General features: G+C 64.7%; 52 protein-coding genes and 1 tRNA gene (2 of these 53 cut by a window edge). 22 read left to right on the forward strand and 31 right to left on the reverse strand.

What is annotated here, in order from left to right:
- The 3 genes in view from JQ635_RS24645 to JQ635_RS24655 are tightly spaced (at most 25 nt apart) and all read left to right on the forward strand, a layout consistent with a single transcriptional unit that may run on beyond the window.
- Window positions 1-232, forward strand: the end of a protein-coding gene (locus JQ635_RS24645; RefSeq protein WP_211412370.1) for an amidohydrolase family protein. The gene continues 827 nt to the left of window position 1, outside the view; the window shows 232 of its 1059 coding nt (coding positions 828-1059); its start codon lies off the left edge, out of view; the stop codon is at window positions 230-232.
- Between the two features lie 25 nt (window positions 233-257).
- Entirely contained in the window at window positions 258-1367 is a 1110-nt protein-coding gene (locus JQ635_RS24650; RefSeq protein WP_211412371.1) for an amidohydrolase family protein, read from the forward strand.
- Window positions 1367-1780 carry a Rieske (2Fe-2S) protein gene (locus JQ635_RS24655; protein WP_211412372.1) on the forward strand — a complete coding sequence of 138 codons (414 nt, stop codon included), beginning with the start codon at window positions 1367-1369 and terminating at the stop codon, window positions 1778-1780. Before JQ635_RS24650 ends, JQ635_RS24655 begins: the two co-directional genes overlap by 1 nt.
- A gap of 169 nt (window positions 1781-1949) precedes the next feature.
- Here JQ635_RS24655 and JQ635_RS24660 read toward each other — a convergent pair whose 3' ends face one another.
- Window positions 1950-3281 carry an MFS transporter gene (locus tag JQ635_RS24660; protein ID WP_211412373.1) on the reverse strand — a complete coding sequence of 444 codons (1332 nt, stop codon included), beginning with the start codon at window positions 3279-3281 and terminating at the stop codon, window positions 1950-1952.
- A 145-nt stretch (window positions 3282-3426) separates the two neighbouring features.
- A complete protein-coding gene (locus JQ635_RS24665; RefSeq protein ID WP_211405372.1) occupies window positions 3427-4320 on the reverse strand; it encodes a transcriptional regulator GcvA in 894 nt (297 codons plus the stop codon).
- 110 nt (window positions 4321-4430) lie between these two features.
- Here JQ635_RS24665 and JQ635_RS24670 point away from each other — a divergent pair, with 110 nt between their 5' ends.
- Both JQ635_RS24670 and JQ635_RS24675 read left to right on the forward strand, forming a co-directional pair.
- Window positions 4431-4634, forward strand: coding sequence for a DUF1127 domain-containing protein (locus JQ635_RS24670; protein ID WP_211412374.1), 204 nt, complete (start codon window positions 4431-4433; stop codon window positions 4632-4634).
- Window positions 4635-4703: 69 nt separating this feature from the next.
- Window positions 4704-5327 (forward strand): GNAT family N-acetyltransferase, encoded by a 624-nt coding sequence (locus JQ635_RS24675; protein WP_211412375.1) that lies wholly within the window; start codon window positions 4704-4706, stop codon window positions 5325-5327.
- Between the two features lie 54 nt (window positions 5328-5381).
- Here the strand turns inward: JQ635_RS24675 and JQ635_RS24680 are convergent, their stop codons facing one another.
- The gene (locus JQ635_RS24680) at window positions 5382-6218 is read right to left on the reverse strand and encodes an oxidoreductase (protein ID WP_211412376.1); all 837 of its coding nucleotides are present in this window, start codon (window positions 6216-6218) and stop codon (window positions 5382-5384) included.
- 121 nt (window positions 6219-6339) lie between these two features.
- Between JQ635_RS24680 and JQ635_RS24685 the strand changes: the two genes are divergently transcribed.
- Entirely contained in the window at window positions 6340-7230 is an 891-nt protein-coding gene (locus tag JQ635_RS24685; protein WP_211412377.1) for a LysR family transcriptional regulator, read from the forward strand.
- Window positions 7231-7402: 172 nt separating this feature from the next.
- Here the strand turns inward: JQ635_RS24685 and JQ635_RS24690 are convergent, their stop codons facing one another.
- Both JQ635_RS24690 and JQ635_RS24695 read right to left on the reverse strand, forming a co-directional pair.
- Window positions 7403-8233, reverse strand: a complete 831-nt coding sequence (locus tag JQ635_RS24690) for an enoyl-CoA hydratase (protein ID WP_211412378.1) — start codon at window positions 8231-8233, stop codon at window positions 7403-7405.
- Between the two features lie 127 nt (window positions 8234-8360).
- Window positions 8361-9062, reverse strand: coding sequence for an SDR family NAD(P)-dependent oxidoreductase (locus JQ635_RS24695; protein ID WP_211412379.1), 702 nt, complete (start codon window positions 9060-9062; stop codon window positions 8361-8363).
- Between the two features lie 230 nt (window positions 9063-9292).
- Between JQ635_RS24695 and JQ635_RS24700 the strand changes: the two genes are divergently transcribed.
- Together JQ635_RS24700 and JQ635_RS24705 are read left to right on the forward strand one after the other, a co-directional pair.
- Complete coding sequence (locus JQ635_RS24700; RefSeq protein WP_211412380.1) at window positions 9293-11077, forward strand: acyl-CoA dehydrogenase family protein; 1785 nt, start codon at window positions 9293-9295, stop codon at window positions 11075-11077.
- Window positions 11078-11122: 45 nt separating this feature from the next.
- Window positions 11123-12211, forward strand: a complete 1089-nt coding sequence (locus JQ635_RS24705) for a Zn-dependent alcohol dehydrogenase (protein WP_211412381.1) — start codon at window positions 11123-11125, stop codon at window positions 12209-12211.
- Between the two features lie 249 nt (window positions 12212-12460).
- On the opposite strand, the gene JQ635_RS24710 is transcribed toward JQ635_RS24705, so the two are convergent.
- From JQ635_RS24710 to JQ635_RS24745, 8 genes are all read right to left on the reverse strand, one after another.
- Window positions 12461-12814, reverse strand: coding sequence for a nuclear transport factor 2 family protein (locus tag JQ635_RS24710; RefSeq protein WP_211412382.1), 354 nt, complete (start codon window positions 12812-12814; stop codon window positions 12461-12463).
- Window positions 12815-13015: 201 nt separating this feature from the next.
- Entirely contained in the window at window positions 13016-14488 is a 1473-nt protein-coding gene (locus tag JQ635_RS24715; RefSeq protein WP_211412383.1) for an amidase, read from the reverse strand.
- Between the two features lie 177 nt (window positions 14489-14665).
- Window positions 14666-15637 carry an iron exporter MbfA gene (gene mbfA / locus JQ635_RS24720; RefSeq protein WP_211412384.1) on the reverse strand — a complete coding sequence of 324 codons (972 nt, stop codon included), beginning with the start codon at window positions 15635-15637 and terminating at the stop codon, window positions 14666-14668.
- 56 nt (window positions 15638-15693) lie between these two features.
- Window positions 15694-16842 carry an alpha/beta hydrolase gene (locus JQ635_RS24725; RefSeq protein ID WP_211412385.1) on the reverse strand — a complete coding sequence of 383 codons (1149 nt, stop codon included), beginning with the start codon at window positions 16840-16842 and terminating at the stop codon, window positions 15694-15696.
- A 120-nt stretch (window positions 16843-16962) separates the two neighbouring features.
- Window positions 16963-17832 (reverse strand): MBL fold metallo-hydrolase, encoded by an 870-nt coding sequence (locus tag JQ635_RS24730; protein ID WP_211412386.1) that lies wholly within the window; start codon window positions 17830-17832, stop codon window positions 16963-16965.
- A gap of 15 nt (window positions 17833-17847) precedes the next feature.
- Window positions 17848-18459 carry a glutathione S-transferase family protein gene (locus JQ635_RS24735; protein WP_211412387.1) on the reverse strand — a complete coding sequence of 204 codons (612 nt, stop codon included), beginning with the start codon at window positions 18457-18459 and terminating at the stop codon, window positions 17848-17850.
- A gap of 186 nt (window positions 18460-18645) precedes the next feature.
- Window positions 18646-19488: a fumarylacetoacetate hydrolase family protein gene (locus JQ635_RS24740; RefSeq protein ID WP_211412388.1), complete on the reverse strand. Its 843-nt coding sequence runs from the start codon at window positions 19486-19488 to the stop codon at window positions 18646-18648.
- A 124-nt stretch (window positions 19489-19612) separates the two neighbouring features.
- Window positions 19613-20461 (reverse strand): MBL fold metallo-hydrolase, encoded by an 849-nt coding sequence (locus tag JQ635_RS24745; RefSeq protein ID WP_211412464.1) that lies wholly within the window; start codon window positions 20459-20461, stop codon window positions 19613-19615.
- A 132-nt stretch (window positions 20462-20593) separates the two neighbouring features.
- Here JQ635_RS24745 and JQ635_RS24750 point away from each other — a divergent pair, with 132 nt between their 5' ends.
- A complete protein-coding gene (locus JQ635_RS24750) occupies window positions 20594-21070 on the forward strand; it encodes a DUF3775 domain-containing protein (RefSeq protein ID WP_211412389.1) in 477 nt (158 codons plus the stop codon).
- Between the two features lie 48 nt (window positions 21071-21118).
- Here JQ635_RS24750 and JQ635_RS24755 read toward each other — a convergent pair whose 3' ends face one another.
- Both JQ635_RS24755 and JQ635_RS24760 read right to left on the reverse strand, forming a co-directional pair.
- Window positions 21119-21901 carry an SDR family oxidoreductase gene (locus JQ635_RS24755; protein ID WP_211412390.1) on the reverse strand — a complete coding sequence of 261 codons (783 nt, stop codon included), beginning with the start codon at window positions 21899-21901 and terminating at the stop codon, window positions 21119-21121.
- A gap of 116 nt (window positions 21902-22017) precedes the next feature.
- On the reverse strand, window positions 22018-22530 hold the full coding sequence (locus JQ635_RS24760; protein WP_211412391.1) for a CvpA family protein: 513 nt from the start codon (window positions 22528-22530) through the stop codon (window positions 22018-22020).
- A 121-nt stretch (window positions 22531-22651) separates the two neighbouring features.
- On the opposite strand from JQ635_RS24760, the gene JQ635_RS24765 reads away from it, so the two are divergent.
- Window positions 22652-23413 carry an SDR family oxidoreductase gene (locus JQ635_RS24765; RefSeq protein WP_211412392.1) on the forward strand — a complete coding sequence of 254 codons (762 nt, stop codon included), beginning with the start codon at window positions 22652-22654 and terminating at the stop codon, window positions 23411-23413.
- A gap of 242 nt (window positions 23414-23655) precedes the next feature.
- On the opposite strand, the gene JQ635_RS24770 is transcribed toward JQ635_RS24765, so the two are convergent.
- Window positions 23656-25254, reverse strand: coding sequence for a GMC family oxidoreductase (locus JQ635_RS24770; protein WP_211412393.1), 1599 nt, complete (start codon window positions 25252-25254; stop codon window positions 23656-23658).
- Between the two features lie 163 nt (window positions 25255-25417).
- Window positions 25418-26851 carry a coniferyl aldehyde dehydrogenase gene (locus tag JQ635_RS24775; protein WP_211412394.1) on the reverse strand — a complete coding sequence of 478 codons (1434 nt, stop codon included), beginning with the start codon at window positions 26849-26851 and terminating at the stop codon, window positions 25418-25420.
- A 312-nt stretch (window positions 26852-27163) separates the two neighbouring features.
- On the opposite strand from JQ635_RS24775, the gene JQ635_RS24780 reads away from it, so the two are divergent.
- A tRNA-Met gene (locus tag JQ635_RS24780) sits at window positions 27164-27240 on the forward strand.
- 160 nt (window positions 27241-27400) lie between these two features.
- Here JQ635_RS24780 and JQ635_RS24785 read toward each other — a convergent pair.
- From JQ635_RS24785 to JQ635_RS39245, 3 genes are all read right to left on the reverse strand, one after another.
- A complete protein-coding gene (locus JQ635_RS24785; protein WP_211412395.1) occupies window positions 27401-28390 on the reverse strand; it encodes a helix-turn-helix domain-containing protein in 990 nt (329 codons plus the stop codon).
- Between the two features lie 268 nt (window positions 28391-28658).
- Window positions 28659-29114: a YybH family protein gene (locus JQ635_RS24790; protein WP_211412396.1), complete on the reverse strand. Its 456-nt coding sequence runs from the start codon at window positions 29112-29114 to the stop codon at window positions 28659-28661.
- Between the two features lie 379 nt (window positions 29115-29493).
- Window positions 29494-30732, reverse strand: a complete 1239-nt coding sequence (locus JQ635_RS39245) for a hypothetical protein (protein WP_211412397.1) — start codon at window positions 30730-30732, stop codon at window positions 29494-29496.
- Between the two features lie 12 nt (window positions 30733-30744).
- Here JQ635_RS39245 and JQ635_RS39345 point away from each other — a divergent pair, with 12 nt between their 5' ends.
- Window positions 30745-32556, forward strand: a complete 1812-nt coding sequence (locus JQ635_RS39345; protein ID WP_211412398.1) for an autotransporter domain-containing protein — start codon at window positions 30745-30747, stop codon at window positions 32554-32556.
- A 112-nt stretch (window positions 32557-32668) separates the two neighbouring features.
- On the opposite strand, the gene JQ635_RS24805 is transcribed toward JQ635_RS39345, so the two are convergent.
- Window positions 32669-33706: a thermonuclease family protein gene (locus tag JQ635_RS24805; RefSeq protein ID WP_211412399.1), complete on the reverse strand. Its 1038-nt coding sequence runs from the start codon at window positions 33704-33706 to the stop codon at window positions 32669-32671.
- 209 nt (window positions 33707-33915) lie between these two features.
- On the reverse strand, window positions 33916-34407 hold the full coding sequence (locus JQ635_RS24810; protein ID WP_211412400.1) for a hypothetical protein: 492 nt from the start codon (window positions 34405-34407) through the stop codon (window positions 33916-33918).
- Between the two features lie 288 nt (window positions 34408-34695).
- Between JQ635_RS24810 and JQ635_RS24815 the strand changes: the two genes are divergently transcribed.
- The 3 genes from JQ635_RS24815 (at window position 34696) to JQ635_RS24825 (ending at window position 39844) form a co-directional block, all read left to right on the forward strand.
- Window positions 34696-37749 carry an ATP-binding protein gene (locus JQ635_RS24815; protein ID WP_211412401.1) on the forward strand — a complete coding sequence of 1018 codons (3054 nt, stop codon included), beginning with the start codon at window positions 34696-34698 and terminating at the stop codon, window positions 37747-37749.
- 338 nt (window positions 37750-38087) lie between these two features.
- The gene (locus JQ635_RS24820) at window positions 38088-39308 is read left to right on the forward strand and encodes an OpgC domain-containing protein (protein ID WP_211412402.1); all 1221 of its coding nucleotides are present in this window, start codon (window positions 38088-38090) and stop codon (window positions 39306-39308) included.
- Between the two features lie 47 nt (window positions 39309-39355).
- Complete coding sequence (locus JQ635_RS24825; protein WP_211412403.1) at window positions 39356-39844, forward strand: DUF2059 domain-containing protein; 489 nt, start codon at window positions 39356-39358, stop codon at window positions 39842-39844.
- A 16-nt stretch (window positions 39845-39860) separates the two neighbouring features.
- Here JQ635_RS24825 and JQ635_RS24830 read toward each other — a convergent pair whose 3' ends face one another.
- From JQ635_RS24830 to JQ635_RS24845, 4 genes are all read right to left on the reverse strand, one after another.
- On the reverse strand, window positions 39861-40973 hold the full coding sequence (locus JQ635_RS24830) for an ABC transporter permease (protein WP_211412404.1): 1113 nt from the start codon (window positions 40971-40973) through the stop codon (window positions 39861-39863).
- 2 nt (window positions 40974-40975) lie between these two features.
- Window positions 40976-43750, reverse strand: a complete 2775-nt coding sequence (rbbA, locus tag JQ635_RS24835) for a ribosome-associated ATPase/putative transporter RbbA (RefSeq protein WP_211412405.1) — start codon at window positions 43748-43750, stop codon at window positions 40976-40978.
- The gene (locus tag JQ635_RS24840; protein ID WP_211412406.1) at window positions 43747-44814 is read right to left on the reverse strand and encodes an HlyD family secretion protein; all 1068 of its coding nucleotides are present in this window, start codon (window positions 44812-44814) and stop codon (window positions 43747-43749) included. The genes rbbA and JQ635_RS24840 overlap by 4 nt, the downstream gene beginning before the upstream one ends.
- Window positions 44815-45062: 248 nt before the next feature.
- Window positions 45063-46268: an ABC transporter substrate-binding protein gene (locus JQ635_RS24845; RefSeq protein ID WP_211412407.1), complete on the reverse strand. Its 1206-nt coding sequence runs from the start codon at window positions 46266-46268 to the stop codon at window positions 45063-45065.
- Window positions 46269-46434: 166 nt separating this feature from the next.
- Here JQ635_RS24845 and JQ635_RS24850 point away from each other — a divergent pair, with 166 nt between their 5' ends.
- Window positions 46435-47202 carry a FadR/GntR family transcriptional regulator gene (locus JQ635_RS24850; protein WP_211412408.1) on the forward strand — a complete coding sequence of 256 codons (768 nt, stop codon included), beginning with the start codon at window positions 46435-46437 and terminating at the stop codon, window positions 47200-47202.
- Between the two features lie 69 nt (window positions 47203-47271).
- On the forward strand, window positions 47272-48885 hold the full coding sequence (locus JQ635_RS24855) for an acyl-CoA synthetase (RefSeq protein WP_211412409.1): 1614 nt from the start codon (window positions 47272-47274) through the stop codon (window positions 48883-48885).
- 147 nt (window positions 48886-49032) lie between these two features.
- Here the strand turns inward: JQ635_RS24855 and JQ635_RS24860 are convergent, their stop codons facing one another.
- Window positions 49033-49983 carry an AraC family transcriptional regulator gene (locus JQ635_RS24860; protein ID WP_211412410.1) on the reverse strand — a complete coding sequence of 317 codons (951 nt, stop codon included), beginning with the start codon at window positions 49981-49983 and terminating at the stop codon, window positions 49033-49035.
- Between the two features lie 438 nt (window positions 49984-50421).
- Here JQ635_RS24860 and JQ635_RS24865 point away from each other — a divergent pair, with 438 nt between their 5' ends.
- From JQ635_RS24865 to JQ635_RS24875, 3 genes are all read left to right on the forward strand, one after another.
- Window positions 50422-51225, forward strand: a complete 804-nt coding sequence (locus tag JQ635_RS24865; RefSeq protein WP_211412411.1) for an MBL fold metallo-hydrolase — start codon at window positions 50422-50424, stop codon at window positions 51223-51225.
- A 159-nt stretch (window positions 51226-51384) separates the two neighbouring features.
- A complete protein-coding gene (locus JQ635_RS24870; protein ID WP_211412465.1) occupies window positions 51385-52401 on the forward strand; it encodes an alpha/beta fold hydrolase in 1017 nt (338 codons plus the stop codon).
- Window positions 52402-52416: 15 nt separating this feature from the next.
- On the forward strand, window positions 52417-53364 hold the full coding sequence (locus JQ635_RS24875; protein WP_211412412.1) for a fatty acid desaturase: 948 nt from the start codon (window positions 52417-52419) through the stop codon (window positions 53362-53364).
- Window positions 53365-53420: 56 nt separating this feature from the next.
- On the opposite strand, the gene JQ635_RS24880 is transcribed toward JQ635_RS24875, so the two are convergent.
- The gene (locus JQ635_RS24880) at window positions 53421-53666 is read right to left on the reverse strand and encodes a hypothetical protein (RefSeq protein WP_026312047.1); all 246 of its coding nucleotides are present in this window, start codon (window positions 53664-53666) and stop codon (window positions 53421-53423) included.
- 137 nt (window positions 53667-53803) lie between these two features.
- The gene (locus JQ635_RS24885) at window positions 53804-54784 is read right to left on the reverse strand and encodes a helix-turn-helix transcriptional regulator (RefSeq protein ID WP_211412413.1); all 981 of its coding nucleotides are present in this window, start codon (window positions 54782-54784) and stop codon (window positions 53804-53806) included.
- Window positions 54785-54870: 86 nt separating this feature from the next.
- Between JQ635_RS24885 and JQ635_RS24890 the strand changes: the two genes are divergently transcribed.
- Both JQ635_RS24890 and JQ635_RS24895 read left to right on the forward strand, forming a co-directional pair.
- Entirely contained in the window at window positions 54871-55533 is a 663-nt protein-coding gene (locus tag JQ635_RS24890; RefSeq protein ID WP_211412414.1) for a glutathione S-transferase family protein, read from the forward strand.
- A complete protein-coding gene (locus tag JQ635_RS24895) occupies window positions 55530-55964 on the forward strand; it encodes a DUF6157 family protein (RefSeq protein ID WP_211412415.1) in 435 nt (144 codons plus the stop codon). The genes JQ635_RS24890 and JQ635_RS24895 overlap by 4 nt, the downstream gene beginning before the upstream one ends.
- On the opposite strand, the gene JQ635_RS24900 is transcribed toward JQ635_RS24895, so the two are convergent.
- Together JQ635_RS24900 and JQ635_RS24905 are read right to left on the reverse strand one after the other, a co-directional pair.
- Window positions 55965-56750, reverse strand: coding sequence for an enoyl-CoA hydratase/isomerase family protein (locus tag JQ635_RS24900; protein WP_211412416.1), 786 nt, complete (start codon window positions 56748-56750; stop codon window positions 55965-55967).
- A gap of 12 nt (window positions 56751-56762) precedes the next feature.
- Window positions 56763-56849: the 3' portion of a cyclic nucleotide-gated ion channel gene (locus JQ635_RS24905; protein ID WP_211412417.1), read on the reverse strand. Its footprint extends 1020 nt past the window's final position; the window shows 87 of its 1107 coding nt (coding positions 1021-1107); the start codon falls outside the window, past its right edge; the stop codon is at window positions 56763-56765.

The raw sequence follows: 56849 nt of genomic DNA on the forward strand, positions 1-56849 counted from the left end.
TGTGCGCAGCAACATCCGCTTCTCGTTACAGCCATTTGATGCGCCGCCGGAACCGGAGACATTAATTCGCCTGTTTGAGCATATGCAGTCGGACGAATTGGTCTTATTCTCCACGGACTATCCGCACTGGCAGTTCGACGACCAGGACGCGCTGCCCAAAGGTCTGTCCCCCGATCTCGTGCGCAAGATCATGATCGACAATCCGTATGCGACCTATCCCCGCCTGACGTGAGCCCGCTGCCAAAGGAGGCAAGGCGATGAATATCCAGTTCCGCGAGAGCCAAGAAGCCGCTTCCCCACTGACCGTCAGAACCGCGATCGCCGACTGCGACATCCACCCGGCACGCGCCACCCGCACCGAGCTGTATCCCTACCTCGCCAAGCGCTGGCAGCATCATCTCGAGGTCTACGGCGTTCATGCCTATCAGGGCATGATGGAAGGCCCGCCCTATCCGAAGGCGCAGCCCAATGCCTCGCGCCGCGATGCCTATCCGCCGGAAGGCGGCCCGCAGGGCTCCTCGCTCGCCTTCATGCAGAAGCAATTGCTCGATCCCAACAATGTGCAGCTTGGCGTGCTCAATCCGCTCAACACCGGGCAGGGCATCCGCAATCACGAGCTCTCGGCCGCGCTGTGCTCGGCGATCAACGACTGGCAGATCGACAAATGGACCAGCAAGGACAAGCGGCTGAAGGCGTCGATCGTCGTCGGCAATGAGGACGGGCTGTCGGCCGCCGCCGAGATCCGCGAGCGCGCCGGCGACAAGAATTTCGTGCAGGTGCTGCTGCTCAGCCGCAACGTCGAGCCGCTTGGCCAGCGCCGTTACTGGCCGATCTATCAGGCCGCGGAAGAGGCGGGTCTTCCCGTCGGCGTCCACGCCTTCGGTTTCGGCGGCAACCCGATCACGCCGTCGGGCTGGCCGTCCTATTACATCGAGGAGATGGTCGGGCACTCGCAGTGCCAGCAATCGGCGCTGGCGAGCCTCGTGCTGGAGGGCGTGTTCGAGCGCTTCCCGAAGCTGAAGATGGTGATGATCGAGGCCGGCTTCGGCTGGGCGCCGTCGCTGGCGTGGCGGCTCGACAAGGCCTGGCAGCGGCTGCGCAGCGAGGTGCCGCATGTGAAGCGGCCGCCGTCGGAATATATCCGCGAGCAGGTGTGGTGGACGACGCAGCCGATGGAAGATCCTGAAAGCCGCGAGGATTTGTTCGACGTCATCAAATGGATCGGCTGGGACAGGCTGCTGTTCGCGACCGACTATCCGCATTGGGACTATGATGAGCCCTCGCGCGTGCTGCCGGCGGGCGTCAGCGAAGCCAATCGCGAGGCGTTTTATCTCGGCAACGCGAAGCAGCTGTACGGAATGAATTGATGGCGCGTCACGTCATTGCGCCGGTCGATGAGCTTCCGCCGGGCACGCGAAAATTCCTGGAGATCGACGGCCGGCCGATCGCGGTCTTCAACATCAAGGGCGAATATTTCGGCCTGATGAACCGCTGCCCGCATCAGGGCGCGGCGCTGTGCGAGGGGCCGCTGATCGGCCTCGCCCAGTCGAGCAATCCCGGCGAGATCGAATACACGAAGTTAGGTGAGATCATCCGCTGCCCCTGGCACGGCTGGGAATTCGACATCCGCACCGGACAATCCTACTGCGATCCCCGCCGCTTCCGCGTGAAGGCCTATCCAGCCCATGTCGAGCCGGGCGCAAGCGTGGTGAAGGGGCCGTATGTGGCGGAGACGATTCCCGTGACGGTCGAGAGCGATTACGTGGTGGTGGAGCTGTAAGCGGCTCGGGCAGTGCGCTCCCTCGCCCCGTTCTTACGGGGAGAGGGTTGGGGTGAGGGGCTTCTCTCCGCGAACGAGATGGCCGATGGACCTGTACCCCCTCACCCGAATTCGATCTGCGATCGAATTCGACCTCTCCCCGCAGGCGGGGAGAGGTGAAGACAGACCCTCAATGCCCCGCAACCGGCTCCGCCGCCGTATCATACGTCGGCACCGCATTGCCGCCGCCGCGGTAGACGATCGAGGCCGCGATGATGCCGAGCAGCGCCGCGAACATCAGCCAGGCACCAGGCGCGGCCTTGTTGCCGGTGTAGTCGATCAGCCAGGTCGAGGCGAACGGCGTGAAGGTGCCGAACAGCGCGGCGGCAAGCGCGAAGGCGAGCGAGAAGCAGGTGGTGCGCACATGCGCCGGCACGATCTCGACGAGGGCGCCGAGCATGGTGCCGCTGTACATGCCGAAATAGAACGAGAACATCATCTCCACGGCGAGCAGCTTGCCGAAGGTCGGCGCGGCCACCAGCCAGGACAGCGCCGGATAGGCGGTCACGAGCGCAAGGCCGGCGATCCCGATCAGCACCGGCTTGCGGCCGATGCGGTCGGACAGCGCGCCGCCGACCGGATTCCAGATGAAGTTGGTGACCGCCACCAGCAGCGTCACCAGCAGCGCGTCATGCGTCGATAGCTTCAGCACCGTCTTGCCGAAGGTCGGCGTGTAGACGGTGACGAAGTAGAACGTCGTCGTGGTCAGGATCGCGATCATCATGCCGAGCAGCACGATGCGCCAGTTGGCGAGCGCGGAGGCGAACACCTCGCTGGCCGTCGGGTGCTTCTTCATCGCGAGGAACGCCGGCGTCTCCTCCAGCGTCCGCCGCAGGACAAAGATCAGCGGAATGATCAGGCAGCCGACGAAGAACGGAATGCGCCAGCCCCAGGCGGCCACAGTGTCGGCCGGCATCACCTCGGACAGGAGGTAGCCGAGGATCGACGCCACGAAGATCGCGACCTGCTGGCTCGATGACTGGAACGAGGTGTAGAAGCCGCGGTTGCCGGGCGTTGCGATTTCCGCGAGATACACCGACACGCCGCCGAGTTCGACACCGGCGGAGAAGCCCTGCAGCAGGCGGCCGATCAGCACGATGACCGGCGCCGCGATGCCGATGGTCGCGTAGCTCGGGCAGAACGCGATGACGACGGTGCCGAACGCCATGATGCCGAGCGTGACGATCAGGCCCTGGCGGCGGCCGATGCGGTCGATATAGGCGCCGAGCACGATGGCGCCGACGGGCCGCATCAACGCGCCGAGCCAGAACACGCCAAAGGTGTTGAGCAACGAGGCGGTCTCGTTGGTCGAGGGGAAGAACGCCTTGCCGATCGCGGCGGCGTAGAAGCCGAACAGGAAGAAATCGAACTGCTCGAGGAAATTGCCGCTGGTTGCGCGCAGGATCGCGCCGATGCGCGACTTGATCTCGGGCGGATTGGTTGAGGCGGCTGGTCCAGCCATGACGTTGCTCCCCTTGGAAAGACGTGGCCGGACCGGAACTCATTTCACGGCAAGGCAACAGATTGAAGCTGCGACAATCTGTCATACCCCTTCCCGCGCGAGGGCTGGGGAGTCAACCGGTTTTCCGGAGGAAGCTGATGATTTTTCAGGCTTTATTTTGCGTTGCAGCGAGGATCCATTGGCGGAACGCGGTGAGCTTCGGCGCCTCTCGACGGCCGTCGGGGGAGACCAGATAAAACCCCGCATCCGCCGGCAGCGCGATCTTGAACGGGACCACCAGCCGGCCCTTGGCGATGTCGTCCTGGACGTAGGAGGTCCGTCCCATCGCCACGCCCATGCCGTCGATCGCCGCCTGCACCGTCATCAAGGTCATATCGAAGGTGATGCCGGGCTGCCGGGAGATGCCGGCCGAAAGGCCCGCCGCGGTCAACCAGAGCCGCCAGTCGTCACTAACGTTGGTGTGCAGCAGCACGTGGTCCTTCAAATCCTCCGGACGACGTAGCGGCTTGTCGCCGCGCAGCAGCGAGGGGCTGCACACTGGGAACAACTCGTCCGCCATCAGCCAGTCGGCGCGCAGGCCCGGCCATTGGCCGCGGCCGTAGCGGATCGCGACATCGACATTGTCGCGCTGGAAGTCGACGAGGCTGGTCGAGGTGGTGATGCGGACGTCGATGCCGGGATGGCTCTCCTGGAAATCGGTCAGGCGCGGCAGCAGCCACTTTGCGGCAAGCGAGGCGATTGTCGAGACCGTCAGCACCTTGTCGTCGTCCTTGCGCAGCAGGCGGTCGGTGGCAAGGCGCAGGTCGTTGAAGGCGGCGCGCACGCCCGGGAGATAGTCTCGCGCCTCCGGCGTCAGCGCCAGCGCACGGTTCTGCCGGATGAACAGGCGGATGCCGAGCTCCTCCTCCAGTCTGCGGATCTGATGGCTGATCGCGGTCTGGGTCACGTTCAGCTCGCTGGCCGCCAGCGTGAAGCTGAGATGGCGCGCGGCGGCCTCGAACGCCCGCAATCCGTTCAGGGAGGGCAATCTGGCAGTCATTTGGCAGCAGGATACATGACGCTATTTCATGCGAAAGGGTACAAATTGTCGTTTGTCGCAGCGCGTCAGGAGGCTGATATTAGCGGCCAACTTAGCTCCAGGAGCTGAAAATGTCTACGTTGACCCAGAATTCGATGACAAATCTTCATGCGCCGAGCCTGATCCACCAGATCGGCGAGACCCTCCACGTCTGGCACGAGCGCTATCGCACCCGGCGCGAGCTCGCCAACTGGACGGCCCGCGACCTCCACGACGTCGGCCTGTCTTGGAGCGACATTGCCTTTGAGGCCGACAAACCCTTCTGGCGGGCCTGATTGGCCGCCAGGCCGGCGCCGCCTGATGACAGGGGCGCCGGCGGTCCCTTTTCGTGAAGGGCATGCGTCATGAGCATTCTCCGCCTCGAAGACTTCAAGCAATATTCGGACACGCTGCGCACCCGGCAGGGTGAGCCGCTCAACGTTCGCTTCGTCGAGCCGCGCGACACCGAGGAGCTCCAGCATTATTTCCGCTCGCTCTCGACCCGCTCCCGCTACAACCGTTTCTTCGGCGCGATCAGCGAATTGCCAAGGGGCCTGCTGCACGATTTCCTCGAGGTCGGCGAGCGTGAACGTTTCACTGTCGTCGCGACCATGATGGTCGATGGCTTCGAGACCATCGTCGCCGAGGCGCGCTATGCGTTACATGCCGAGACTTCCACGCTTGAATTCGGCCTGTCGGTTGATGACCGCTGGCACGGCCACGGCATCGCCACTGCGCTGATGAAGAACCTCGAATGCCGCGCGGCCGCGCTGGGCGCTGAGCACATGTTCGGCGACACGCTGCGCTCAAACGAGGCCATGGTGTCGCTGGCGCGCAAATCCGGCTTCGCCTTCGTCAATCATCCTGACGACTTGAAGCTGGTGCGCTTCGACAAGGAGATCAGTGTCGCGCCGAAAGACATTCCCTGTGCGAGCTGGCGCCTCGCCGCCCTTTCCCGTCAGGCCGACAGCCCCTCAGCCTCGGCCTGACACCACTCAGAACCCGGCCTGGCGAAGCCAGAGCCGGGCTTTTTTTGCCTTCACTCAAGCGTCGTCGGTGAAGTCGGTGGAGATTGCGACCGATCGCCACCCCGCGAGCTCGCGCGCGACGAGGATGTTTTTCGCCTCGATCCGCTCCACGGTGTCGCTGCCGAGCGGCAGGCGCAGCGGCGGGTTTTTCGCATCGACCAGCTTCAGGAAGGCCTGCGCCAGCTTGCGCGGATCGCCGCGCTGGCCGCCATTGACGTCGGCCGCATGCGCGCGGGTCTTGCCGACGCTGTCACGGTAGTCCTCGATCTGCACGGCGGTGCGCGACAGTGAGGTCTCGTCGAGGAAGTCAGTGCGGAAGAAGCCCGGCTCGACCACGGTGACCTTGATGCCGAGCGGCGCGACTTCGCCGGCCAGCGCCTCGCTGATTCCCTCGACCGCGAATTTGGTCGCGCCATAGACGCCCCAGCCGGGAAAACCTGCGTAACCGCCGACAGACGAGATGTTGATGACGTGGCCGGAACGCTGGCGCCGCATATGCGGCAGCACCGCGCGGGTGACACTGAGCAGGCCAAACACGTTCGTGCCGAACAGCTTTTGCGTTTCCGCATCGCTGGCTTCCTCGATCGCGCCCAGCAGGCCGTAGCCGGCATTGTTGACGAGGATGTCGATGCGCCCGAACTTTTTCACGGCCGCGCCTGCGGCCTCGTGTGCTTCCGCCTCGCTGGTGACGTCGAGCCGGGTGGCCAGCAGTCGCTCATGCGTGCCGAGCCGCGCGGTGACGGTCGATGGATCGCGGGCGGTCGCGACCACGGCGTCGCCGGCCTTCAAGGCGGCTTCCGCGATCAAAGCACCAAATCCGCGGGACGCTCCCGTGATGAACCAGACACGCATGATGTTGCCCTTTCCATTTGCGCCCCGGCGATGTGCCGAAGCCGATGGGCAAGGTGTAGCTTCTCGCCATAGCTGAGATAATCTGCTATATAGTCTGTAAGCTAGTGAGCATAATTCATCAATGCGGATCGATCCGTCCGACCTTGCGACCTTCCTTGCCATCGCCCGCCACCGCAGTTTTCGCGCGGCGGCGACCGAGCTTGGCGTCACGCCGTCCGCGCTATCGCACGCTTTGCGCAATGTCGAGGAGCGGCTGGGCCTGCGGCTCGTCAACCGCACCACCCGCAGCGTCGCGCTCACGGAAGCGGGCGAGCGACTGTTCGCCCGCATCACGCCGGCCTTTCGCGACATCGACGATGCGCTCGAGGACCTCAACAATTTCCGCGGCAAGCCCGCCGGCACGCTGCGCTTCACCGCCGCGCGCCAGTCCGCCCAACTGGTGCTGTTGCCGATCGTGACGCGCTTCCTGAAGGAGTTCCCCGACGTCAGAGTCGAGATCGTCATCAACGATTCCCTGATCGACATGGTCGCGGCCGGCTTCGATGCCGGCGTCCGCTTTGGTGAAACCATTGCCGCCGACATGATCGCCGTGCCGATCGGCCCGCGGCACCGTTTTGCCGTGATCGGCGCGCCCGCCTTTTTCAAATCCCATAAGGCGCCGAATACACCGCACGACCTGAAGGGCCTGCCCTGCATCCGCTATCGCTTCACGTCAGGCGCGCTCTATCACTGGGAGTTCGAGCGCGGCGGCATCGAGCTCGCCATCGATGTCACGGGGCCGCTGACCATGAACGACCAGGATTTGATGGTCGATGCCGCGCTCGACGGCGTCGGCCTTGCTTACGTCTTCGAGCAGCAGGTCGAGGCGCTGCTCGCCAAACGAAAGCTAGTGCGCGTGCTCACCGACTGGTGCCCGGCCTATCCCGGCTTCTTCCTGTACTACCCAAGCCGGCGGCAGTTGCCGGCGGCGCTGCGCGCGTTCGTGGATTTTGCGCGGGCGCCAGCGAAGTAGCTGCACTCTCTCTCCGAGTCGTCCTGGCGAAAGCCAGGACCCATTACCACAGGGCGTGGTTTGACGAAGACACGGAGTTCGGTACGGCGATCGAGACCCACCGAGAGATCACGCGGTATGGGTCCTGGCTTTCGCCAGGACGACACCGAGTGTGTGGCACCCGCCGGGATGCCTATTTCCCCGTGAACACCGCCTTCCGCTTTTCGATAAACGCCTGCACCGCTTCCTTGTGATCGGCGGTCGTGGTGAGGCGGACCAGTCGCTCGGCTTCGTGATCCCTGGCGGTTTCGAAGTCGAACAGCAGGGCCTCGTCGAGATTGTCCTTCATGTAGCGCAGCGCGAGGCGCGGGCCTTCGGCCAGCGATCTTGCCAGCGCGAACGCCTCAGTCTGCAATTTGTCGTCGGGCACGACGCGGTTGACGAGGCCGATCGCTTCGCAGCGCGCGGCGTCGACGCGATCGCCGGTGAACATCAGTTCGCGCGCCCGCGCGGTGCCAATGATGCGGGTCAGCAGCCAGGCGATGCCGTAGTCGCCGCTGAGCGCGATGCGGGCATAGCCGGTGGCGACGAAGGCCGATTGCGCGGCGATGCGGATGTCGCAGGCCATGGCGATGGCAAGCCCGGCGCCAACCGCGGGGCCGGGGAGTGCGGCGATGGTCGGCTTGCGCACCGATACCAGCGCGCCGGTGAGCAGCCGCTGCCGCTCCTGCAGATCGGCGATGCGATCGTCCAGTGACATCTCCAGCTTTTTGGGATCGCGATGCGCGCCCATGCCCTTGACGTTGCCGCCGGCGCAGAACGCTTCGCCCGCGCCGGTGAGCAGCAGCGCGCCGACGTTCGGATCCTCGGCGCAGGTCCGGATCATGGTGCGCAGCGCCGGCGTCAGCGCATCCGACAGCGAATTGCGCGCCTCCGGCCGGTTCAGCGTGATGACAGCGACGCGGTCGCGGATGGTGCAGAGGAGCTCGCTGGTGCCGGTGTCGATGGTGGTTTCCGTGGTCATGTCGCCTCCCCTTGCTATTACTGTCATTCCGGGATGGTCCGAAGGACCAGACCCGGAATCTCGAGATTCTCAGGTGCGCAATTGCGCACCGTAGTTCGATGCTTCGCATCGCCCCGGAATGACGACTTCAAAACTTCTCCACCCAGGGCCGCAGCTCCAGCTCCCAGCTCCAGGCGCTACGCGGCTGCTGCAACACGTTCCAATAGCTCGCTGCGATGGCGTCGGGGTCGAGCATCGAGTCCGGCTTGTCCGGGGCTTCCGTGCGCGCCGCGCTGCGAATGCCGCCGTCGATGACGAAATGCGCGACATGGATACCTTGCGGCGACAATTCGCGCGCCAGGCTCTGCGCCAGCCCTCGCAGCGCGAACTTGCCCATCGCGAAGGAGGCCGACTGCGCATAGCCCTTGACGCTGGCGGAAGCGCCGGTGAACAGGATCGCGCCGTGCTGGTTCGGCAGCATGCGCTTGGCCGCCTGCTGCGCCACCAGGAAGCCGCCATAGGCGCTGACCGCGATCGCCTGTGCGACGTCGGCCGGGATCAGATCCACGAACGGCCCGCGCGTGCGGCCGCTGGCATTGTAGACCACGAGATCAGGCGTGCCGATCTCGCGCTCGACCAGGCCGAACAGCCGCTCGACTTCGTCAGGCTCGGTGGCGTTGCAGGCATAGGCTTTTGCACCGGTCTCACTGCAGAGTGCGCCTAGCTTTTCGATTTTTCGCGCGGCTAGTGCGACGCGGATGCCTTGCGCGGACAGCCGCCGGGCCAGCGAGGCGCTGAGGCCTTCACCGGCACCAACAATGAGCGCGATCTTGTATTTCGGGTGTTCCATGACGTGATCTCTCAGGACGGGAAGCCGCTGATCTATGCATCCGCCGCGCGGACAACCAGCCGGGTCGATCACAATTCCGCAGAGCGAATTGCTCCTTCACGGCGATCATGCCTCCCTGACAATTTGCGGCTTTATCGCGCTTCCTGGCTGGAGCATGATCGACATCATCCAAAGCGGCAAGCGCCAAAACAGCGCAAAATGTCCGTAAGGCGGAAACGAAGAGGACGATCATGCACAAGCCGGTCACCGCGCAGCCGAAACATGTCGCGGCCGGGCAATCCGGCCTGCTGGCACCCGACACCACGGGCATGAATTTCTATCGCGCCGATCCGGCGCTGACGGACCTGCTCCGCATCCACCTTCCGGACAATCTGTTCCGCCATATCGAGCCGCATCTCGATCGCCTCGGCGAGCTCGCCGGTGGCCGGCTCGACGAGTGCGCACGGCTCGCCGACCGGCACACGCCGGTGCTGCATCAGCGCGACAAGTTCGGCCGCGACGTGCAGTCGATCGAATATCATCCGGCCTATCGCGAGCTGGAGAACGCCGCGTTCGGCCAGTTCGGCATCCACGCGCTCTCGATCCGCAAGGGCATCATGGGCTGGCCGGACAAATACCCTGTTGTCGCCAAGCATGCCTTCACCTTCCTGTTCAACCAGACCGAATTCGGCATGGGCTGCCCGATCAACGTCACCGACGGCTGTGCGAAACTTCTGGCGAATTTCGGCAGCGAAGCGCTGAAGGCGAAATATCTGGACGGACTGACCTCGACCGACATGAGCAAGCTGACGCAAGGCGGCCAGTTCATGACCGAGAAGGAAGGCGGCTCCGATGTCGGCACGCTGACCACGCGCGCGGTGCAGGAGGGCGACCATTGGCGCCTCTACGGCGAAAAATGGTTCTGCTCGAATGCCGATGCCAAGGTGGTGATGCTGCTGGCGCGCCCGGAAGGCGCCGGCCCCGGCACGCGCGGCGTCGGCCTGTTCCTGATGCCGCGCTTCCTCGATGACGGCTCGCAGAACCACTACCGGATCGTGCGCCTCAAGGACAAGCTCGGCACGCGCTCGATGGCCTCAGGCGAGATCAAGCTCGAAGGCGCGATCGCCTACGCCGTCGGCAAGCTCGACCGCGGTTTCGTGCAGATGGCCGAGATGGTGAACTCGTCGCGGCTCTCCAACGGCGTCAAATCCACCGCGCTGATGCGCCGTGCCTATCACGACGCGATGACAGTGGCGAAGAACCGCGTCGTGTTCGGCCAGCGCATCATCGACCTGCCGCTCGGCCGGCGGCAGATGCTGAAGATCATGCTGCCGGTCGAGCAGGCGCTGTCGATGAGCTTTCTCACCGCCGACGCGCTCGACCGCGCCGAAGCCGGCAGCCAGGACGCGGCGGCGCTGCTGCGCATTCTCACCCCGACGCTGAAATTCCGCGCCACGCGCGATGCCCGAAAAGTCTGCGGCGATGCGCTCGAGATGCGCGGCGGCATCGGCTATATCGAGGAATTCGCCACCGCCCGCCTGCTGCGCGATGCGCATCTCGGCTCGGTCTGGGAAGGCACCGGCAACATCGTCGCGATCGACGCGCTCCGGCGTGCGGTCGGTCGCCATGGCGCGGAATCCGCGCTCGCGGCAGATCTGCATGCGCGGCTCGACGACAGCGCCTCCGTGCCGCAGGCTTGGCGCGACAATTTGAGCGGGCTCGTCGATCGTGCGGTCGTCTTCGCGCGCGAGGTCGCGGGCAAGTCCGAGAACGAGGCCGATGCGCGGCGTGCGACGAGCCTGCTCTATCATGTCGCCAGCGCGGTCGCGCTGGCCTGGGAGGCGTACCGCATCCACGACATGCGCGGCGACGCACGCCGGCTGCTGCTGTCGCGCCTCGTCATCGACCATCGCGTGTCGCCAAGCGATCCGTTCCGGCTAACGGAAAATGCCGCGCAGGCGAAGATCGCCGCACTGCTGCTCGGTGATCGCGATGCCGGGATGACTGAGGTTGGCGAACTGGTTCTGGCAGCGTAGGCTGCGCGCCGCGATCAAACAAAAAAACGCGATAGGGAGTGTTCGATGAAGGCCGCCGTCCTCTATGAAGTCAACCAGCCGCTGGTCATCGAGGATGTCAGCCTGCCGAAGCCCGGCCCGCGCGAGGTCCTGATCCGCACCGCGGTTGCCGGCCTCTGCCACTCCGACCTGCACTTCATGGAAGGCCTCTATCCGCATCCGCTGCCGGCGGTGCTCGGGCATGAGTCCGCCGGCGTCGTCGAGCAGGTCGGCTCCGACGTGACTTACGTGAAGCCGGGCGATCACGTCGTCACTTGCCTGTCGGTGTTCTGCGGCACCTGCGACAATTGCACCACCGGCCGCACCGTGCTCTGCACCGATGCGACGGTGAAGATGCTGCCGGGCGTCTCCAACCGCATGCAGTGGTCCAAGCCCGAGAAGCTGCACCAGTTCCTCAATCTCTCCTCCTTTGCCGAGCAGATGCTGGTGCATGAGAACGCCATCGTGAAGATTCGCAAGGACATGCCGCTCGATCTCGCCGCGCTGATCGGCTGCGGCGTCATCACCGGCTATGGCGCGGTGGTGAACACGGCGAAGGTAACGGCCGGCGAGACCGTGGCGGTGATCGGCTGCGGCGGCGTCGGCATGGCCGCAATCAACGGCGCGCAGATCGCGGGCGCCGGCCGCATCATCGCCATCGACACCAACCCGGCAAAGCTCCAGTTCGCGACCAAGCTGGGCGCCACCGACATCGTCAACCCCGCCGATGGCGACGTCGTGAAGCAGGTGCGCGACCTCACCAATGGCGGCGTGCATCATGCCTTCGAGGTGCTCGGCCGCAAGGAGACCGCGGAGCAGGCGTTCGGCATGCTCGCCGCCGGCGGCACCGCCACCATCGTCGGCATGATCCCGTTCGGCCAGAAGATCGAGTTGCACGGTTTTGACTTTTTGCGCGAACGCAGGATCCAGGGCTCCTCGATGGGCTCGAACCATTTCCGCGTCGACATGCCGCGCCTGGTCGACTTCTACCTGCGGGGACGGCTGCACCTGGAGGACTGGATCTCGGCGAAGCTGAAGCTCAGCGAGATCAACGAGGGCTTCGCCAACATGAAAGCCGGCAAGACGCTGCGCAGCGTGATCGTGTTTGATAGTTGAGCGCTTTCACCTCTCCCCGCTCTTTGCGGGGAGAGGTCGGATCGCCCCCGGCGATGCGCAGCATCGTCCGGCGCGATCCGGGTGAGGGGCCGTGCAGGGTAGTGCCACGCAATCGGCCTCTCCGACTCCATGATGGATCAGTCGGCAAAGATCAACGTTGTGGCTGGCAGTGTGCCATGCCCCTCACCCGCCGCCTGCGCTACGCTCCGGCGTCGACCTCTCCCCGCATTGCGGGGACAGATCAAGAGCTCACCGCGACACGTGCGCGGACACCGCCAGCCATGTCCCGTTCTTCTTTGCCCAGCAATCGGTGTACCGCCCCGTCGCCTGCTGGCCGTCCGCCGTGGTGTAGCTGGTCGCCGCGTGGATGATGGCGAAGTCGCCCATGATGCGGATGATGACGTCGTATTCATGCAGATTGCGGATCGCGATCGGCCCTGCGGTCTGCTCCAGGAAGGCGGCGCGATCGACCAGCGTCTTGTCGGGATTGGAGCAGTAGAACTCCGGCGCCAGGATCTCGTCGAAGCGTCTGACGTCGCAGGCCTGCACGGAAGCGACGTAGTCGCGGTTGAGCGCGGTGAGCTGTTCGAGGTCCTGGCTCATGGTGTGTCCTCCCTCCCTGTCATTCCAGGGCGCGCGAAGCGCGAACCCGGAATCTCAAAATTGTTTTGCTCCGTCATTGCGAGGAGCTCTTGCGACGAAGCAATCCAGACTGTCGCCGCGGAAAGATTCTGGATTGCTTCGCGGAGCCTGTCATCGGGCCGCGCTTCGCGCGGACCCGTTGTCTCGCAATGACGATAAAGGCTAATCATCAAATAATGGCGGCAGCACGAACCCGCCAAATTCGTGCTCGATCAACTCGGCAAGCTTCAGCGGTGTGCGATCTTCCAGCCACGGGCCGACGATCTGCATGCCGACCGGCAGGCCGTCTTTCGACAGACCGAGCGGAACGGCCGTCGCAGGCAGGCCCGGAAGCGTCGCGATGCCCGGCCAGGCGAGCTGGTCGGAATAGGGGTAATCCGTGCCGTCGATGCTGATGCGTCGCAGGCTCTGTTCCGGCGAATGATCATGCGGAAAGGCCGGCGTCGGCATGATCGGGCAGATCACCGCGTCGAAGCTCTTGAACAGCGCGCGCCATCGTGCACGCAGGCCGGCGCGGCTGCCTGCGTCGAGCACCCAGGCGCGATGGCTTGCTATCGTGCCGCGCAGCCGCTCGGCGCCGAGGCTCCGGTCCTCTGGCGCCAACTGGCTCGCCCGTGCCCGCGAATCCGCGAGCTCGTCGGGCAGGAAGAACGCGCCGAGGAAACCCAGCAGCATGCGCATGTAAAGCCGCGACGTCTCCGCGAAATCCGGCAGCAGCGCACTCTCGCGCGCGACCGTCACGCCGGCCTTCGCGAGATCGGTTGCGAGCTTGTCGATCGCGCCGCTAACACCCCGGTCGGTCGGCAGCAGCGGATGGCTGTCGATCACCAGGACACGAAAATCCCGCAGCGACTGATGTCGCGCAGCAGGCAGGTCGAGCTTGTAGGCGACACCGGCTTCCAGCGGATCCGGTCCGGCCATGACGTCGAGCAGCAAGGAGAGATCCGCAGCGGTGCGTGCCATCGGGCCGATGACGGCGAGATCGCCCTCGCGCGGAAGGGCCGGAAATGGCGGCGGGGTCTCGCCGCGCGCCGGGCAGAGATTGATAGTCGGCTTGTGCGCGAAGATGCCGCAATGAAATGCCGGCACACGCAGGGAGCCGCCGATGTCGGAGCCGGTGGCGAGCGCGCAATAACCTGCGGCAAGGGCTGCCGACGATCCTCCGGACGATCCACCCGGGGTGCGGCCGAGATCATAGGGGTTGTTCGTGGTGCCGTAGATGTCGTTGTAGCTCTGCCAGTCGGCGAGGCCGACCGGCACATTGGTCTTGCCGAGGATCACGCCGCCGGCCTGCTTGATGCGGGCGACCGGCAGTGCGTCTTCCACGGGCTTGAAATCCTTTTGCGGCACGAAGCCCCAGGTTGTCGGCAGGCCGGCGATGTTGAAGGATTCCTTGATCGTCAAGGGCAGGCCGAGCAGCGGCCTGCGCTCGCCACGCGCCAATGCGGCGTCCGCCTCGCGCGCGGCGCCGAGCGCGCGATCGAAATCCCTGACGCAGATCGCGTTGATCTTGCCGTCGTGACGCTCGATACGGGCAATCGCGTCCTGCGCGAGTTCGACCGCCGAGACCTTCTTCGCGCTCAATGCAGCTGACAGCTCGACCGCGCTCTTGAAACTCCATTCCGATCTGGCCACGGCGCTTCTCCCGCTCTGGCTGTTGGAGGATGATGCGCAGTTTGGCCGAGCGCTGCAACCGCTGTTTGATGGCGATTGATGTGTGGCAAATTGGAACGAGAAGGCGCCACAGATTCCGTTGTCGTCCCGGCTTTCGCCGGGACGACAGCGGAGATTGGGCGACGATGGAGAACCCTACTACGCCGCCCCGATCAAAACCCCCACCGCCAGCACGATGGCGCCGCCGAGCACGATCTGGAACACGGCCTGCAGGAACGGCGTGTCCATGTAGCGCGAGCGGATGAAGGCGATCGCCCACAATTCGAAGAACACGACGACGCAGGCGATTCCCGTCGCGATCCAGAACGCGTTGGCCCATGTGTCGGGCACCAGATACGGCGCGGTGTGGCCGAGCCCGCCGAGCGTCGTCATCGCGCCGCAGGTGACGCCGCGCAGCCAGGGCGAGCCGCGTCCCGTGAGCGAGCCGTCGTCTGACAAGGCTTCCGCAAATCCCATGCTGATGCCGGCACCGATCGAGGCGGCGAGGCCGACGAGGAACGTCTGCCAGTTCTGATGCGTGGCGAAGGCGGCCGCGAACAGCGGCGCTAGCGTCGAGACTGAGCCGTCCATCAGGCCAGCGAGGCCCGGCTGCACATATTGCAGCACGAACATGCGCCGGCGCGTGCGGTCTTCCTCGGCGCGGACATCGGGTTTGAGGATCTCGTCGGTCAGCCGGGCTGCGGTGTGCTCATGGTTCTTCTCGGCCTCGGCGAGGTCACCGAGCAGCCGGCGCACATTGACGTCCTCGGCCTGCTCGGCGGCCTTCGCATAGAAGCGCTCGGCCTCGAGCTCCATGGTCTCGACTTCCCTTCGGATGGTGTCGAGCGGCAGGTTCTTGGTCAGCCAGATCGGCCGGCGGCGCAGGAAGCCCTTGACGTCCTCGCGGCGGATCGGCGGCAGATGCTGGCCGAAGCGCTGCTCGTACATCTCCAGCAGCATGTGGCGATGGCCGCGCTCCTCCTCGGCCATCTGCTCGAACAGCTTGGCCGAGTCCGGATAACGTTCCTTCAGATCCTCGGCGAAGGTCATGTAGATGCGGCTGTCCTCCTCCTCGGAGGAGATCGCGACCGCCAGCACCTCGCGCTCGGTCAGATCGGCAAAATTCTTCACGGTAGCCCTTTAGAATGGTTCTAAACTATATAGGGCGCCGCAGTTTCCGGGTCAAATCAGGCCGTGCCGGCCTTGGCCAGGAAGTCGAGCAGCAACCGGCTCACCTCGGCCGGCTGCTCCTGCTGCACCCAATGGCCGGCGCCGTCGACGAGATGGCAGCCGAGCATCTTCGTGCAGCCGTGCCCCTGCATCGCCTCGAATACACCGGGGCGCTGATAGGTGCCCCAGTCCTGCTTGCCGGAGATGAAGCAGGAGGGCACGTCGATGCTGCGGCCGGCAAACAGCTGCATCTCGCTGTTGAGCATGCCCGACGTGCCGTAGCGATACCATTGCAGCCCGCCTTGAAACCCGGTGCGGCCATATTCGGCGCTGTAATAGGCGAGGTCGCTGTCCGGCAGCCATTGGTTCGCGGCGATCGCAGCCGGCGAGGGCATCTCTTTGGCGACGGTCTCCGCCATGGTCTCGCCGGCGTCCATCACATAATAGGTCGGAAGTTTTGCAAGCTCGCCTGCGGACCAGGACTTGAGCGGATACGGCTTGTTGTCGATCCAGTCCGCACTCTTGTGATGATAATAGGCGCGCAGGAAATCATGCACACCCTGCGGCGCGTGCTGCATGTCCGCGTTGGCCGGACGAGTCGCGTAGTACCATTGATAATGCTTGCGCGGACGCGGCAGCGCGGCGAGCTCGCGATGAACGGGGTCTTCGATTGGCGGCCTTGCCGGCGCATCGACGGTGTTGAAAGGCAGCGTCGGCGCTCCGCCGAAAGGCGCGCTCATCAGTGTCACCGAGCGAAACACGTCGGGCCGGATCAGCGCGCACCACGCCGCGACCGGACTGCCGAAATCGTGCCCGGCGAGATCGACCTGCTTGTAGCCGAACGCCGACACCAAAGCGAGCGCATCGCGCACCAGGTTGAGGAGAGAGAACGGCGCGAGGTCGCCGTCATAATCCGCGGTCCATCCCGTGGTGCGGCCATAGCCGCGCTGGTCCGGCGCGATCACGTGATAGCCGGCCTGTGCGAGTGTCGGCATCACCTTGCGCCAGGAGAAGGCCAGCTCGGGAAAGCCGTGCAGTAGCAGGATGCAGGGGCGGCCCTTGGTCTCGAAGCCGGCCTCGAGCACATGCATGCGCAAGCCGTTGATGCCGTCGATGGTGCGCGAGCGGATTCCGGCAGGCAAGGGGATGTCGGGGAGTGATGTCATGGTGTTCTCCACACGGGTGGAATCGTAGGGTGGGCAGAGCGAAGCGTGCCCACCATAAGGAGTGGTGGGCACGGCGCGCGAAGCGCGCGCCTTTGCCCACCCTACGGCATCTCGGCTAAATCACACCGCGATACATTCGAACGCATTGCCCTTGCGCCTGATCTTCCCCACCGACGGCGAAGGAAAATGCGCCGTGCAGCACAGCGTGTCGGTGTCGCAATAACGCTCCAGGAAGCTGCGGCGCGTCGTTGCTGCCTTGGCCGGATCGACGTCGAACTTGATCGACAGCTCGGGATAGAGCGTCTGCAACGGCGAATGCATGAGGTCGCCGGAGAACACGGCGTCGTCCTTGCCGCGGCCCATCGTGATGGCGATATGGCCCGGCGTGTGACCGGGCGTCGGCAGGATGCGGACGTGATCGCCGATCTCATGATCGTTACCGACGAGCTCGTGCCTGTTGGCCTCGACCACCGGCAGCACGCTGTCGGCGAAGGGCGGCACTTCCGCCTTCGCATTCTGCTCGGACCAGTGATCGAATTCCTGCCTGGCGAAGACATAGCGCGCGTTGGGGAAGGTCGGCACCCAGCGGCCGTTCTGAAGCCGCGTGTTCCAGCCGACGTGATCGACATGCAGATGCGTGCACATCACGAAGTCGATGTCATCGACCGCGAATCCTGCGGCGTTCAGCGCACGCAGATAGGTGTCGTCGGTCTTCATGTTCCATTTCGGCCGATTGGGGCGCGGCTTGTCGTTGCCGATGCAGCTGTCGACGAGGATGGTGTGGTGCGGCGTCTTCACCACATAGGACTGGAAGCAGAGCAGCAATACGTCCTGGTCATCCAGCGCCTTCGCTTCGCGCATCCAGGCCCGGTTCTCGGCGAGCAGCTCGGGCGTGAGTCCGGGCAGCATCTCCAGCGCCGGGACGAACGAGGTTTCCTGCTCGATGATGCGATGGATGGTGAGATCGCCGACCGAGTATTTGAGGCTCATGAGAACTCCCGGGAGTTACGCCGCCGGCGGCACCGAGATCTTCACGGAGGGCCGCTCCAGCATTTTTTGATGGAAGGCGTCGAGCTTCGGATAGGCCTTGCGCCAGCCGCAATCGGCGAAGCGGAAGTCGGCATAGCCGAGCACGCAAACGAGGCCGATCTGCGAGATGTCGAACGGACCGTTCAGCACGTCGGGCATGTTCTCGAAGCGCGCCATGCCGGTCCAGGCCCGATTCCAGTGGTCGTCCGACCACGCCTGCCATTGCAGGCCCTGCGGCCGCACCATCTTCTCGTAGCGGCACAGCAGCATGGAATCGAGCATGCCGTTGATCAGCGAGTGATTGGTCTTGGCCTTCCAGCGCCGCGGGCCGTAATCCGGGATCAGGCTGCCGCCGGCCATCTCGTTGAGATATTCGACGATGACGTAGGAGTCCAAAATGACGTCGCCGTCATTGGTGATCAGCACCGGCAGCTTCTTCAGCGGCGTGATCTTCGAATAGTCCTCGTTGGCCTGCCCCGGCGCGACGGTTGCCGGCGTGAATTCGATCTTGTCGATCAGCCCAAGCTCGATCGCGGCGATGCGCACCTTGCGGGCAAAGGGCGAGGCGGCGGAGAAGGAGAGTTTCATGGGAAATAACCTCTATCCTGACACACAGTCCTCATCCTGAGGAGCGCGCCCCCTTGGCGCGCGTCTCGAAAGATGGACAACGAGGGAGGGTCTCTCGTCACCCGGCGCGAACGCCGGGCAACCGTGTTTGTGGCGCATCCTTCGAGACGCGCGCGTTGCGCGCTCCTCAGGATGAGGCCAGAGGCCTTACGCCGCGATGATCTCCTGGCGCTGCTCGCCGAGGCCCTCGATGCCGAGCGTCACGACGTCGCCGACATTGAGGAAGGTCGGCGGCTTCATGCCGAGGCCGACACCGGGCGGGGTGCCCGTGGTGATGATGTCGCCCGGCAGCAGCGTCATGAACTGCGAGACATAGGAGATGCACTTGGCCATCGAGAAGATCATGGTCTTGGTCGAACCGGTCTGGCGGCGCTGGCCGTTGACGTCGAGCCACATCGACAGGTTCTGCACGTCCTTGATCTCGTCCTTGGTCGCGAGCCAGGGGCCGACCGGGCCGAAGGTGTCGTGCGACTTGCCCTTGGTCCACTGGCCCAGGCGCTCGATCTGGAAGGCGCGCTCGGAGACGTCGTTGCAGACGCAATAGCCGGCGACGTAGTTCAGCGCGTCGGCTTCCGAGACATACTTGGCGCGGGTGCCGATGATGGCGGCGATCTCGACCTCCCAGTCGAGCTTGGTCGAGCCGCGCGGTTTCTCGACCGCATCGTTCGGGCCGGAGAGCGAGGTGTTGGCCTTCATGAAGATGATCGGCTCGGTCGGGATCGCAGCGCCGGTTTCCTTGGCGTGGTCGCTGTAATTGAGACCGATGGCGATGAATTTCGAGATGCCGGTGACCGGCGCGCCGAACCGCGGCTTGCCGGAGACGGCGGGCAGCGAGGCGGGGTCGAGGGCCGCCAGCTTCTTCAGGGACTCCGGCGAATAGGCCTCGCCCGTGAAGTCCTTCACATGCGCCGACAGGTCGCGCAACTGGCCGGATTTGTCGATCAGGCCGGGCTTTTCCGCACCCTTTTCGCCATAACGAACAAGCTTCATTCTCGTTTCTCCCTGGAGATGGACCGATCGGTTAAATAGCTTCATGGAACAGGGCGGCGGGAAATTCAACCGCCGAAAACGGGGCGCATTGCAGCCTTCGAAATTCGGTGGGCGGGCACGAGACCTACGCCAGCGCCACAAACCTGAACGCGTCCCCGTCGCGCCTGATGTGCCCGGCCGAAAAATGCCCGCCGATCACCAGCGTCTCCGTGTCGGCAAAACGGCCGAACAGCGCTGCCCGCGTCGCCGCCGATTGCGCCTGGTCGGAATCGGCGGTCGAGGACCAGTCGAGATGCGCCATCTGGCAGGGATGATGGGCGACGTCGCCGGTGAGCAGGCCCTGCTCGCCGTCGGATTTGATCAGGATGCTCATGTGGCCGGGGCTGTGGCCCGGGGTCGGGATCATGCTGATCTCGTCAGACAATCGGTGATCGCTCGGGATCAGATCGGCCCGGTCCGCATCGACGATCGGCTGCACGGAATCGCCAAACACGGCGGCCTTGTCCGGCTCGATGGAATGGTCGCGCCAGTGCTCGTATTCGGTGCGGCCGAAGAGGTAACGCGCCTTCGGAAAGGTCGGCACCCATTTGCCGTCAACCAGCTTCGTGTTCCAGCCGACATGGTCGACGTGGAGATGCGTGCACAGCACCGTGTCGATGCTGTCAGGCGGAAAGCCCGCCGCCGTCATCGTCTCGAGGAACGGCGTGGTGCGGTTATTCCATATCGGGACGCCACGGCCCTGCTTGTCGTTGCCAAGCCCGGTGTCGACCACGATGCGGCGCGTCGGTGTCTCCACCACCAGCGAATGGATCGACATCTTCAGTCGGCCCTCTTCGGTGGCGAAATGCGGGATCAGCCAGGGCAGCTTGCGGATTTCCTCGTTGCTCGCCAGCGGCAGGATGAAACGGGTCGAGCCGATCGTCTCCAATTCCACGACCTTGGTGATCCTGATCCTGCCGACCTTCCATTGCATGCGGCGTGCCCCCATGTTCTTGCTTTGGCGCGGAACCATGCGCACTTTCCGCCGTCAAGCGCAATGGATCATCTGGTGCGATGCGGCGTTATCGCGGGAACCCTGGAGAACGCGACGCCAAGAGAGGCTGCCATGCCGGAGCTTGCCATTTCCGCCGAGAAAGTCGCCTTCATCATCGAGAAGGCGCGCGAATTCGACGTCAAGGAAGGGGATGTCGATCCCGATTCGGGCTCGAATCCGAGCGACGACGATGCGGTCGATGTGCTCGAGGATGACGGCTCCGATCCCGTCGCCAGCGAGCTCGGCGGCTTCATCGTTGCCCTGAACGAGGACGAGCAGGTCGATCTCGTTGCGCTGACCTGGCTCGGTCGTGGCGACGGCACGATCGATGATTGGGATGACTTACGTGCCCGCGCCGTGGAGGCTCGGTTCGAATATCGCAAGCCCCGGCATGAGACGGTGCAGTACCTGCTCGGCGAGCCGATGCTGGGCGATCTGCTTGCCGATGGTCTCGATGCCTTCGGCATCGACTGGACCGACGAGCGCATCACCGCCGATTCCTCCGATCCCAGCGAGCGGGATGAGGACGAGCCGACGAAGCAGCGGTGATCTTTGAAATCTCTCTCCCCGCAGGAGCGGGGAGAGAGCAAAGCGACGTTACAGCGTGCCCGGGAAGGCGCCGCCATCGAGCAAAATGTTCTGCCCGGTGATGAAGCCCGCCTTGGCGCCGCAGAGGAACGCGCAGGCATAGCCGAACTCGTCGGGCTGGCCGAAGCGCCCCGCGGGATTGAGCTTGGCGCGCTCGGCCAGGATCTGCTCCGGCGTCGTGCCGCGCTTGTCGGCCTCGGCCTTCGCGGTGCCCGTCAGGCGGTCGGTCTCGAACGGGCCGGGCAACAGGCCATTGATGGTGACGTTGTTGATCACCGTCTTGCGCGACAGGCCGGCGATGAAGCCGGTGAGGCCGGCGCGCGCGCCGTTGGACAGGCCGAGGATGTCGATCGGCGCCTTCACCGCGGCCGAGGTGATGTTGACGATGCGGCCGAACTTGCGCGCCATCATGCCGTCCACGGTCGCCTTGATCAGCTCGATCGGGGTCAGCATGTTGGCGTCGATCGCCTTGATCCAGTCGTCGCGGGTCCAGTTGCGGAAATCGCCGGGCGGCGGGCCGCCGGCATTGTTGATCAGGATATCGGGATCCGGGCAGGCCTTCAGCACCGCCTCGCGCCCGGCCGGCGTCGTGATGTCGCCGACGATCTCCGTGACCTTCACATCAGGATAGGCTTTCCGGATCTCGTCCGCCGTCTTCTTCAAGGCTTCGGCGCCGCGCGCGGTCAGCGTGACGTCAACGCCGGCTTCCGCCAGCGAGACGGCGCAGGCGCGCCCCAGGCCCTTGCTGGATGCGCAGACGATGGCGCGGCGACCTTTGATCCCAAGATCCACTGTATCACTCCGTAATGTCAGGCAGGTTTTGGATGGACAGCACTCTAGCCAACTGTGACGCGGCTGATAAGGGAGGGAGCCGCGTCAAAATGCATGGCGTGGCCTGCGGCGATGCACTAGATGCGACGCTCCTGCTTGAGGCGGTCGATCACGGACGCTGCCTCCGGCGGCAGTGACTTGAAGCCCATCTGGCCGACCGTGGAGAACAACGGCCGCAGATGCGAGCTGGCGAGGAACGGCGGCTGGTGGTTCGCCGGCACGATCTGGTCGAACACCAGCACCAGGGTGGTGGCGACGAGGCCGACCCTGACGGCGCCGAGCGCGGCGCCGCCGAGCCGGTCGCCGATCCCGGCCTCGCCGATGGTGTCGTTCAGCGCGACGCGGCCGATATGGCCGAACAGCATGCCGACGACGACGAAGATGCCGAAGAACCAGATCCAGTTCTGCAGCAGCGGCGCGTTCGGATTGCCTGCAATCTGCGGCGCGATCAGCGGCATCAGCGCGACCGCGATCGGCGCGGCGAGCAGATAGGCGAGGATGGTCATGGCGCTGCGGAGCAGGCCGGTCCTGAAACCCAGGCCCACCGCGACGGCGAGCGCGGCATAAACGGCGAGATCGAAACTGTTCATGAGCACAACCCTGCCTTGATCGAACGAATGAACGCCGGGCCGGTCATTCCGGTTTCAGATCGCTAAAATCGTCTGTATTGATGGTTCCAAAGGATCAGGGAGCACGCGCAAGGACATCGTCATGTCAGGCCTATTCGACGTCAGTAAAGAAACCATCCTCGTCACGGGCGCGAGCCAGGGGCTGGGGCGGCAGTTTGCCCGGGTGCTGGCGGCGCATGGCGCGGCCGTTGTGCTCGCCGCGCGGCAGACGGACAAATTGAAGAATCTGGAACAGGAAATCCGCGGCAAAGGCGGCCGCGCCGCCGCCGTCGCGCTCGACGTCACCGACACCGCCTCGATCGCGAAAGCCGTCGATGCCGCGGAATCAGCGCTCGGCCCGATCACGGTGCTGATCAACAATGCCGGCATCGCCATCGAGAAGCTCGCGACCGAGCAGACCGAGGCGGATTGGGATGCCGTGATCGGCGCAAATCTGAAGGGCGCCTATTTCCTCGCGACTGAAATCGCCCGCCGTATGATCGCGCGCAAGCAGGACGGCAACATCGTCAACATCGCCTCCGTGCTCGGCACCGGCGTGCTCAAGGCGGTGTCGCCTTATGCGATCTCCAAGGCCGGCATCATCCAGGCAACGAAAGCGATGGCGCTGGAGCTCGCCGGGCAGAACATCCGCATCAACGCACTCGCGCCCGGCTATATAGACACCGAGATGAACCACGCCTTCTGGTCGACGCCCGCAGGCGAGCGCCTCGCCAAACGCATCCCCCAGCGCCGCGTCGGCGCCGAGTCCGATCTCGACGGCGCGATTTTGCTGCTGGCGTCGAAGGCGTCGCGGTACATGACGGGGAGTGTGATTACTGTCGACGGTGGCTTCTTGCTGAATTAACCGCCGCTGTCGTCGCCGACAGGCGCGTTTCGCTCAGGTGTCGTCCCGGACAAGCGCGCCCAAAGCGCGCGCCGATCCGGGACCCATAACCACAGGACGTGGTGTGGTGCGAGATCGGTAACTCCGAGTCTTCGCCAAGTTACTCCCTGTGGTTATGGGTCCCGGCCTTCGCCGGGACGACAGCGGAGAATGACGCGGCTTTGTCGCAATTCACCGGGACAACGATGCGGAAACGCCGTCGCCTAACTCGCCAGCACCTCCGCACCTATCATATCCGCCGCCTTCTCCCCGATCATGATCGTCGGCGCATTGGTGTTACCGCCGATCAGCGTCGGCATGATCGAGGCGTCGACGACGCGCAATCCCTCGACCCCATGCACCTTCAACGTCGGATCGACCACAGCCATCGCATCCGTGCCCATCTTGCAGGTGCCGACCGGGTGATAGACGGTGTCGACGCGCTCGCGCAGAACGCTGCGGATGTCGTCGTCGGTTCGCACATCGGATGTGAACATGTCCTTCTTCTGCAGCGCGCGCAGTGCCGGCGTCTCCATCAGGCGCCGCGTGGTCTTGAAGCCGGCGACCATCGTCTCGAGATCCTCCGCCTCACCCAAAAAGTTCGGATCGATCATGGGGGCTGCGAGCGGATCGGCGCTTTTCAGCCAGACGCTGCCGCGGCTCTTCGGTCTGAGCAGACAGAAATGGCATGAGAAGCCCGCCTCCTTGTGACGCTTGCGGCCGTGGTCGTCGAGCATCGCGATGACGAAGTGCAGTTGAATGTCTGACACGTCGAGGTCGGGCGTGGTCTTCAGGAAGCCGCCGCACTCGGCGAAATTGGTGGTCATCAGGCCGCGTCGCTCCCGGCGGTATCGCTGGATCGCGCGCAGCAGGGATGGCAGCCGTCCCAGTGACGAGTGAACGAAGTGCGGATAGTCGGAGGCGTAGACGAACACGAAATCCGGATGGTCCTGCAGATTGCGCCCGACGCCCGGCAAATGATGCACGACGCCGATGCCGTGCTCACGAAGTGCATTGCCGTCGCCGACGCCCGACAGCATCAATAGCTGCGGTGACTGGAAGGCGCCGGAGGCGAGGATCACCTCGCGGCGGGCGCGCAGCTGCTTCTGCTGCCTGCCCTGCACATATTCGATGCCGACTGCGCGCCCTCCTTCGAACAGGATTTTCGTTGCCTGGGCCCCCGTCTCGACGCGCAGATTGGCGCGCTTGTCCATGTGGGGTTGCAGATAGGCGCGCGCCGCGCTCCAGCGTTCGCCATTGCGCTGCGTCACCTGGTAGCTGCCGAGCCCTTCATGGTCCTCTTCATTGAAGTCCTCGCGGATGCGGAACTGCGCCTCACGCGCAGCCTGATGGAAGACGTCGTGGATCGGATTGTCCGAGCGCAGTCTGTTGACATGCAGCGGGCCGCCCTTGCCATGATATTCGCCGTCGAAATCGCTGTTGTTCTCCGAGCGCTTGAAGTAGGGAAGCACGTCCGCATACGACCAGCCGGAATTGCCGAGCGCGGCCCAGTGGTCGTAGTCCCATTTGTGGCCGCGGATGTAGACCATCGCGTTGATCGCCGAGGAGCCGCCAAGGCCCTTGCCGCGCGGTTGATAGCCGATACGGCCGTTCAATCCCTTCTGCGGCACGGTATCGAAGGCCCAGTTGGCCGCGCTGTATGGCAAGGCGAGCCCGAATGGCGTGGTGATCCGCCAAGTGTCGTTCCGCCCGCCCGCATCGAGCAGCGCCACCGATGTCGCCGCATCCTCCGACAGCCGGCCTGCGACGGTGCAGCCGCCCGAGCCCGCGCCCACGACGATGAAGTCGAATGTGTCAGTCAATGTTGTTTCCCCCTCAGAGTCTTTTTGTTGGTCGTCATTCCGGGGCGCGACGAAGTCGCGAGCCCGGAATCCATCCCACCACCATTGATGCGGACAGATGGATTCTCAGGTGCGCAATTGCGCACCATAGCTCGCGCTACGCGCGCCCCGGAATGACGGATAGCTACGACATCAACCGCATCAGCTTCTCCAGCCGCGCGATCTTGCCGCCATAGGGCGGATAGAGATCAGCGAGGCGGTTGAACTTGGAGCGATAAAACACCGGCTTCAGCTTGCTGAACGTGCGAAAGCCCCATTCGCCGTGATAGGCGCCGCTGCCGGAGGCGCCGACGCCGCCCATCGGCTGGTTGATTTGCGCAAAATGAAACAGGCAGTCGTTGACGGTGACGCCGCCGGAGATCGTGCGCGCCAGCACCTCGTCGCGCGCGGCGCGGTCCTTGCCGAACCAGTACAGCGCCAGCGGCCGCTCGCGCGCGTTGACGAAGGCGATCGCCTCGTTCGCGTCGCGCGTGCCCAGCACCGGTAGCACGGGGCCAAAAATCTCCTCCTGCATCACCGCCATCGCTTCCGTCGCGCCGATGATGAGCGTCGGCGGAAACTTGCGGTGGGCCTTCCAGTTGGGATCGTCGGCCTTCGCCGGCTGCAGGATTTTTGCACCACGCTGCGCGGCATCCGCGACCAGGCCTTCCAGCCGGGCATAATGCCGGTCGGAGATGATGGAGGTGTAGTCCTTGCTGGCGGGATCGGCGCCGAACATGCGCCGCATCTGCGCGCGCACCTTCTCGGCAAAGGATTGCACCGAATTTTCCGGCACCAGCACATAATCCGGCGCGATGCAGGTCTGGCCGGCATTGAGCAGTTTTCCGTAGGCGATGCGTTCGGCCACCTCTTCGAGATCGGCGGATGCGTCGATGATCGCGGGCGACTTGCCGCCGAGCTCGAGCGTGACGGGCGTGAGATTGCGTCCCGCGGCTTCCGCGACCAGCCGCCCGACCCGGGTCGAGCCGGTGAACACGAGATGATCGAAGGGGAGGCTCGCAAACGCCTTTGCAACCTCGTCCTCAATGCCAGTGATCAGCACTTCGGTCGCATCGAACCTTGCCGCGACTGTCTCCTTCAGCAACGCCGAAAAGTGCGGCGCGAGCTCGCTCGGCTTGATGATGACGCGGTTGCCGGCCGCGATCGCGCCGATCGCGGGCGCGAGCGTCAGCTGGAGCGGATAATTCCAGGGCGCGATGATGCCGACGACGCCGAGCGGCTGCGGCATCAGCCGGTTGCGTGCGGGCAGGAATTGCAGGGCGGTGGCGATTCGCTGCGGCGCCATCCAGCCCTTCAGGTGCTTTGTCGCATGCCGGATCTCGCTGTAGACCATCATCGCCTCGGCGATCGTGGTCTCGACCGAAGAGCGGTGGCCGAAATCGGCCGAGATCGCCTGCCGGAAACGCTCCTCGTTGTCGGCGACGACGCTGCGCAGCCGCGCCAGCCGGTCGAGCCGCTCGGCCAGATCAGGCGCCGGCCCCGTCCGCGACCGCGCGACCATGGCATGGAAGCCATCCTCCAGCGCTCCGACCGGGGCGCTCGTCAGGGCATGGTCCATGGCGTTCTCCCCTCAAGGGGCATTTGCCCCGATTTTTGTTGCCGCAAGCTGACCCTTTGCGGAACTTCTGGCAAGTGCGTGTCGAAGGGGCCGGAATCCGGCCCATCAGCCTGTCATAAAGTCGAAAAAAACGTCCCCACAGCCCTTTCCAAAGGCAGTCCGGGTTGGTACATACCCCCCGCACCCGACGGGCTTTGCCCCGGGGTTGTCTTCCAAGGAAGTCTTTGGGACGGAAGAGAAAAGCCACGCGAACAGCGCCGGCCCTCATCCAGCGTCCCCGGCATTTTCGACGAAGGCTAAGCAACGGTTTAACGCGGGGTGGAGCAGCCCGGTAGCTCGTCAGGCTCATAACCTGAAGGTCATAGGTTCAAATCCTATCCCCGCAACCAAATTCGGATTGACCGGATCCGATACGAAAACGGCCCGCTTGATGCGGGCCGTTTTTGTTTTGGGCCTTTGCGGCGGCCTGACTGTCCGTGCCGGTTCAGGTGAAGCCGCCGGTGACGGGACAACTCCCGCCCAGGTGAGGGTAAGCGGCCGAGTCGCAAGCTACCCGCGATCCGGCCACTCATGGCGAAGAGCGCCAGCGGCATTTCGGACATCGCTCGGCGTGCAACCAAATCTCCGGCGGAACAGTCTGTTGAAATGCGACACGTTGGCAAAGCCGCAATCAAACGCGATGGTGCTGACCGGCACATCCACCGGAGCGCGGCGGCGAAGCGCTTTATACGCGGCGGTAAGCCGCTGCTCGGTGAGATAGGCTGTGAAGGTCAAGCCGCTTTCCTCGAATATCTGCTGCACGTAGCGGACGCTCACGCCGTGCCGCGCGGCGATGGTGTGCACCGACAGCTCCAGCCCGCGCAGATTGGCCGCAATGTCGTCCTTGATGGCTTGCAGCCGAGCCGCCGGAAGGCCGCGCGTCCGGGCCTGCTCGGCCGCATCGCGCGTCGGCCCCAGTGCAAACGCCAGAAGATCGCAGACATGGTCCGTAAAGGCGGCTGCGAGCTCGGGCGTGGTCACGACGTTGTCGCGGCGGGCGAGATCGAGATAACGCACCAGCATCTGCAACGCCGGGCTTGAGGCCGGTATACGACGCGCAAACGTTGCGCCGATGTCGGGGACTAGAGATTTTATCGCGGTACGCGGAACTGAGAACGCCAGATAGCGACACTGTTCAGGAATGGTGATCACACTGTCGTCGCCATTGCTCAACAGCGACCAGTCTCCCGGATGCAGATCGACGCTGCGGCCGAGCTGCGAGGTGTCCCATCGGGAGGTCGTCACGCTGACGAAGGTGACATCGTCATTGACCATCAAGCTGCGGGAATTCTCCTGGCGAGCCGGAGATGTCGAGCCCTCCATCAGTCCGAAAGTCGAACAGCGCGCAATTTTTGCGGTTGAGCGGAAGTCCCTGGCGGACCCGGGACTGACATCGATGCGCACGCCACAATGGCGTCCGAGGGCTTCACTCCAGGCAGCGAGGCGCTCGTGGGCCGGATAGGAGTCGGTGGAAAACCCGGCGACTTGCAAACCGCTCATGGAACCCCCGTTCGAACGACATTGCCCTTTCGAGGAGCAATCGATCATGAAGATTGACCCAACGTTATACGGCGTGCCGGAAGTTCACAATCACCCATGAAGTCATCTGATGGGTGCCGTGATTGCTGCTTCGGCAAGTGGCCGCCAGTCGTGATGGACCATTGCGCACTCATCGCGTCACTCAGGCAGCGCGTATGGCTTGAATGGCGGCTGTGTCGTCGGGCTCAACGAGGTCCGACCAACAGCGCTCCCAGCGTGTGTTCAGCGCTCAAGGCATACGGCTGGCGTGATGATGCACCAGCAGCCACTTGCCACTGCGCTTTTCGAAGATGTTGGTCGCAAGCGCCGAGATGTCCAGCACGTCGCCGTTCGCTCGATGCGCGTACACCTTTTCAACACCTACGACCCGCGCGACGTTGCCGTTGATTGTGATCTGCGGATTGTCCATCACCACGGAGAAGTCTTTGTACCTCACCGGATGGTCCGCATAACTTTTTTGCACGGCCTCCCAGCCCAGCAGCGGTGCTTTACTTGAGGGGTGTATGACGGAGACGGACCCGTCCTGGGCCCAAGTTGCTTCGATAGCCTTGACGTCCAGCTTGGAGAACGCCTCTTCGACCTCTGTGTTCGCTGCAAGCACATCGGCCTTATCATCTGCGCGTGCCGGGACCGCTCCAAATGCCAGCAAGAGCATGAGTATGAGCGAGCGACTGAAAAGGTTCATATGTTGTGGCTCCATTGCGAGCGGCAATCTCCGTAGATTGATCCAGCAGAGCGCCGCGAGCAAGCGGCCGATTTTATGAGTACGCGGGCGACATCGCCTTTGTTTGTCGCGACGCTCCTCATACGGCCGAGTCCTCCCACCGACTCGTAATTTGCAAAGCCGATCGCGCCTTAGATCAAGCCCGCGGAAAGCGCTGTTGCGCCTCAACGACAGCACACCCGCGCCAACCGTGCGAGATTGCCTCGATCGGCCGATTCAACCGCTCAAGCGAGCGGCTGATTGCTGCTCATCGACTTTCGCGCGCATGCGCACGCAGGAAATGGGATTTGGAGGGGGCATGAATTTCAGCACCTTGTTCGATCGCAGGCGAAACGCACTGCTAGCCGGCGCGACTCTTGGCTTGATGCTGGCAAGTGGCCTCACGACGGCGGCAAACGCCGACGGTGGATCCGGCGGTGCGTCCGGGCCGGTTGCAGGCGGCGCGGGGGGTATCGGTGATTCTGGTGCTGCGGGAGGTGACGGGACGATCAATCTTGAATCCACCGTCGCCCATTATGGCAGTGGAGGAGGTGGTGGCGCGGGTGGAAGCGGAAACGGAGGCACGGGCGGCGGTTTGGGGGCGGGTGCAGGGGGCACGGGTGGAGCGGTCGGCTCTGCAAACGGGGGAACTGGCAGCAACGGCATCGGAGGCGGCGGTGGAGGTGGCGGTGGGTTTAGTGGCGGCGTCGTCGGCGGCAACGGCGGAAACGGAGGCATTGCGATAGGCGCTTTTTTTGGCGGCGGCGCCGTCCCTGGAGGGATCACCTATCGCGGGGCGGGAGGTGGCGGTGGTGGTGGTGGCGGCTCTGGCCTGGGCACCGGCGGAACCGGCGGAGCGGGTGGCGATGGCGCCACAGCGATTGTGCAGGCCTCGTCGAGTGGCGCGGGGGACATTGACATTGCGCGCGCCGGTGGTGGCAGCGGTGGTGATGGCGGCGATGGCGGCATCGGAAATCTGCAAGCCGGGTCGTTTACCCTGAACGTCAACAGCATCGGCGGTGCGGGAGGCGCCGGCGGGGCCGGCGGCGACGGAAGCGCTGATGCGGTGGCCACCGGTGCCGGAGGACAGACGACTGCGATCGCAGTTGGCGGCAATGGTGGTAACGGCGGCAGTGGTCGTGCCGCCTTCGAGGTGACGGGGTCCAATATCACCGTGGCCAATACGGCCACCGCTACAGGCGGCATCGGTGGCGCCGGCGGAAACGGCGGAGATGGGTCGGCAACCGCAACGACCGCTGGGGTCACCGGCACATACCTGAAAATTGCAACTGCTGGTTACGGTGGGAAAGGAGGGGCTGGGGGAGGCGGCGCTGTCTTTACCGGCTCCGCTGTCACGTTCATCAATTTGGGCTCGGTGATTGCCGGAGGCGGTGGTGTTGGAGGCCGCACGGGCGCTGCAAATATTGGGATCACCGCTGGCACAGGGACCGATGAGGCCAATGTAGGGTTCTCGGGCGCAGGTGGCGCAGGCGGAACGGGCGTCCTGTTTGCCGGATCGAATGGATTCTTCAACAACGCCGGGTCTGTCGCCGGCGGCGCGGGAGGCGCAGGCGGTGTGTGGGATGGTGTCGGGGGGCAAGGCGGCGCCGGCGTGCAATTTGCGGGGACCGGAGCGACGCTGGTCAATTCCGGTCAGATTTCCGGCGGCAATGGTGGCGCCTCAGCGTCGGCGGCAGGTAGCGGCGGCGCCGGTGTCATCGGCGCCGGCCTCACGATCACCAACAACGGCACGATCAGCGGCGGCCTCGACGGCGGCGGAACGGTCAGGCAATTCGCCATCGAACTGACCGGCGGCGCCAACGCCATCAGCCCGGGCGGCACCATCAACGGCGGAATCCAGTTGCAGGCAGGTTCGCTGATGCCGGCATTGGCCGGCTCGACGGTCGGCGCGACGCTGAACGTCAACGGTCCGGTGTTCCTCGCGCCAGCCTCCACCTACAGCATCCGCGTCGGCGGCGCGGCCAACGATTCCATCACCGCCACCGGCGTCGTGACGGTGTCCGGCGCGAGCGTGTCGGCGACGGTCTCCGGCGGCTCGGGCAGTCCGCTCGGCCAGCACACCATCATCACGGCGAGCGCGATCAGCGGCACGTTCGCCTCGCTCTCGGCAGCGACGACCTCGGCCTTCCTGCGGGAAACGCTGTCGTACGATCCGACGCACGTCTACCTGAACATCACGGGCAATGGCGCCGGCGGCAATGTGGACTTCACGACCGTGACGCAGACGGTCAACCAGTTCAACGTTGCGTCCGCGCTCAACGCGGCCGGCAACGCCAATGGCTTCAGCGGGCCGCTGTTCAACGCCCTTGTCGGCCTTTCCGCCTCGCAGGCGCGCGCCGCGTTCACGGCCCTCGATGGCGAAGCGGCGACAGGGGCGCAGCGCGCCTCCTTCCGCTTCACGGACCAATTCCTCAATTTGATGCTCAACCCCTTCGTCGATGGCCATTTCGGTGCCGCCGCGGGCGGTGGAGTCACCGGCTTTGCGCCGGAGGAGCAGGCCAACCTGCCGCCCGAGATGGCGCAGGCCTACGCATCGGTGTTCAAGGCGCCGCCACCTGCCAATTTCGAGCAGCGCTGGAGCCTGTGGAATGCGGCGTTCGGCGGCAGCGGCAAGACCAGCGGCGATCCCGTGATCGGCTCGACCGACACAAGGCTCAGCACCTATGGCTTCGCCGGCGGCCTCGATTATCGGCTCTCGCCTCATACCGTGGTCGGCCTTGCCGCGGCCGGCGGCGGCACCAATTGGGGATTGTCCAATAGCCTCGGCAACGGCCGCAGCGAGTCCGCGCAAATCGGCGCCTATGCGAGGACGGTGATCGGCCCGGTCTACATCGCCGAGTCGATCGCCTTCGCCAACCACTGGTTCACGACCGACCGAGCGGCACTCGGCAGCAATCTGCGTGCTACCTTCACAGGCCAGAGCATCGGCGCGCGCATCGAAGGAGGTTATCGCATTGCCGTGACGCCTAACTTCGGGATCACGCCTTATGCTGCGGCACAGGCGCAGGCATTCCACTCCGGCGCCTACAGCGAGACCGACGTGAACAATCTCGGCTTCGGCCTGACCTATGCAGCGAAGCAAGCGACCGATGTCCGCACCGAGCTCGGTGCGCGCTTTGACCATCCGACGCTGCTCGGCGGCACGCCGCTGATCGTGCGCGCGCGATTGGCATGGGCGCACGATTTCGTCGATACACCTTCGCTAAGTGCGGCGTTTCAGGCGCTGCCGCTCTCGAACTTCACCGTGTTCGGTGCGCCGATCCCGCACGATTCCGGCCTCGCCTCGATCGGCGCGGATTGGTATCTGAACCAGAACTGGAAGCTGCTCGCCAAGTTCGATGGTGAATTTGCCAAGCGCTCGGATCTCTATGCCGGCACAGTGGCGCTGCGGTATTCCTGGTGACGGGGCCTGCTCGGAGGTTCGGTGGCGCTCGCAGAATCGCGCGTCTTGCAGCTCTGAGCAAACGAGAACCGCGGGCGCTTCATGACGTCGCCTGCCGCGGTCGCTGCTCCCCTCAAAACTCCTTAATCACCTTCCCGTCCGCTCCCACCAGCGTCGACGGTGCCTCGCCGAACACCAGCCCCTCCGGCTGAAACTTGATCGTCTTGCCGCCCTCGACGAACTCCGCAAAATTCCGCGGCGTGGCAGAGTGCACGCCGTTTTGCAGGAAGTCGCCGGTCTCGTAGCAGGTGTCGGGCTTGCCGCCAGAGCCTTCGCCCAAAAACTTCTGGAAGGTCTGGCTCGTCACCTTGGCCTTCTTGCGCGCGGACCAGTTGGTGTAGCGGCGGTAGAGCTTTGGCAGGATCACGGGGCCCTTGTCGGTCGCGAGCACGGCGGTTTCGCCCACCTTGGGCTCGCGCAGGTCGAAGTCGAAGGCGCCAATGGTCTTCGCAAGATGCTTCCAGACCAAAAGCTTCTTTGCGCGTGCGGTCTTGGCGAGCGCAAGGAAAGCCGTGATCTCGTCCTCGTTCATCGAGGAGTAGAACGTCGGATAGGCAAAGCCCTGCGCGACCAGCCAGTGGTTGATGTCGACCTTTTGCCCCGCGACCGTCACCTCGATGTCGCTGACCAGCCGGCCATAGGTGTCGAACACCTCGTTCGGCGTATCGACATGGGTGAACACCCGGCAGGCCAGCGTCGGCCCGCCGGCTTGGCTGAGAAAATCATGCAGCGCCTTGCTCGCGGTCGCGCCGAGGAATTGCCGGTAGGAATGCGTGACCTCGTGATAGGCCTGCTTCCTGGCATCCGGCAGCCCCTTCTTCTCGGCGGCCGAGAGCGGCGACGGCTGATAGTGCAGCTCCGGCGCGTCGATGCCCTGGAGGCGAATGGTGAGCTTGCCGTTCCTGATCGGCGCGATCGACGTGCGGCCCTTGACCTTGGCGCCCTCGAAGACGTGGGTCGGCTGGAACGGCGCCGTGTCGTTCTTGCGGAAGCGGATCGCGTCGGGCGCGATCGTCACCACCACCTTGGTCGTGTCCGCGTCCGACCGCCCTGCCGGCCAGAACTGGCCGACATCGATGGTGCCTTCGACCTCCAGCAGTCCCACGGGCATCGGCCGCTCCCTGTCGAACGCGCGCGACGGTCGCCGTCCAATGAGGCGACTCGCGCACACACTGAAGAGAAGCGAATCATCTTCGTGCGACAGGGCCGTGACGGGAAGTGGGACGGAGGCGACACGCCACGGCCCCGGCAGACAAAACGCCCGCGCGCCTGTCGCGCACGGGCGTCGATGGTTCTTTTAACCATGCAGAAGGTTTCTAATCAGTCCCTGTGCGGGCAGACCATCGTCAGATTGAGCAGCGTCGGCTTGTCCGAGCCCTTCTTGTACTCCCACTCGAGCCGGATCTCGTGCCGGTGGGCATAGGCATCGCTCGGCGCGTGGACGATGATGTTGGTCTTCATCGGGATCGGCGGCTCTGAATTGAAGCATTTGCGGACGCAGGCATCGAGCAGGTCGCATCGCGTCAGCGGGATCACGCCCGGCTCGTCCTTGGAGAGGGGGACCGTGTTGGGCTGGGTGCTGAGGTCGAGACGAGCCCGGCCCTTCTCCTTGTGCCAGTACTTGGCGCTTCCTTGCGGCCAGTTCGAAGCCGGCGTCAGAATCAGATGGTACTGGCCGTATTCCAGGGTCGGCAGATCGATATCGTCCGATGCCTTGAGCTTGGCCACGCTCTTCTTCATGTTCGCCAGCGGGTAGTAATTGCTGTTCATCAAGTCCCTGAAGGCCTTGCCGCTATATGTCCTGCCGCCCATCGCCTTAATCCTTCGATACAATCAAATCAGTCAGGGCGACGTGCAGCCCGGCAAGGCTCGTTGGCCAGAACGAAAGCCTCGGTGCCCCCTGGAATGCGCGGCCCCATTTCGCGCGGCGAGGACGCTACCACCCGAAAATGTATTTCGTCCAGAGAGCCACCTTTGCCGACACAGGTATGTTTCGCGGCAAGTTGATTGCCATGCATGTCGCGATTGGTATTCTTGCGCCAAGCTCCCCGTGAGCATCGGTCGGCAGAGAACGCCGTCGTGGGTTTTGAAGGCACAGGAATGCATTGTGTCGCGTGTCAGTCGACGATCGACCCAAGCGCTAGCTGGTGCCCGAAATGTGGGCTGGCCGTGCGACGCTCCGATCCCGACAGCGAACGCCGGTTCGTCACCATTCTCCGCGCCGATGTCGTCGATTCCACCGGTCTCGTCGCCGAGCTGGAGCCGGAGGCGGCGGTCTCGCGGCTGGAGCCGGCCTTGGCCGCGATGCGAGGCGCGGTGCGCCAATTCGGGGGCATCGTCAGCAAAGAGCTGGGCGACGGGATCGCGGCGGTGTTCGGCGCGCCGATCGCGGACGACAACCACGCGCCGCTGGCCTGTCATGCGGCACTCGAACTCGTCCGGCGCGTCGCGAGCCTCGGCGATGCCGGGCTTCAGGTTCGCGTCGGGCTTCACTCCGGACATGTCGTCGCCTACATGGTCGCCAGCGAGTTTTCCAAGGTCTACGAGATCGGCGGTGCCGCCCAGCATCTGGCGGCCCGGCTGGAGTCGGCGGCCGAGGCGAATCAGATCTACGTGTCGGAGGCCTGCCAGCAGCTTGCCGAAGGGCACGTGCGTTTCGAGTTTCTCGGCGGCAAGCCCCTGCGGGGCTTCAATCAGCCCGTGCCGGTCTACCGGATCGTGGGCGCGAGCGACCTGTCGAGCTGGCGGGTGCGACGGGCGCGCAGCATCTCCCGGTTTGTCGACCGTACCACCGAGCGGGGGCTGTTAGGTCGCGCCGCGCAGGCGGTCGGTGCTGGCCGGCAGACCGTGCTGCTGCTGGGCGACGCCGGCATCGGAAAGTCGCGCCTCGCGCACGAATTTGCCCAGGAGCTCAAGGCGGGTGGCTGGCGTCTGATCGACGCCGAGTGCAGTCCGAATCTCCAGGGGGCGCCGTTCAGTACGCTCAAGCGCCTGTTGCTCTCGCTGCTGGAGACCGCCGCCAGGGATCCCGAGGGCCTCGGAGACCCGCGAAAGGATTTCCCGCTGATCCAGCAATGCGCGCTCGATGCCGTGCTGGATCTGCCGATATCGGAGCCGCAGTGGACCGAGTTGGAGCCTCACGCGCGAGGCCGGGCCATTTCCGACGCGAGCTGCGCGATCATCGAGAGCGTAGCGCGGCGCCACCGCACGATACTGCTGCTCGAGGACCTGCACTGGATCGATCGGGCCAGCGATGCCGTCATGTCTGCAATTGCTTCGCTTCAGACACCGGATCTTCTCGTGCTGCTGACGTCGAGGCCGAACGGCATGCCGGTCTGGATCGCGCGCTGCCGCGCCGAGGTCGTTGCGATGCGGCCCCTCGACGACGATTCGGGGCTGGCCATGCTGGCCGACATGCTTGGCCCCTCCGCGGCGAACAACGATCTGAAGACCAGGATTATTTCGCATACCGCGAATGTGCCCTTGTTCATCGAGGAGGTTTGCCGCGGCCTGAGGGATAGCGGAACGCTACGAGGCCAGTGGGGTGATCTTGCGCTCATGCGCCCCATCGACGAGCTTGGCATTCCCACGAGCATCCAGGGTGTGATCGCCGCGCGCCTCGATCGCGTGTCGCGGCAGGAGCGTTCCGTCTTGCAGATCGCCGCAGCGCTTGGGCCGAGATCGAGCGTTGTCATGCTGCGCAAGCTCGTCGAGCTGCCCGAGGAGGCCCTCCAGGATTGCCTTGCGACGCTCGATCGTGCCGAGTTGCTCGCGCGGATCGACAGCGAGCTGGACGACGCACTCGAGTTTCGGCACGAGATGGTCCGCCAGGTGACGTACGACTCGATGGTCGAAAAGGTGCGCGAAGACATTCATGCGCGCATTCTTGCGATATTCGAGAGTGACGGAACGGCCGCGGATGAGCCCGATACGCTGTGCTATCACGCGCTGCGTGCCAAGGATTGGCGCAAGGCGTTCGCCCATGGCAGGAGCGCGGGACGGAAATGCCTCAGCCGCTCGGCCTTTGCGGACGCGGCCAACTATTTCGAAATCGCGATGGGCTCGCTCGACAAGGCGTCGATGACGCCATTGCGCGAGGCGGATGCCATCGATCTTCGGATGGAAGCGCGCGGGGCGTTCATCGCCTCCGGCCAGATTTCGGAGTGGCTGGATCTGGGAAAGGAAGCCGAACGGCGCGCTGACGCGATCGACGACATCGGACGCAAGGTCGCCGCGATGACCGTCAGGTCGGGCGCACAGAATTTTTACGGGGCGCCGGTCGAGGCGGTCGCGATCGGTGAGGAAGTCGTCCGCCTTGCGGTGGAGTGGGGCAACAAGGGTTGGCTCAATCTTGCGCGATATGGACTGGGGCAGGCCTATTTCCTGGCCGGGCGCTACCGCGAAGCCGGGCAGACATTGGCACTGGCTCACGCCCAATTGGCGAGCCCGGACGCCAGCGCCCCGATTGGAACGACTCCAAAATATCTGCTCCTCCTCTGCTGCATGATGAAGAGCTTCACCCACACCGTCATGGGCGAGCTCGAGGCTGCCGAGCAGCTTCAGCGACAGGCCGCTGCGATCGCGGAGGAGACCGGCCGCCCCTACGACCGTGTCGCCGTCGCCTATAGCGGCGGCTGGCTGAAGCTCGGGCGGAACGATCCGGCGGCGGCCGCTGCCATCCTCGAAGACGGCTTTGTGCTGGCGCAGAAGCACGGCATCCGGCTGTTCGTGCCGGTGCTCGCCTGCCACCTCGGCATCGCCTATCTTGAGCAGGGGCTGTTCGACCGGGCGCGCGGCATGCTGACCGAGGCGCGCGAGGAGGCGAAGGCGGTCGGCTATACCTCGGCGGTGCTGCGCAGCTCGATCTATCTTGCGCTCGCCACCCACCGCCTCGGCGATATCAAGGCCGCGCAGAACATGCTGCGCGAGGCCCGCAACACCGCGCGCCAGCAGGGGTTTTCAGGCCTCGAGGCCGAGGCGCTGTTCGGCGAGGCCGTGGTGACGCCGGCCTCGGACGAGGCGAGCAAGGCGGCGGTCCTGGCCGCACTTCGTGCCGCGATCGCGATCGCCTCCGACAGCGGCGCGCTGCCGCTACAGCAGAAGGCCGAGGCGATGCTGAACGAAATGCTCGCCCGCGGCGACGAGCTGACCTGACCTTTGGCGTTCAACGGTCTGGCGTGCGATCGTACCGCCACGCCGTTTTCTTGCCCGAATGGACGCTTTTATTTGATAATGATATCAACGGCTTAGTGTGGCGGTTCTACTGTGCATGGGGTTGTTTTCGATGTTTTTTTGAAGCGGCCGCCACTCTGGAGCGGCCCGATGGTGGTCGGTGCCTTCGCGACGACAAAGTCCCTTGCGCAGACGCAGAGGTCGGCTACCGTTGGCGGGCAGCTGGCCATTGGGTCAGGTGACCTTTTGATTCGCATTTTTTAGCATTCCATTTTGCCGGCGCCGCCATGGCGCGACGCCCACCCGAAGAGGCGGGGGCCATGATCACAAAGGACCAGTCAGCACTCCTTGCGCCGATCGAGCGCGATCTGCGGCTCGATCTCTTCCGCGGCATTGGGCTCTGGATGATCTTCCTCGATCACATCCCGCACGACGTCGTGGCCTGGCTGACGCTGCGCAATTACGGCTTCAGCGACGCCGCCGAGTTCTTCGTCTTCATCTCCGGCTACCTGGTCGGCTGGATCTACGGGCCGATCGTCGCGGGGGGGTGGTTTCTCGCCGCGCTCAAGCGGCTGTGGCGGCGGGCGGCCGAGATGTATGTCGCCCACATCATGCTGTTCCTGCTGTTCACGGCGCAGATCGCCCGCACCGCGCGCCGCTTCGACAATCCGATGTACGAGCACGAGTTCAACGTGTTCAACTTCCTGTCGCATCCGGACGAGTTGATCGGGCAGGCGATCGTCCTGAAGTACAAGCCGGTCAATCTCGACGTGCTGCCGCTCTACATCGCGCTGGTGTTCGCCTCGCCCTTCATCGTGTGGTGTCTGGTGCGTCGGCCGAACCTGACGCTCGCCGGCTCCGTCGTGCTCTACGTGCTCTCGCGCTGGTTCGACTGGAACGTCGCCTCCTATCCGCCCGGCACGAAATGGTACTTCAACCCGTTCTGCTGGCAGCTGATGTTCGTGTTTGCGGCCTGGTGCGGCATCGGCCGGGTCGAGACGATCGCGAAATGGGTCTGGTCCAGGACGACGATGGCGCTCGCCGCAGCGTGGCTGGTATTCGCGCTGCTGATCGTGATGACCTGGCACGTCCATGCGCTCGAGGCCCTGATCCCGAAATGGATGATCAAGCTGATCTACCCGATCGACAAGACCGACCTCGACATGCTGCGCTTCACGCACTTCCTGGCGCTGGCGATCTGGGTCACCTATTTCATCTCGCGCAAATGGCGGATGCTGCACTCATCCTGGCTGCGGCCGGTCATCCTCTGCGGCCAGCATTCGCTGCCGATCTTCTGCCTCGGCGTCTTCCTGTCGTTCTCGGCGCACTGGATCCTGACGCAGTACAGCAAGGGAATCTGGGAGCAGCTTGCCGTCTCCATCATCGGCATCGTCATCATGGTCGGCGCCGCCTGGCTGCTCGGCCGGGCCGAGCGCGTGCCGAACCTGTTCGTGAAGGTGACGGAGGTCGAGGAGCCGGAGATGGCGGCCGAGAGCAGCGCATCGGCTGCAACCGCCACCGCGGCCCCCGCGAGCCGCTGAAGCATCGCGACGCCTGCCTTTCATGGAGAGGTCCAACGGAGAGCTCAATGTCCAGACGTTTGTTGACGATCGCCGGCACTCTCCTGTTTCTCGTCTGCGGCGCAGCGGCACAGGCGCCGTCGCCGGAGGCGATGAGCGCGGCGCGCAAGCTCGTCGTCACCTTGAAGATCCCCGACCAGTACCGCGCCTTGCTGCCGCAGCTCCTGCTCAAGCTGCGGCCGGTGGTCTCGCAGGACAGGCCGGAGATCGAGCGCGACTACGATGCGGTGACGGCACCCGGCTCCGAGATCTATGCGCCGTTCGTTGCGTCCATGACCGACCAGATCGCGGCGCTCTATGCCCAGAGTTTCACGGTGGACGAGCTGCGCCAGATCGACACCTTCTACGCCGGGCCCGCGGGCCGAAAGCTCCTGGAGAAGTCGGATGCGCTGGCCCAGGCGAGTACGCAGATCAGCCAGGACGTTAGCCAGAAGGCCGCCGACGAATTGAAGCAGCGCCTGATCGAGGCGCTGCGCCAGAAGGGGCACAAGCTCTGAGGCGCTTGGCCCAAGCCTAGGCGAGAAAGGCGCGAAACCGGCGCAACGCGATCAGGAAGAAGACGACGCCGATCAGCGTGAGCGCGACGAGCTGCGGCCAGACCGCCTCGAGGCCCGCGCCGCGGAACAGGATGGCCTGCGCCAGCATCACGAAATGCGTATTGGGCGCTGCCAGCATGATGTCCTGGACGAATTGCGGCATGCTCTCGCGCGGCGTCATGCTGCCCGACAGGGTTTGCAGCGGCAGCAGGATCATGATCAGCAGCAGCCCGAACTGCGGCATTGAGCCGGCGACGGTGGCGAGGAAGATGCCCATGCTGGTGGTGGCGAACAGTTGCAGCGCCGCGCCGACGAGGAACAGCGCCACCGATCCGTCGATCGTTACCGCCAGCCATCCCTTGACCACGAACAGGATCGACAAGGCGGAGGCGATCAGCACCACCGCTCCCATCGACCAGACCTTGCTCACCATGATCTCCAGCGGCGTGACCGGCATCACCAGCAGGTGCTCGATCGTGCCGTGCTCGCGCTCGCGGATCAGGGCGGCGCCGGTCAGGATGATCGAGAGCATGGTGATCGAGGTGATGATGTGGTCGATGGCGCCGAACCAGGATTTCTTCAGTTCCGGGTTGAACCGCGCCCGCAGCGCCAGCTCGATCGGCGCGGCCTGCGCATCGCGCGTATGCGCCAGGAATTCGGCGATCTCCGCGCTGACGATCTGCTCGACATAGCCGCCGCCGTTGAAGGCCTGCGAGATCCGCGTCGCGTCGACGTTGAGCTGGATCGTCGGCGACTTCCGCGCCAGCAGGTCGCGCTGGAACTCCGGCGGGATGTCGAGCGCGAAAGTGTCGAGGCCGGCGTCCATCCTCCGGTCCATCTCGTATTGCGAGATCAGGCGCGGCTCGGAGAAATAGGGCGCCGTAAACGCCATCCCGATGCGGGTCGAGACCGGCGAATGATCCTCGTCGACGATGGCGATCGCGGCGCGGTTCAGCGTCTCTGGAAGGGCCTTTGCCCCGGCATAGACCGCCAGCGTGAAGGAATAGACGATGAGCACGAGCAGCATCGGGTCGCGTACCAGACCACGCAATTCCTTGATGCCGAGCTGCAGCACGTTGTCGAGGCGCATGGTCAGCGAGCCTGTTTCTTCAGCAGCATGGCGCCGGCCGTCACTAGCACCGGGACCATGATGGCGAGTGCCAGCAGATCATTGTGCAGGGTGTCGAACGCCAAGCCCTTGGAGAAGGTGCCGCGCGAAATCGTGACGAAATAGGTGGTGGGATAGAGCCGCCCGATCACGGCGCCCAGCCCCTGGAGCGACGACACCGGGTCGATCAGCCCTGAATACTGGATGGCCGGGATCAGCGTGATCAGCACCGTGCCGAACAACGCAGCGATCTGGCTGTTCATGAAGGCCGAGATCACCAGTCCCATGCCGGTCGTGGCGGTGACGTAGAGCAGGGCGGCGAGCGCATAGGCCGCAAAGCTGCCGGTGAAGGGCACGCCGAACACGACAAGCGCGAAGCCGACGAGGAGGAGAAAGTTTCCGAATGCGAGCACGATGTAAGGCAGTTGCGTGCCGAGCAGGAATTCCAGCCGCGTCACCGGTGTCACGTAGAAATTGACGATCGAGCCGAGCTCCTTCTCGCGCACCACCGCGAGTGCGGCGAGCACCGCCGGGATCATGATCAGCAGCAGCGGGATGATGCCCGGCGCCATGGCGACGACGCTCCTGACGTCGGGATTGTAGCGGTAGCGCAGCTGAAGCTGGTAGGAGCCGGCGATCGCCGCCTCGCCATAGAGCTCACGGCCCTTCTGCGCCAGCCAGGTCGCATGGATGGCCTGGGCATAGGAGCGCAGCGTCTCGGCGCGGGTCGGGTTGGCGCCGTCGACCCAGGCGCCGATCTCGACATGGCGGCCGCGGCTGACGTCGCGGCCGAAGCCGGGTGGCAATTCGATGGCAAGGCCGATCTCGCCGGCGCGCATGCGGCGGTCGAGGTCGGCGTAGTCGGTGATCGGGGATTTTTCGGTGAAGTAGCGCGACCCCGCGATCTGAAGGCTGTAGTCGCGGCTGATGGCGGTGTCGTCGCGATCGAGCACGGCGAAGGTCAGGTTCTCGACGTCCATGCTGATGCCGTAGCCAAGTACGAACAGCAATAGCACGCTGCCGAGGATTGCCAGCGTGGCGCGGATCGGATCGCGCTGCAGTTCGAGCGCCTCGCGCCGGGAGTAGGCGAGCATACGGGTCAGATTGAACGTCGCACTGCGCTTGCGCGGAAGCACGGCAGCCGCCGTCGTTGGGCTGGGCGATGCAGCCGCCGGCGGCCCGACCGGATCCGTGGTGTCGGCGATCGCCTCTTCGAGGCAGGCGATGAAGGCCTGCTCCAGCGTGGCGGTGCCGCGTGCGGCCACGATCGCGGCGGGCGTGTCCGACGTCAGCACCTTGCCCGCATGCATCAGCGAGACCCGGTCGCAGCGCTCGGCCTCGTTCATGAAATGGGTCGAGACGAAAATGGTGACGTTGTCCTTGCGCGAGAGCTCGGCGAGAATCTGCCAGAAGCGGTCGCGTGCCACGGGGTCGACGCCGGAGGTCGGCTCGTCGAGGATGAGGATGTCTGGCGCGTGGATCATCGCGACCGCCAGCGACAGCCGCTGCCTGAGGCCGAGCGGCAGCGCATCGGGCAGGGCGTCGGTCACGTCCGAAAGATCGAACCGGGTCATCATCTCGTCGATGCGTGCGGCGACGGTCTCCGCCGGCAGCTCGAACAGCCGCGCATGCAAATCCAGATTTTGTGCGACCGTCAGCTCCGAATAGAGCGAGAAGCCCTGTGACATGTAGCCGATGCGGCGGCGCACGGACATGTCGCCGGCATCGATCGCCTTGCCGAAGAGCCGCGCGTTGCCTCCGCTCACGGGCAGTAGACCAGTCAGCATCTTCATGGTCGTGGTCTTGCCGCATCCGTTCGAGCCGAGGAAGCCGAAGATCTCGCCCTTCCTGATGCGGAAGCTCACGTCGTCGACGGCGACGAAGTCGTTGAACCGCCGGGTCAGATGCTCGGCCTCGATTGCGATCTCGTCATGGTCCTCGCTGCGCGGGGGAATGACGACGCTGGTGTGGTTGCCGCGATCCTCCTCCGGCAAGAGATGGATGAAGGCATCGTCAAGTGTCTCGGTACCGGTCTGCCGCAGCAGCGCGGCGGGCGTTCCCGTCGCCAGCACCCGACCGGCGTTCATCGCGACGAGAAAGTCGAACTGCGCGGCCTCTTCCATATAGGCGGTCGAGACGATCACGCTCATGCCGGGCCGGCTGCTCCGGATCGAGGCGATCAGCTCCCAGAACTGGCGCCGCGACAACGGATCGACGCCGGTGGTCGGCTCGTCGAGGATCAGGAGCTCGGGATCGTGGATCAGGGCGCAGCACAGGCCCACCTTCTGCTTCATCCCGCCGGAGAGCTTTGCCGCCGGCCGGTCGGCGAACGGAGCAAGCCCGGTGTCGCGCATGAGGCTGGCGATCCGCCGGCCTCGTTCCGCCTTGTCGTGTCCGAACAGGCGGCCGAAGAAGTCGATGTTCTCGAACACCGACAGCGTCGGATACAGGTTCTTGCCGAGGCCCTGCGGCATATAGGCGATGTCGGGGCACACGTTGCGGCGATGGCCGGAGCTTGCCATGTCGCCGCCGAGCACGTGGATGCGTCCGTCCTGGATCGCGCGCGCGCCGGCGATCAGCGCGAGCAGGCTGGATTTGCCGACCCCGTCGGGACCGATCAATCCGATCATGCCGCCGGATGGGAGGTCGAGGGTGATGCCGTCCAGCGCGCGGGTCTTGCCGTAGCTCAGGCCCACGTTTTCGAGATGCACCACGCCGCCGGCGGCAGCCGGTGCGTCGGCTATGGCGGTCGCGCTCATCGGGTCAGCTTGATCTTGAGATTGTCGGGCCATTGCGCGGCCGGATCGAGCTGCACATAGGCCATGCCGGGCAGGCCGGTCTTCACCTGTTCGATGTGCTGGCGCAGGAGGTCCGGCGCGATATGCGCCTTGATCCGGAACATCAGCTTCTGACGTTCCTCCTCGGTCTCGACGGTCTTGGGCGTGAATTGCGCGACGTCGGCGACGAAGGTGGCTTTGGCCGGGATCACATATTGCGGGATGGCGTCGAGCACGAGCCGGACCTCGGTGCCAATCGCGACACGGCCGGCATCCGCCGTCGGCAGGAAGAACGTCATGTAGACGTCGCCGAGATCGACCATGTTGAGGACGCGGCCGCCGGCTGCGAGCACTTCGCCCGGCTGCGACACGCGATACTGCACGCGGCCATCGCGCGGCGCCTTCAGCACGCTGTCATTGAGGTCGGCGTTGATGCTTTCGATCGCGGCCTTGGCGGCGTCGACCGAGGCGCCGGCATCGATCACCATGGCGCGTGAGGAGCTGATCGCGGCTTCCGAGGCCGCAACCTGGGCCTGGGCCGCAGCAAGCGCCGCCTTCGCAGTGGCATTGGTCGAGCGGTCGTCGTCCAGCACCTGCTGCGACACCGCATTCGTCCTGATCAATTGCTCGGAACGATCGAGCTTGCGGCTCGTCGTATCGAGTTGCGCGATGCGCTGGTCGACCACGGCCTCCGCAGCCCTGCGCTCGGCCTCGCGCTGGTTCACCAGGCTCTTCGCGGTCTCGACATTGATCGAGGCGCGCTGCAGCTGCGCTTCGGCCTGGCGGCGCTGTGCCTGCAATTGCTCGGTGTCCATGCGCGCCAGAACCTGGCCGGCGCGCACGAAATCACCTTCGTTGACCAGAATCTCGCGAATCCGGCCCGGCGTCTTGGTGGCGATGTCGATCTCGACCGCCTCGATGCGACCGTTGCCGCGGGAAAAGCCTGCAGGCAGCGTGTTGGAATCGCGGTGCTGCCAGTAGTAGTAGCCGCCGCCCGCAACGAGGATGGCGATCGCGGCGACGATGCGCCCCGGTGTGAAGTTCATCTGTTCATTACGCCGTGTGGCGGCGCCCACATGTTGAGACACGAACGCCCGACCGCTGTTTGCACGGTCGGGCGGTCTCACCATTGCAGCGATTTTTGCATCGCAACTTGATGCAGATCAGACGGCGGCGCGAGGTGTGCCTGTCTCTATTTTAGGCAGCTCGTCGCGATGGCCCGTCCGCCTTGGTCGATCAGGCGGACGGCAAGCCTTGTTGAGCGGGTCGTCGTCGATTCCCAGATTATCCGTGCTCACTTCAGCAGCGGGCAGCCGCCATCCTTCAGCGGCCGGAACGCCTGGTCGGCAGGGACTTCGGCGAGCAATTTGTAGTAATCCCACGGGCCCTTCGATTCCTCGGGCTTCTTGACCTGGAACAGATACATGCTGTGCACCATGCGGCCGTCTTCGCGGAGCGTGCCGTTGTCGGTGAAGGCATCCTTCACCGGCAGCTCGCGCATCTTGGCCATCACCGTCTTGGTGTCCTTGGTGCCGGCGGCCTGCACGGCCTTGAGGTAGTGCAGCGTCGCGCTGTAGGTCGCGGCCTGGTTCATGGTCGGCATGCGCTTGACGCGCTCGAGGAAGCGTTTGCCGAAGGCGCGGGTCTTGTCGTTGAGGTCCCAATAATAGGCCTCGGTGACGATCAGCCCCTGTGCGAGCTTCAGCCCCAGGCTGTGCACGTCGGAGATGAACATCACGATCGCAGCAAGGTTCTGGCCGCCGGCGACGATGCCGAACTCGCCGGCCTGCTTGATCGCGTTGATGGTGTCGCCGCCGCCATTAGCGAGCCCGATGATCTTGGCCTTGGAGGCCTGCGCCTGCAGCAGGAAGGACGAGAAGTCCGCCGTGTTGAGCGGGTGCTTGACGCTGCCGACCACCTTGCCGCCGGCGGCCTTCACGACGTCGCCGGTGTCGCGCTCGACCGAATGGCCGAACAGGTAATCGGCGGTGAGGAAGAACCAGGTGTCGCCGCCGTTCTTGACGATGGCGCTGCCGACGGTATGGGCGTTGGCATAGGTGTCGTAGGTCCAGTGCGCCGTATAGGGTGAGCAGGATTTGCCGGTGATGTCGGAGCTCGCCGCGTCCGTCACGATCATGATCTTCTCGTACTGCTTCGACAACTCCATCACCGCGAGCGCGGTGGCGGAGGTCGGCAGGTCGATGATCATGTCGACGCCTTCGGTCTCCCACCATTTGCGGGCGATGGTGGAGGCGACGTCAGGCTTGTTGAGCACGTCGGCCGAGACCATGTCGATCGGCTTGCCGAACATCTGCCCGCCGAAATCTTCGATGGCCATCTTGGTGGCCTCGACATTCCCCATGCCGCCGATGTCGGAATAGACCGAGGAGAAGTCGGAGAGCACGCCGATCTTGAGCGGGGTCTGCTGGGCCGAGGCTGGGATGATCAGGGCAGCCGACAGCAGGCCGGCCGCAGACACGAGGGCTGCGATAGGTCTCATGGATACGTTTCCTCTTATGCGGGACTATTCTGCCCCTTTTGTCCGACAAAGTTAGAGTGAGGTTCCGCAGGAGTCAATTTGCTGCATCCGCGGCATAAATGATGATGTTTGACGTGCTTTCGGACCCATCCTATAGTTTGTCCGACAAACGCCATTAGGAGCTATCGTGCCCGTCGCGCCGCTGTTCCGCCCGATCGATGTCGCGCCGGCCTATCAGAAGGTCGCCGACGCCATCGAGCGCGAGATCGTCAATGGTCGCATCAAGCCGGGCGATCCCATCGGCACCGAGCACGACCTGGTCCGCCAGTTCGGCGTCAACCGTTCGACCATTCGCGAGGGCATCCGCGTGCTGGAGGAGGGCGGGCTGATCCGCCGCGATTCATCGCGCCGCCTGCACGCCTGCCTGCCGCGCTATAGCAAGCTCGCGAGCCGCCTCAGCCGCGCGCTGGTGTTGCACGAAGTGACCTTCCGCGAGCTCTACGAGGCTTCGATGACGCTGGAGGTCGCCAGCATCGAGGGTGCGGTGGAGCGGGCGAGCGAGGAGAATGTCGCCGAGCTTGCCGACAATCTCGCGCGCAGCGAGGCAGTCGTTGGTAATCCCGCGATGCTTGCCGAATGCGACGCCGAATTCCATGTGCTGGTCGCAAAAGCCTCGCAGAACCGCGTGCTCCAGCTTGCGCGCGAGCCTGCGGCGCAACTGTTCTACCCGACCACCGAGATGATCGTGACGGGCGTCGCCGAAGGCGGCCCGCGCCTCGTCGCCGCGCACCGCCATCTCATCGATGCGATCCGCCGGCGCGACCGCGAAGCCGGCGTGCTGTGGACCCGCCGGCATCTGCAGGACTGGCGGCGAGGTTTCGAGAAGATCGCCTCGCTCGATCGGTCCGTCGAGCACATGTACATGGAGCACGCGCAGGCGGCCCGGCGCAGATAGCGTCGCACGACAAGACGCAAGATTTCAGAAAAGAAATCCTACCAACAAAGACATCATACGGAGGAACACATGACCGGCGACACCGCAGCCACCATCTCGAAAGCGCGCGAGCATTCGATCGGCGATCTCCTGCGCCGCTCCGCAGGCCGCGAGCCGAACAAGCTCGCGGTGAGCTGCGGCAATGTCAGCTGGACCTTTGCCGAGATGGACGCGATCTGCAACCGGCTCGGGCGCGGCCTGCTGGGACTCGGCGTCAGGAAGGGCGACCGCCTCGCGGTGCTCTCGCGCAACTCGCACGCCTTCGCGGCGCTGCGCTTCGCGGTGGCGCGGATCGGCGCGGTGCTGGTGCCGATCAACTTCATGCTCAATCCGGATGAGATCAATTTCATCTTGAAGAGTTCTGGCGCAAAGCTGCTCGCGACCGGGCCTGACTTCGTCGAGCCCGCGAAGGCGGCAAGCGCGAAGGATTGCGCGGTCGAGAAGATGATCTGGCTGCCGGGCGAAGATCCCGCCACGGCTCCGGCCGGCCTCACCACCTTCGACGATCTGCTTGATCCCGACGGCTCGTTCCTGGAAGCATCGGTGGACAGCCGCGATCTCGCGCAGATCGTCTACACCAGCGGCACGGAGTCCCTGCCCAAGGGCGCGATGCTGACCCATGAAGCCGTGATGTGGCAGTATGTCAGCTGCGTCATCGACGGTGGCATGAGCGCGGAGGACAAGTTCCTGCATGCGCTGCCGCTCTATCACTGTGCGCAGCTCGACGTCTTCCTCGGGCCGCAAATCTATCTCGGCGCCTCCGGCGTCATCACGGGCAAGCCGACCGCCGACAACATCCTGGCGCTGATCCAGGCGCACAGGATCACGTCCTTCTTCGCGCCGCCGACGATCTGGATCGCGATGCTGCGCTCGCCGAACTTCGACAAGACCGACCTGTCGACGCTGCAGAAGGGCTATTACGGCGCCTCGATCATGCCGGTGGAGGTCCTGCTCGAACTTCAGCGCCGCCTGCCCGCCGTAAAATTCTGGAATTTCTACGGCCAGACCGAGATCGCGCCGCTGGCGACCGTGCTGCGTCCCGAGGATCAGCTGCGCAAGGCGGGCTCGGCCGGCAAGCCGGTGCTCAATGTCGAGACGCGCGTCGTCAACACGGCGATGGAGGACGTCAAGGTCGGTGAAGTCGGCGAGATCGTGCATCGCTCGCCGCATCTCTTGTCCGGCTATTACAACGATCCCGTGAAGACTGCGGCGGCGTTCAGCGGCGGCTGGTTTCACTCCGGCGATCTCGCCACCGTCGATGACGAGGGCCACATCACCGTGGTCGATCGCGTCAAGGACATGATCAAGACCGGCGGCGAGAATGTCGCGAGCCGCGAGGTCGAGGAGATGGTCTATCGCATTCCAGGGGTTTCCGAGGTCGCCGTGGTCGGCCTGCCCGACCCGCGCTGGATCGAGGCGGTCACCGCCATCGTCGTGGTCAAGACCGGCGAGAAGCTCGACGAGGAAACCGTCATCAGGCATTGCGCCGGCCACATGGCGCATTTCAAGGTGCCCAAGCGCGTGATCTTCGTGGATGCCCTGCCGAAGAATCCGAGCGGCAAGCTGCTCAAGCGCGAGCTGCGCCAGCGCTTCGTCGGCGGTGAGACGCTCGACAAGGCGGTCCAGAAGAGCTTTGGGACATAGCAGGGGCCGCCCCGGCGGAGCCCGCTTAAAGCGCGATGAGATTTGGATGAATCGTCATCGCGCTTCAGGTTGTTGTTTACGCATGATCTTTCCGGAAAACCGCTTCGCACTTTGCGCTAGCGCGGCCCTTCGGGTCCGGATCATGCTTTAATCGGCCTCGCCGGCCAGCTTCCTGACATCGTCGGGCGTCGCTCCGAAGCGACGGCGAAACGCGCGATGGAAGTAGGAGACGTCGTGAAATCCCGCGAGATGCGCGATCTCGATGATCTTGCGCGAGCGCAGGCCCGGATTCCGAAGCAGCCGCTCGGCGCGCAGCAGACGTTGCTCGAGCACGAAGCCGCTATAGGTGATGCCGGCCTTCTCGAACAGCAACTGGATCGTGCGCGGGCTGATGCGGTGCGTAGCCGCAAGGTCGGACAGCGACATTGCGGCGCGGTCCAACTGCGCCAGAATGTCGGCCTTGATGGCTTCGAAACGCGCTGCCGCAAGGCCGCGCAGTCGCGCCTCCTCGGCGACATCGCCGCGCGCCCCGATCATCAGCACGGAGAGGTCGAACAGGTGCTGCGAGACCGCATCGAGCTCCGCGGGAGCGAGCTTGTCGGCATGCGCATGCGCGAGGTCGTAATATCGCAGGAACATCGATGCGATGGGGCTGGCGCCGGCGATCGGCCGCGCGATCAGATCCTCGGCGTTCGGACACGCGCGCAGCAGCGTCTTTCGCGGCAGCAGCGCGGTCTTGAAATTGCCGTGGGCCGTCTGGGTGATGCGGGCGCCCTTGATCGAGGGATCGCCGATGGTGATGTCGCCTGCGGCGATCTCCAGCGTCCTGTTTCCCATGGCCCCGCTCAACGCCGAATTGGGCGACAGCGAGATCACCAGTTCGTCGTTGGTCCCCAACGACACGAACGACACCGGTGTGCCGAACGAGGCTGAGAGTCTGAGGCGGGGAAGGATGGCCGGCGCAATGGTCCGGTGGACGCGCCCTTCGCCGACCGGCACGAAATCGACGTTCGCCACCTGACGGCAAAACTGCTCGCGCCACATTTCGTAGGCTGGACCGTTGGGGTCGCCATCGAATGAGAGTTGCGGCTGGGTCATCGGTCGAGTGGAAGTCGTTCGCTGGGCGATTTGCTGCAGCCAGTATCCTCGCCGCCGGGCCAGGGCGTCGCAACGAGAAAAGCGCCGGATTGCGTGATAAGCCACTCGCAATGGCGCGTTGAGGCCGTGACCAGGTGCCGCAGTCAGCTATTTGCTCGGATTGCACGAGCAAATTGTGCCAAGATTTCCCGCGGCGATTGGTCTCAATGCTTCTTCACGGCCGCTCCGAACGCCAGCCACAGTGCCGATGACGCAAGACCAAAGCTGCCGAGCAGCAGGAAGGTCGGGCCGTGGTCTCGTGCAAAGCTGATCGTGATGGCCGGCCGATTGCGCCGGCATGGACCAGAACGTAACCTGCTGACAGCGTTGGTTCCTCGTTTCTCACGTCGGCGGGACGATGTTGCATCACGTCGTTCCGTCCTTTTTCGGATCCTGACCATGTCCCTCTGGACCTGCGAAACCTGCGGCGCGCAATTTTCGGAGAGCGGACGTCCGCCTGCGTCCTGCCCGATCTGTGAGGACGAACGGCAATTCGTGAACTGGAAGGGACAGACCTTCCTGACGCGCGAGGCGCTGGCGGAACGTCACCGCGTGGTCTGGCGCGACGATCTGGGCCTCACCGGTCTCGGGCTCGAGCCGAGTTTTGCCATCGGCCAGCGTGCGCTGCTGGTGCCGCTGGCGGAGGGATGCATGATGTGGGACTGCGTGCCGCTGGCGACGCCGGAGGCGATCGCGCATGTCCGCTCGCTCGGAGGGTTGAAGGCGATCGCGATCTCGCACCCGCATTATTATGGCGCGCTCGCCGACTGGAGCGAGGCCTTCGGAGGTGTGCCGGTCTACCTGCATGCCGATGATCGCCAATGGGTGACGCGTCCGCATCCATCGATCGTGCACTGGACCGGCGATCAGCACCGCATCTCCGACGATTTGCTGCTGCTGCGCACCGGCGGCCATTTCGCCGGCGCCACCATGCTGCACTGGGCACGCGGCGCGGACGGCGGGGGCGCGCTGCTCACCGGCGATATCGCGCAGGTGACCATGGACCGCCGCTTCGTCAGCTTCATGTACTCCTATCCGAACTACATGCCGCTCAACGCAGCCGCCGTGAGGCGGATCGCTGGCGCCGTCGAGCCGCTCGCCTTCGATCGCATCTATGGCGCCTGGTGGGGACGCAACATCGCCAGCGGTGCCAAGGCCGCCTTCGCGGCATCGGTGGCGCGATATATCGTGGCCATCGCCTGAGACCCGGCGCCGCGATCGGATTTATCTTGCCGGTCGGCAATAAATGTACTAAACGTACAGTTATTGAGTGTGGCGCAACGGCGCGCTGCAGCCCGGCATGATCGATGCATCGCCATTGCCGCGGCGCGTTGTGAGGCCGCGCGAGCGAGGGGTGGACGCATCATGGCTGAGCGCGACTACGAGATCTTCGAGGCCGGCGACGTCGCGCTCCAGTCCGGCGCCGTCTTTCCGAAGACGCAGCTCGCCTACAAGACCTACGGCACGCTGAGTCCGGCCAGGGACAACGTCATCCTCTATCCGACCTCGTTCAGCGCGCAGCATGTCGACACCGAGTGGCTGATCGGGCCCAACGGCGTGCTCGACTCCACGCGTTATTTCATCGTCATCCCCAACCTGTTCGGCAACGGCCTGTCGTCCTCGCCGTCGAACTCCGCCGCGTCGTTCCCGATGGTCACCTATCACGATGCGATCGCCGTCCAGCATCGCCTTCTCACCGAGCGCTTCGGCATTACAAGACTTGCGCTGGTCTATGGCTGGTCGATGGGCGGCATGCAGGCCTATCACTGGGCGGCGCTGCATCCTGATATGGTCGAGCGCGCCGCGGTCGTCTGCGGCAGCGCGCGCTGTTCGCCCTATAACCACGTCTTCCTCGAAAGCGTGAAGGCGGCGCTGACAGGCGATCCCGCTTTTCGGGACGGCCGCTTCGTCGAAAGGCCCGTCGCCGGCTATCGCGCTATGGGGCGCGTCTATGCCGGATGGGCGATGTCGCACGGCTTCTATCGCGACGAGCTCTGGCGCGAGGCCGGATTCACCTCGCTGGAGGATTATCTCGTCCGCGCATGGGACGCGACCTTCGCGCGGCGCGATGCCAACGATCTCCTGGCTCAGGTCGGCATCTGGCAGTGCGGCGATATCAGCCAGTGCACGGCCTTCGGCGGCGATCTCGATCGCGCGCTCGCTGCGATACGTGCGCATATGCTGCTGTTGCCGGGCGCGACCGATCGCTATTTCGACGTCCGCGACAACGAGGACGAGCTCGGAAAGCTGGTCAATGCAAAGTCAGCCGTGCTGCATCCGATCCCTTCGCTGCACGGCCATCGTGCCGGTAATCCCGTCAACAACCCGCGCGACCAGGCCTTCATCAAGGCCGAGATCGCAGCGCTCCTCGCCAAGTAAGACAGGCATCCGCTCATGACCGACGCGACCGTTTCCGAGCCCGGCCATCGCCTGAAGCCGCTGAGCCCGGCCATGCTGCGCGAATTGTCAGCGCGCTCGAACCTCAGGGGCGCGGCACAGAGCCTCGGTCATTACGGCGTGATCGCGCTGGTCGGCACTCTGATCTGGATGGTGACCTCGCGCTACGGCGTGCTCTGGGCGCTGCCGCTGATAGCAGTGCAGGGCTATGTCGTCGCCTTCCTGTTCATGGCGGTGCACGAGACCGCGCACAAGACCGCGTTCAGGAGCCGCGGCCTCAATCTCGTGGTCGGCTATCTCTCGGCCTTCATCATCGGATTGCCCTACGAATATTACTGTCTGTTCCACTGGGACCATCACCGCTACACCCAGGATCCGGAGAAGGACCCCGAGCTGATCGTCGGCGTGAAGCCGGCCTCGGACACCCAACTCGCGATCGCCTATAGTGGCCTGCTCCAGGTCGCCGGCCGCCTGCGGCTGATGCTCGGCCACGCCGTCACCGGCAAGGTCGTCGTGCCCTGGATTCCCGGGAACAAGCGCGGCACCATCGTGCGCGAGGCGCGCGCCTATGTCGCACTCTATGCATTGCTGCTTGCGCTGTCGCTGTGGTTCGCCTCAGCGCTGCTGCTCTGGGTCTGGATCGTGCCGCTTGTGATCGGGCAGTTCTTCCTGCGGCCCTATCTCTATGCCGAGCACACCGGCTGCGACCGCACCCGCAGCGCCTTTCAGAACACCCGCACCACCTCTACCGGTGCCATCGTCAAATGGTTCGCGTGGAACATGCCCTACCATGTCGAGCATCACGCCTATCCCTCGATTCCCTTTCACGCCCTGCCGAAGCTGAACGAGATCGTCGACGGTGAGATCGTTTATCGCGGGCGCGGCTACATCAGGACGACGCGCGAGACCTGGGCCTGGTTTCGCCGGCAGCGGCAGGGTAGCTAGCCAAACGCAAAACTCCGGCCGCGATGCGACCGGAGCTTTGTCGTGAAGGCGAGATATCAGTAGATCCCGTAGGCGCAGACATTCACGACGCGGACGCGCAGGCCGTGACGGGTCTGGACGACGCGCTCCTGGTAGCAGTTGCTGACGCCGGTGTTGACGTAGATGCCGCCGAAGCCATAGCCCGGGCCCCAGCCGTGACCCCAGTGATGATGGAAGCCGTGAGCCGAAGCGGCGGTGGGCGCGAGAGCAGCGGCGCCGAGCGAGCCGGCGGCGATCAGACCAAGAGCAAGCTTACGAAACATCTTCATTCTCCAGTTTGGCGCGAGGCCGTTGTTGTGTCCCTGCATCTCGGTCGGCCTGAGCCGCGAATGCGTTCACGGCGTGGTCTGAGAATCGTGTTTCAGGATTGTTTCGTCGGCCGCGGGAAAGTGCGCCGCGGTCAGGCTTTCCGCGCCGCGCCATAGCGCGCGGCCATGGCACGGGTCATCTCGGCCATCTTCTCGCGGAGATCGGCCGGCTCCAGCACTTCGGCCTCGGGGCCGAGCCGCAGCAATTCGGCTGCGGCATGCCAGGACGTCTTGCCGGTCGGCACCCGCGCGATGCGCCAGCCGTCGGCGTCAGTGGTCTCTTCGATCTCCGTGCGCGCCTTGACGTAAGGCTGGCTCAACGCGTCCAGCAGCTTGACGCCGAACGGCGACAGCCGGACGACCGCGACATTGGGATGCATCTCCGCTTCGAGGCGAAGTGTCGCAGCCTGCCAGTAGGCGGCGAGATCGAAATCGGCGGGACGAGCGAAGCGGTCGTCGAGCGCGGAACAGTCGAGCACGCGCGCGACGCGATAGGTCCGCACGCTGCCGTCGACTTGGCCGGCGAGATACCAGCTGCCGCCCTTCAGCACGAGACCGAGCGGAGCGACACGGCGCTGCTTCTCCGCGCGCCAGCTCCGGTAGCGGATTTTTATCAATGCCCCGCGCAGAGTGGCGCCAGCGATGGTGCGCAGATGTTTTGGTTCTTCCGTCTCGCCGAACCAGCCCGGTGCGTCCAGGTGAAAACGCTCCTGCATGCGCCCGGCGTCTTCGCGCAGATTGGCGGGCAGCGCCGCCATCAGCTTGTTCTGCGCGGCGATCATTGCCGCGTCCAGCCCCAGCGCCGCCGCTGGGCCGGGAAGCCCCGCAAGGAACAGCGCTTCCGCCTCGTTCTGCGACAGGCCGTTCAGCCGGACGCGATAGCCGTCAAGCAGGCGATAGCCGCCCTCCGGGCCGCGGTCGGCATAGACAGGAACGCCGGAGGCCGCGAGCGCGTCGATGTCGCGATAGATCGTGCGCACCGACACTTCGCAGGTTTCCGCGAGCTCGGGCGCGGTGACCTGCCCCCTGGCCTGAAGGGTGGTGAGGATCGACAGCATCCGGCTCGCGCGCATGATCCCTTAAACCATACCTGACACAGGATGTCAGGTATGGGCCGCTACAAGATGCGCCTCGCCGACTGGCCAGATGGAGATTTGCCATGACCGATCCGAACCGCATCACCCTGTATTATTCGCCGCAAAGCCGGGCCACCGGCACGCGGGTGCTGCTGGAAGAACTGGGGGCGCCTTACGATCTCCATGTTCTCAACATGAAGGCCGGCGAGCAGCGCCAGGCCGCCTATCTCGCCGTCAATCCGCTCGGCAAGGTGCCGGCGGTCCGCCACGGCGAAGCGCTGGTGACCGAGCAGGTCGCGATCACCATCTTTCTCGCCGATCTGTTTCCGCAGGCCGGGTTGACGCCGGCGTTGAACGATCCGCTGCGCGGTCCTTATCTGCGCTGGATCGCCTATTACGGCTCTTCCTTCGAGCCGGCCTTGATCGACAAGTTCATGCAGCGCGAGCCGGCCCCGATCACGCAATCGCCCTATGCCGATTACGACACCATGCTGGGTGCGCTGGAGGCACAGCTGTCGAAGGGCCCGTACCTGCTCGGCGAGCGCATGACCGCCGCGGACGTGCTGTGGGGCGTCGCCTTCAGCTGGACCATCATGTTCGGCATCGTGCCGAAAAAAGATGTATTCGTTAGCTATGCCGAGCGCATGACTTCGCGTCCCGCGTTCCAGCGCATCAATGCGGCGGATGCCGAGATGGCGGCGCAGCATGCTGCGGCTGTCGGGGGAATGAACCAGGGTTGTAGATGACGAAGACGGCGCATACGACGAACTGCTTCAACACCTTTATTCGGGTTGCTGAAGACTGTCCCGCGTGCACTGGCGAGGAGCCGCCGCTGCGCGCGGGAAAGCCGACGGTGGCATGCCTGCAATATGGGATGATCGCCAAGGCACCCTACAAATACACGTCCGACGACGTGATCTTCGCGACGTCTGCGCCGGGACGCGAGCTCGATGCGAGGGCGACGACAGCGGAGAAGCGTGCGGCCCGGGAAGCGTTCTTCTCCCGGGGGCAGGCGTGCATGAGGGCGTCGAGCCTGGGTAAGCGCTTCGGCTGGGGCGTTCATGCCGATAGTGAGGGCCGGATCGCGATCTATGCCATCGACAGCAAACGCTACCAGGCGCTCGTCCGCGATCCCAAGCTCACGCAGGTGCGCGCCATGCGGTCGAAGCGGGCGTGATCAGAATTTTGGTGCCCGCTTCTCCGCGAACGCCTTGATGCCTTCCTTGATCTCGTCGCCGCGCATGCTGTCGCGGTGGCGCTGGTCGGCGGCTTGTTCGTCGAGCTCGCCGCGGGCGAATTCGTTGATCGCGCGCTTCATGCCGGCCATCGCCTGCGGCGCGTTGCCGGCGAGGATTGCGGCGAGCCTGTCGACTTCCTCGTCGAGCGTCTCTTCCGGCACCATGGCGGTGAGATAGCCGATGCGCAGCATCTCCGGCGCGGTGATCTTCTGCGCTGTCAGGAACAGCTTCTTCGCATTGTCGACGCCGAGCCGCGTCACGTAGCGTTTGATGCCGCTCCGGTAATAATGCAGCCCGAGCCGTGCCGCCGGCATGAACATCTCGGCGGTGTCGACGCCGATGCGGAAATCGCAGGCCAGCGCGAGGTCGGTCGAGCCGCCATAGACGCCGCCGTTGAGCCGGCAGATCGTCGGGACACCCAGATCCTCCAGCCGGTTGACGACCACCTCGAAGGCGGAGCCTGCGCTCTGCTGCTCGTTCGCGCTCACCGCGCGCTCGGCGACCGAATTGAGGTCGTAGCCGGCGGAGAAGGCACGGCCCGTTCCGGTCAGCACCAGCACGCGGATGGCGGGATCGGCCTCGACGGCGTCGAACAGTTTGACGAGCTCGCCGAGGTCCTCGGCCTGGAGCCGGTTGAGATGTTTGGGCCGGTTGAGGCGGATGGTGGCGCGTGCGCCCATGATTTCGAGCACAGGGCTTGATGCCGCGTCGGTGGAATCCGACATTCTTGTCTCCCTTTATTTGTTTTCGAGCGCGCGGCGTTTTGCTTCCGCATCGATGGTCTCGGCGAGATCGGGATGCCGCGCCATCAGCACGCGGAAGTC

It is taken from the genome of Bradyrhizobium iriomotense, from assembly GCF_018130765.1.
Classification (GTDB): domain Bacteria; phylum Pseudomonadota; class Alphaproteobacteria; order Rhizobiales; family Xanthobacteraceae; genus Bradyrhizobium; species Bradyrhizobium iriomotense_A.

Bases quoted from the DNA above. Each gene is read 5' to 3' on its own strand.
- JQ635_RS24650 (WP_211412371.1), top strand. From the start codon at position 258: ATGAATATCCAGTTCCGCGAGAGCCAAGAAGCCGCTTCCCCACTGACC.
- JQ635_RS24655 (WP_211412372.1), top strand. From the start codon at position 1,367: ATGGCGCGTCACGTCATTGCGCCGGTCGATGAGCTTCCGCCGGGCACG.
- JQ635_RS24660 (WP_211412373.1), bottom strand. From the start codon at position 3,281: ATGGCTGGACCAGCCGCCTCAACCAATCCGCCCGAGATCAAGTCGCGC.
- JQ635_RS24665 (WP_211405372.1), bottom strand. From the start codon at position 4,320: ATGACTGCCAGATTGCCCTCCCTGAACGGATTGCGGGCGTTCGAGGCC.
- JQ635_RS24670 (WP_211412374.1), top strand. From the start codon at position 4,431: ATGTCTACGTTGACCCAGAATTCGATGACAAATCTTCATGCGCCGAGC.
- JQ635_RS24675 (WP_211412375.1), top strand. From the start codon at position 4,704: ATGAGCATTCTCCGCCTCGAAGACTTCAAGCAATATTCGGACACGCTG.
- JQ635_RS24680 (WP_211412376.1), bottom strand. From the start codon at position 6,218: ATGCGTGTCTGGTTCATCACGGGAGCGTCCCGCGGATTTGGTGCTTTG.
- JQ635_RS24685 (WP_211412377.1), top strand. From the start codon at position 6,340: ATGCGGATCGATCCGTCCGACCTTGCGACCTTCCTTGCCATCGCCCGC.
- JQ635_RS24690 (WP_211412378.1), bottom strand. From the start codon at position 8,233: ATGACCACGGAAACCACCATCGACACCGGCACCAGCGAGCTCCTCTGC.
- JQ635_RS24695 (WP_211412379.1), bottom strand. From the start codon at position 9,062: ATGGAACACCCGAAATACAAGATCGCGCTCATTGTTGGTGCCGGTGAA.
- JQ635_RS24700 (WP_211412380.1), top strand. From the start codon at position 9,293: ATGCACAAGCCGGTCACCGCGCAGCCGAAACATGTCGCGGCCGGGCAA.
- JQ635_RS24705 (WP_211412381.1), top strand. From the start codon at position 11,123: ATGAAGGCCGCCGTCCTCTATGAAGTCAACCAGCCGCTGGTCATCGAG.
- JQ635_RS24710 (WP_211412382.1), bottom strand. From the start codon at position 12,814: ATGAGCCAGGACCTCGAACAGCTCACCGCGCTCAACCGCGACTACGTC.
- JQ635_RS24725 (WP_211412385.1), bottom strand. From the start codon at position 16,842: ATGACATCACTCCCCGACATCCCCTTGCCTGCCGGAATCCGCTCGCGC.
- JQ635_RS24730 (WP_211412386.1), bottom strand. From the start codon at position 17,832: ATGAGCCTCAAATACTCGGTCGGCGATCTCACCATCCATCGCATCATC.
- JQ635_RS24735 (WP_211412387.1), bottom strand. From the start codon at position 18,459: ATGAAACTCTCCTTCTCCGCCGCCTCGCCCTTTGCCCGCAAGGTGCGC.
- JQ635_RS24740 (WP_211412388.1), bottom strand. From the start codon at position 19,488: ATGAAGCTTGTTCGTTATGGCGAAAAGGGTGCGGAAAAGCCCGGCCTG.
- JQ635_RS24745 (WP_211412464.1), bottom strand. From the start codon at position 20,461: ATGCAATGGAAGGTCGGCAGGATCAGGATCACCAAGGTCGTGGAATTG.
- JQ635_RS24750 (WP_211412389.1), top strand. From the start codon at position 20,594: ATGCCGGAGCTTGCCATTTCCGCCGAGAAAGTCGCCTTCATCATCGAG.
- JQ635_RS24760 (WP_211412391.1), bottom strand. From the start codon at position 22,530: ATGAACAGTTTCGATCTCGCCGTTTATGCCGCGCTCGCCGTCGCGGTG.
- JQ635_RS24765 (WP_211412392.1), top strand. From the start codon at position 22,652: ATGTCAGGCCTATTCGACGTCAGTAAAGAAACCATCCTCGTCACGGGC.
- JQ635_RS24775 (WP_211412394.1), bottom strand. From the start codon at position 26,851: ATGGACCATGCCCTGACGAGCGCCCCGGTCGGAGCGCTGGAGGATGGC.
- JQ635_RS24785 (WP_211412395.1), bottom strand. From the start codon at position 28,390: ATGAGCGGTTTGCAAGTCGCCGGGTTTTCCACCGACTCCTATCCGGCC.
- JQ635_RS24790 (WP_211412396.1), bottom strand. From the start codon at position 29,114: ATGAACCTTTTCAGTCGCTCGCTCATACTCATGCTCTTGCTGGCATTT.
- JQ635_RS24805 (WP_211412399.1), bottom strand. From the start codon at position 33,706: ATGCCCGTGGGACTGCTGGAGGTCGAAGGCACCATCGATGTCGGCCAG.
- JQ635_RS24810 (WP_211412400.1), bottom strand. From the start codon at position 34,407: ATGGGCGGCAGGACATATAGCGGCAAGGCCTTCAGGGACTTGATGAAC.
- JQ635_RS24815 (WP_211412401.1), top strand. From the start codon at position 34,696: ATGCATTGTGTCGCGTGTCAGTCGACGATCGACCCAAGCGCTAGCTGG.
- JQ635_RS24820 (WP_211412402.1), top strand. From the start codon at position 38,088: ATGATCACAAAGGACCAGTCAGCACTCCTTGCGCCGATCGAGCGCGAT.
- JQ635_RS24825 (WP_211412403.1), top strand. From the start codon at position 39,356: ATGTCCAGACGTTTGTTGACGATCGCCGGCACTCTCCTGTTTCTCGTC.
- JQ635_RS24830 (WP_211412404.1), bottom strand. From the start codon at position 40,973: ATGCGCCTCGACAACGTGCTGCAGCTCGGCATCAAGGAATTGCGTGGT.
- rbbA (WP_211412405.1), bottom strand. From the start codon at position 43,750: ATGAGCGCGACCGCCATAGCCGACGCACCGGCTGCCGCCGGCGGCGTG.
- JQ635_RS24840 (WP_211412406.1), bottom strand. From the start codon at position 44,814: ATGAACTTCACACCGGGGCGCATCGTCGCCGCGATCGCCATCCTCGTT.
- JQ635_RS24845 (WP_211412407.1), bottom strand. From the start codon at position 46,268: ATGAGACCTATCGCAGCCCTCGTGTCTGCGGCCGGCCTGCTGTCGGCT.
- JQ635_RS24855 (WP_211412409.1), top strand. From the start codon at position 47,272: ATGACCGGCGACACCGCAGCCACCATCTCGAAAGCGCGCGAGCATTCG.
- JQ635_RS24860 (WP_211412410.1), bottom strand. From the start codon at position 49,983: ATGACCCAGCCGCAACTCTCATTCGATGGCGACCCCAACGGTCCAGCC.
- JQ635_RS24865 (WP_211412411.1), top strand. From the start codon at position 50,422: ATGTCCCTCTGGACCTGCGAAACCTGCGGCGCGCAATTTTCGGAGAGC.
- JQ635_RS24875 (WP_211412412.1), top strand. From the start codon at position 52,417: ATGACCGACGCGACCGTTTCCGAGCCCGGCCATCGCCTGAAGCCGCTG.
- JQ635_RS24880 (WP_026312047.1), bottom strand. From the start codon at position 53,666: ATGTTTCGTAAGCTTGCTCTTGGTCTGATCGCCGCCGGCTCGCTCGGC.
- JQ635_RS24885 (WP_211412413.1), bottom strand. From the start codon at position 54,784: ATGCGCGCGAGCCGGATGCTGTCGATCCTCACCACCCTTCAGGCCAGG.
- JQ635_RS24890 (WP_211412414.1), top strand. From the start codon at position 54,871: ATGACCGATCCGAACCGCATCACCCTGTATTATTCGCCGCAAAGCCGG.
- JQ635_RS24895 (WP_211412415.1), top strand. From the start codon at position 55,530: ATGACGAAGACGGCGCATACGACGAACTGCTTCAACACCTTTATTCGG.
- JQ635_RS24900 (WP_211412416.1), bottom strand. From the start codon at position 56,750: ATGTCGGATTCCACCGACGCGGCATCAAGCCCTGTGCTCGAAATCATG.